48 protein-coding genes and 3 pseudogenes are annotated in these 57,671 nt (G+C 43.8%); 31 read left to right on the forward strand and 20 right to left on the reverse strand.

Annotated elements, in window-relative coordinates:
* Positions 1-49: 49 nt before the first annotated feature.
* A complete protein-coding gene (locus AB6E30_RS10590) occupies positions 50-250 on the reverse strand; it encodes a hypothetical protein (RefSeq protein WP_017630496.1) in 201 nt (66 codons plus the stop codon).
* A 195-nt stretch (positions 251-445) separates the two neighbouring features.
* On the opposite strand from AB6E30_RS10590, the gene AB6E30_RS10595 reads away from it, so the two are divergent.
* The 3 genes from AB6E30_RS10595 to AB6E30_RS10605 all read left to right on the forward strand — a co-directional run bounded on the left by AB6E30_RS10595 (position 446) and on the right by AB6E30_RS10605 (position 1,958).
* Complete coding sequence (locus AB6E30_RS10595) at positions 446-760, forward strand: DUF496 family protein (protein ID WP_060981617.1); 315 nt, start codon at positions 446-448, stop codon at positions 758-760.
* Positions 761-929: 169 nt separating this feature from the next.
* Positions 930-1,556, forward strand: a complete 627-nt coding sequence (locus tag AB6E30_RS10600) for a D-Ala-D-Ala carboxypeptidase family metallohydrolase (RefSeq protein WP_372103538.1) — start codon at positions 930-932, stop codon at positions 1,554-1,556.
* Between the two features lie 165 nt (positions 1,557-1,721).
* Entirely contained in the window at positions 1,722-1,958 is a 237-nt protein-coding gene (locus AB6E30_RS10605; protein WP_017061772.1) for a hypothetical protein, read from the forward strand.
* A 32-nt stretch (positions 1,959-1,990) separates the two neighbouring features.
* On the opposite strand, the gene AB6E30_RS10610 is transcribed toward AB6E30_RS10605, so the two are convergent.
* The gene (locus AB6E30_RS10610; protein ID WP_372103600.1) at positions 1,991-4,555 is read right to left on the reverse strand and encodes an ATP-binding protein; all 2,565 of its coding nucleotides are present in this window, start codon (positions 4,553-4,555) and stop codon (positions 1,991-1,993) included.
* A gap of 966 nt (positions 4,556-5,521) precedes the next feature.
* Here AB6E30_RS10610 and AB6E30_RS10615 point away from each other — a divergent pair.
* On the forward strand, positions 5,522-6,958 hold the full coding sequence (locus AB6E30_RS10615; RefSeq protein ID WP_017068649.1) for a glyceraldehyde-3-phosphate dehydrogenase: 1,437 nt from the start codon (positions 5,522-5,524) through the stop codon (positions 6,956-6,958).
* Between the two features lie 239 nt (positions 6,959-7,197).
* On the opposite strand, the gene AB6E30_RS10620 is transcribed toward AB6E30_RS10615, so the two are convergent.
* Positions 7,198-8,253 carry a 2Fe-2S iron-sulfur cluster-binding protein gene (locus AB6E30_RS10620; protein WP_371720947.1) on the reverse strand — a complete coding sequence of 352 codons (1,056 nt, stop codon included), beginning with the start codon at positions 8,251-8,253 and terminating at the stop codon, positions 7,198-7,200.
* Positions 8,254-8,354: 101 nt separating this feature from the next.
* Entirely contained in the window at positions 8,355-10,016 is a 1,662-nt protein-coding gene (gene hcp / locus AB6E30_RS10625) for a hydroxylamine reductase (protein WP_372103541.1), read from the reverse strand.
* Between the two features lie 273 nt (positions 10,017-10,289).
* On the opposite strand from hcp, the gene AB6E30_RS10630 reads away from it, so the two are divergent.
* Together AB6E30_RS10630 and AB6E30_RS10635 are read left to right on the forward strand one after the other, a co-directional pair.
* On the forward strand, positions 10,290-10,520 hold the full coding sequence (locus AB6E30_RS10630) for a hypothetical protein (RefSeq protein ID WP_017061777.1): 231 nt from the start codon (positions 10,290-10,292) through the stop codon (positions 10,518-10,520).
* A 53-nt stretch (positions 10,521-10,573) separates the two neighbouring features.
* Entirely contained in the window at positions 10,574-11,737 is a 1,164-nt protein-coding gene (locus AB6E30_RS10635; RefSeq protein WP_017061778.1) for a carboxylesterase, read from the forward strand.
* Between the two features lie 393 nt (positions 11,738-12,130).
* Here the strand turns inward: AB6E30_RS10635 and AB6E30_RS10640 are convergent, their stop codons facing one another.
* The 3 genes from AB6E30_RS10640 to AB6E30_RS10650 all read right to left on the reverse strand — a co-directional run bounded on the left by AB6E30_RS10640 (position 12,131) and on the right by AB6E30_RS10650 (position 14,248).
* Complete coding sequence (locus AB6E30_RS10640; protein WP_017061779.1) at positions 12,131-12,745, reverse strand: LysE family translocator; 615 nt, start codon at positions 12,743-12,745, stop codon at positions 12,131-12,133.
* A gap of 127 nt (positions 12,746-12,872) precedes the next feature.
* A complete protein-coding gene (locus AB6E30_RS10645; RefSeq protein ID WP_017061780.1) occupies positions 12,873-13,793 on the reverse strand; it encodes a LysR family transcriptional regulator in 921 nt (306 codons plus the stop codon).
* Positions 13,787-14,248 (reverse strand): Lrp/AsnC family transcriptional regulator, encoded by a 462-nt coding sequence (locus AB6E30_RS10650; protein WP_017061781.1) that lies wholly within the window; start codon positions 14,246-14,248, stop codon positions 13,787-13,789. Before AB6E30_RS10650 ends, AB6E30_RS10645 begins: the two co-directional genes overlap by 7 nt.
* 254 nt (positions 14,249-14,502) lie before the next feature.
* Here AB6E30_RS10650 and yjeH point away from each other — a divergent pair, with 254 nt between their 5' ends.
* Positions 14,503-15,774: an L-methionine/branched-chain amino acid transporter gene (gene yjeH, locus AB6E30_RS10655; protein ID WP_017061782.1), complete on the forward strand. Its 1,272-nt coding sequence runs from the start codon at positions 14,503-14,505 to the stop codon at positions 15,772-15,774.
* A 46-nt stretch (positions 15,775-15,820) separates the two neighbouring features.
* On the opposite strand, the pseudogene AB6E30_RS10660 reads toward yjeH, so the two are convergent.
* Positions 15,821-17,262: pseudogene (locus AB6E30_RS10660) on the reverse strand (PLP-dependent aminotransferase family protein).
* A 37-nt stretch (positions 17,263-17,299) separates the two neighbouring features.
* Here AB6E30_RS10660 and AB6E30_RS10665 point away from each other — a divergent pair.
* The 5 genes and pseudogenes from AB6E30_RS10665 to AB6E30_RS10685 all read left to right on the forward strand — a co-directional run.
* Positions 17,300-17,728 (forward strand): annotated as a pseudogene (locus tag AB6E30_RS10665) (HlyD family secretion protein); the annotation flags it as partial.
* Between the two features lie 680 nt (positions 17,729-18,408).
* Positions 18,409-19,647, forward strand: a complete 1,239-nt coding sequence (gene codB, locus AB6E30_RS10670) for a cytosine permease (RefSeq protein WP_372103544.1) — start codon at positions 18,409-18,411, stop codon at positions 19,645-19,647.
* Positions 19,648-19,656: 9 nt separating this feature from the next.
* A complete protein-coding gene (locus AB6E30_RS10675; protein ID WP_136982714.1) occupies positions 19,657-20,934 on the forward strand; it encodes a cytosine deaminase in 1,278 nt (425 codons plus the stop codon).
* 358 nt (positions 20,935-21,292) lie between these two features.
* Positions 21,293-21,505, forward strand: a complete 213-nt coding sequence (locus AB6E30_RS10680) for a cold-shock protein (protein ID WP_004740083.1) — start codon at positions 21,293-21,295, stop codon at positions 21,503-21,505.
* Between the two features lie 458 nt (positions 21,506-21,963).
* Positions 21,964-22,980 carry a GGDEF domain-containing protein gene (locus AB6E30_RS10685; protein ID WP_017060611.1) on the forward strand — a complete coding sequence of 339 codons (1,017 nt, stop codon included), beginning with the start codon at positions 21,964-21,966 and terminating at the stop codon, positions 22,978-22,980.
* Positions 22,981-23,108: 128 nt separating this feature from the next.
* Here AB6E30_RS10685 and AB6E30_RS10690 read toward each other — a convergent pair whose 3' ends face one another.
* Positions 23,109-23,705, reverse strand: a complete 597-nt coding sequence (locus tag AB6E30_RS10690) for a malate synthase (protein ID WP_017060610.1) — start codon at positions 23,703-23,705, stop codon at positions 23,109-23,111.
* Between the two features lie 169 nt (positions 23,706-23,874).
* On the opposite strand from AB6E30_RS10690, the gene AB6E30_RS10695 reads away from it, so the two are divergent.
* Positions 23,875-25,404, forward strand: a complete 1,530-nt coding sequence (locus AB6E30_RS10695; protein WP_081090203.1) for a DUF3612 domain-containing protein — start codon at positions 23,875-23,877, stop codon at positions 25,402-25,404.
* A gap of 567 nt (positions 25,405-25,971) precedes the next feature.
* On the opposite strand, the gene AB6E30_RS10700 is transcribed toward AB6E30_RS10695, so the two are convergent.
* Together AB6E30_RS10700 and AB6E30_RS10705 are read right to left on the reverse strand one after the other, a co-directional pair.
* Positions 25,972-27,621 carry a DEAD/DEAH box helicase gene (locus AB6E30_RS10700; protein ID WP_372103547.1) on the reverse strand — a complete coding sequence of 550 codons (1,650 nt, stop codon included), beginning with the start codon at positions 27,619-27,621 and terminating at the stop codon, positions 25,972-25,974.
* A gap of 163 nt (positions 27,622-27,784) precedes the next feature.
* Positions 27,785-29,140, reverse strand: a complete 1,356-nt coding sequence (locus AB6E30_RS10705; RefSeq protein WP_372098959.1) for a diguanylate cyclase — start codon at positions 29,138-29,140, stop codon at positions 27,785-27,787.
* A gap of 283 nt (positions 29,141-29,423) precedes the next feature.
* On the opposite strand from AB6E30_RS10705, the gene AB6E30_RS10710 reads away from it, so the two are divergent.
* Positions 29,424-30,572 carry a DUF3541 domain-containing protein gene (locus tag AB6E30_RS10710; RefSeq protein WP_372103346.1) on the forward strand — a complete coding sequence of 383 codons (1,149 nt, stop codon included), beginning with the start codon at positions 29,424-29,426 and terminating at the stop codon, positions 30,570-30,572.
* A 144-nt stretch (positions 30,573-30,716) separates the two neighbouring features.
* On the opposite strand, the gene AB6E30_RS10715 is transcribed toward AB6E30_RS10710, so the two are convergent.
* The 3 genes from AB6E30_RS10715 to AB6E30_RS10725 all read right to left on the reverse strand — a co-directional run bounded on the left by AB6E30_RS10715 (position 30,717) and on the right by AB6E30_RS10725 (position 33,179).
* Entirely contained in the window at positions 30,717-31,334 is a 618-nt protein-coding gene (locus tag AB6E30_RS10715) for a class I SAM-dependent methyltransferase (protein WP_017064868.1), read from the reverse strand.
* Positions 31,335-31,379: 45 nt separating this feature from the next.
* Positions 31,380-31,649 (reverse strand): hypothetical protein, encoded by a 270-nt coding sequence (locus AB6E30_RS10720; protein WP_371725204.1) that lies wholly within the window; start codon positions 31,647-31,649, stop codon positions 31,380-31,382.
* Positions 31,650-31,970: 321 nt separating this feature from the next.
* The gene (locus AB6E30_RS10725) at positions 31,971-33,179 is read right to left on the reverse strand and encodes a NupC/NupG family nucleoside CNT transporter (protein WP_102320600.1); all 1,209 of its coding nucleotides are present in this window, start codon (positions 33,177-33,179) and stop codon (positions 31,971-31,973) included.
* Between the two features lie 613 nt (positions 33,180-33,792).
* On the opposite strand from AB6E30_RS10725, the gene AB6E30_RS10730 reads away from it, so the two are divergent.
* The 4 genes from AB6E30_RS10730 to AB6E30_RS10745 all read left to right on the forward strand — a co-directional run bounded on the left by AB6E30_RS10730 (position 33,793) and on the right by AB6E30_RS10745 (position 36,536).
* Positions 33,793-34,269 (forward strand): hypothetical protein, encoded by a 477-nt coding sequence (locus tag AB6E30_RS10730; RefSeq protein WP_029235263.1) that lies wholly within the window; start codon positions 33,793-33,795, stop codon positions 34,267-34,269.
* Between the two features lie 284 nt (positions 34,270-34,553).
* Positions 34,554-34,823, forward strand: a complete 270-nt coding sequence (locus AB6E30_RS10735; RefSeq protein ID WP_017064872.1) for a PTS sugar transporter subunit IIB — start codon at positions 34,554-34,556, stop codon at positions 34,821-34,823.
* Between the two features lie 10 nt (positions 34,824-34,833).
* Complete coding sequence (locus tag AB6E30_RS10740) at positions 34,834-36,090, forward strand: PTS ascorbate transporter subunit IIC (protein WP_048612870.1); 1,257 nt, start codon at positions 34,834-34,836, stop codon at positions 36,088-36,090.
* Positions 36,087-36,536, forward strand: a complete 450-nt coding sequence (locus AB6E30_RS10745) for a PTS sugar transporter subunit IIA (protein WP_017070990.1) — start codon at positions 36,087-36,089, stop codon at positions 36,534-36,536. Before AB6E30_RS10740 ends, AB6E30_RS10745 begins: the two co-directional genes overlap by 4 nt.
* A 134-nt stretch (positions 36,537-36,670) precedes the next feature.
* Here the strand turns inward: AB6E30_RS10745 and AB6E30_RS10750 are convergent, their stop codons facing one another.
* Entirely contained in the window at positions 36,671-37,936 is a 1,266-nt protein-coding gene (locus tag AB6E30_RS10750) for an HD-GYP domain-containing protein (protein WP_372103551.1), read from the reverse strand.
* Positions 37,937-38,162: 226 nt separating this feature from the next.
* Between AB6E30_RS10750 and AB6E30_RS10755 the strand changes: the two genes are divergently transcribed.
* Positions 38,163-38,699 (forward strand): GNAT family N-acetyltransferase, encoded by a 537-nt coding sequence (locus AB6E30_RS10755; protein ID WP_017064876.1) that lies wholly within the window; start codon positions 38,163-38,165, stop codon positions 38,697-38,699.
* Positions 38,700-38,850: 151 nt separating this feature from the next.
* Here AB6E30_RS10755 and AB6E30_RS10760 read toward each other — a convergent pair whose 3' ends face one another.
* Positions 38,851-40,200, reverse strand: coding sequence for a sensor histidine kinase (locus AB6E30_RS10760; protein WP_372103554.1), 1,350 nt, complete (start codon positions 40,198-40,200; stop codon positions 38,851-38,853).
* Positions 40,193-40,882, reverse strand: coding sequence for a response regulator transcription factor (locus AB6E30_RS10765; protein WP_017060591.1), 690 nt, complete (start codon positions 40,880-40,882; stop codon positions 40,193-40,195). The genes AB6E30_RS10760 and AB6E30_RS10765 overlap by 8 nt, the downstream gene beginning before the upstream one ends.
* A gap of 182 nt (positions 40,883-41,064) precedes the next feature.
* On the opposite strand from AB6E30_RS10765, the pseudogene AB6E30_RS10770 reads away from it, so the two are divergent.
* From AB6E30_RS10770 to AB6E30_RS10810, 9 genes and pseudogenes are all read left to right on the forward strand, one after another.
* Positions 41,065-42,453, forward strand: a pseudogene (locus AB6E30_RS10770) (putative bifunctional diguanylate cyclase/phosphodiesterase); the annotation flags it as partial.
* A gap of 250 nt (positions 42,454-42,703) precedes the next feature.
* Positions 42,704-43,183 (forward strand): type II secretion system protein, encoded by a 480-nt coding sequence (locus AB6E30_RS10775; protein WP_017060589.1) that lies wholly within the window; start codon positions 42,704-42,706, stop codon positions 43,181-43,183.
* Positions 43,184-44,018: 835 nt separating this feature from the next.
* A complete protein-coding gene (locus AB6E30_RS10780) occupies positions 44,019-45,764 on the forward strand; it encodes an EAL domain-containing protein (RefSeq protein WP_372103557.1) in 1,746 nt (581 codons plus the stop codon).
* Positions 45,765-45,985: 221 nt separating this feature from the next.
* Positions 45,986-46,357, forward strand: coding sequence for a GntR family transcriptional regulator (locus AB6E30_RS10785; RefSeq protein WP_017060587.1), 372 nt, complete (start codon positions 45,986-45,988; stop codon positions 46,355-46,357).
* Positions 46,354-47,208 carry an ABC transporter ATP-binding protein gene (locus AB6E30_RS10790; protein WP_372103560.1) on the forward strand — a complete coding sequence of 285 codons (855 nt, stop codon included), beginning with the start codon at positions 46,354-46,356 and terminating at the stop codon, positions 47,206-47,208. The genes AB6E30_RS10785 and AB6E30_RS10790 overlap by 4 nt, the downstream gene beginning before the upstream one ends.
* Positions 47,208-48,065 carry a hypothetical protein gene (locus AB6E30_RS10795; protein ID WP_372103563.1) on the forward strand — a complete coding sequence of 286 codons (858 nt, stop codon included), beginning with the start codon at positions 47,208-47,210 and terminating at the stop codon, positions 48,063-48,065. The genes AB6E30_RS10790 and AB6E30_RS10795 overlap by 1 nt, the downstream gene beginning before the upstream one ends.
* A gap of 976 nt (positions 48,066-49,041) precedes the next feature.
* Positions 49,042-49,329 (forward strand): putative quinol monooxygenase, encoded by a 288-nt coding sequence (locus tag AB6E30_RS10800; RefSeq protein WP_017060584.1) that lies wholly within the window; start codon positions 49,042-49,044, stop codon positions 49,327-49,329.
* Positions 49,329-49,883: a nucleotidyltransferase family protein gene (locus tag AB6E30_RS10805; RefSeq protein ID WP_372101046.1), complete on the forward strand. Its 555-nt coding sequence runs from the start codon at positions 49,329-49,331 to the stop codon at positions 49,881-49,883. Before AB6E30_RS10800 ends, AB6E30_RS10805 begins: the two co-directional genes overlap by 1 nt.
* Positions 49,884-50,038: 155 nt before the next feature.
* Complete coding sequence (locus tag AB6E30_RS10810; RefSeq protein WP_017060582.1) at positions 50,039-50,476, forward strand: bifunctional diaminohydroxyphosphoribosylaminopyrimidine deaminase/5-amino-6-(5-phosphoribosylamino)uracil reductase RibD; 438 nt, start codon at positions 50,039-50,041, stop codon at positions 50,474-50,476.
* A gap of 17 nt (positions 50,477-50,493) precedes the next feature.
* On the opposite strand, the gene AB6E30_RS10815 is transcribed toward AB6E30_RS10810, so the two are convergent.
* Positions 50,494-50,946: an NUDIX pyrophosphatase gene (locus AB6E30_RS10815; RefSeq protein ID WP_372103566.1), complete on the reverse strand. Its 453-nt coding sequence runs from the start codon at positions 50,944-50,946 to the stop codon at positions 50,494-50,496.
* A 291-nt stretch (positions 50,947-51,237) separates the two neighbouring features.
* Between AB6E30_RS10815 and AB6E30_RS10820 the strand changes: the two genes are divergently transcribed.
* The 3 genes from AB6E30_RS10820 to AB6E30_RS10830 all read left to right on the forward strand — a co-directional run bounded on the left by AB6E30_RS10820 (position 51,238) and on the right by AB6E30_RS10830 (position 54,957).
* Positions 51,238-52,950, forward strand: coding sequence for a pseudouridine synthase (locus AB6E30_RS10820; RefSeq protein WP_372103569.1), 1,713 nt, complete (start codon positions 51,238-51,240; stop codon positions 52,948-52,950).
* A gap of 155 nt (positions 52,951-53,105) precedes the next feature.
* Positions 53,106-53,486 (forward strand): hypothetical protein, encoded by a 381-nt coding sequence (locus AB6E30_RS10825; protein ID WP_017064884.1) that lies wholly within the window; start codon positions 53,106-53,108, stop codon positions 53,484-53,486.
* A 310-nt stretch (positions 53,487-53,796) separates the two neighbouring features.
* Positions 53,797-54,957 (forward strand): multidrug effflux MFS transporter, encoded by a 1,161-nt coding sequence (locus AB6E30_RS10830; protein WP_372103572.1) that lies wholly within the window; start codon positions 53,797-53,799, stop codon positions 54,955-54,957.
* Between the two features lie 201 nt (positions 54,958-55,158).
* Here the strand turns inward: AB6E30_RS10830 and AB6E30_RS10835 are convergent, their stop codons facing one another.
* Both AB6E30_RS10835 and AB6E30_RS10840 read right to left on the reverse strand, forming a co-directional pair.
* The gene (locus tag AB6E30_RS10835; RefSeq protein WP_372103575.1) at positions 55,159-56,517 is read right to left on the reverse strand and encodes a Na+/H+ antiporter NhaC family protein; all 1,359 of its coding nucleotides are present in this window, start codon (positions 56,515-56,517) and stop codon (positions 55,159-55,161) included.
* 189 nt (positions 56,518-56,706) lie between these two features.
* Entirely contained in the window at positions 56,707-57,471 is a 765-nt protein-coding gene (locus AB6E30_RS10840; protein ID WP_017060576.1) for a hydratase, read from the reverse strand.
* Positions 57,472-57,671: the final 200 nt, after the last annotated feature.

The following is a 57,671-nucleotide window of genomic DNA, read 5'->3' on the forward strand; positions in this document are numbered from 1 at the left end:
AACTCTTTACCATGCTGTTCAAAAAACACTCACGAAAGATCAACACGCCCTAGTGTTCAGACAAAATCGGTACTCGTTTCTTTCTGCCTTGCTCATCAATCATTATGATCTTAGAACGGTTTAGCTCTATTTCCACGACTTCCAAATAAGTACGCTCTTGTACATACGCATCACGAAGCTTGTTTTGTTCTGCTGAAGATTCAGTGACGTTATCGTCCAATTCTTCGGTTTCTAATTGTTGTTGATTCATTTCACATTTCGTATCAATGCAGTATCTACATGGGATACTAACTTGATCGGTGAGATAAAAACAATCACACATCAGCGAGAGTGACGAATAATTAAACAACCTTACTTTTGCTTTGATCTAAAGACTGTTACATCATCAATTGATGTGCTTTAATCAGATCCAGACAATGTATTTGAAGATTAGGAAAAGGAATCTATGAGCAGCGTATTTGAAATTGTTAGCCAAGCACGACGTAAGAACAAACTTAAGCGTGAACTTTTAGACAACGAAAAGAAAGTTCGTGACAACCGTAAGCGTGTCGACCTTCTTGATAACCTACTTGATTACATCAAGCCAGAGATGACTCACGACGAGATCCTAGGCATTATCAAAAACATGAAGGCTGACTACGAAGACCGTGTTGACGATCACATCATCAAGAGTGCAGAGATCTCTAAAGCTCGTCGCGACATCAGCCGCCGCATTCGTGAACTAACAGAAGAAGACAAGCAAATCCAGGGTAAGAAGTAATCTAACCTCGTTGATTAACTTGTAATAATGTTAATAACCCATTCTTTGTAGTGGGTTTTTTTGTGCCTAAATTCTAGTGTCTATACTTAAGCGTACGTAAGTAACGATATAAAACTCAACAGCAGTATGAAACAAAATAACGAGTGAACATCAGCTATGGAGAGACCTTATGTACGCAAGTATTCTGATAACCTTAGCGCTATCAACTGCACAACCCTACCCTGAAGAGTTTGAGAAGCTTTATACCGAAGAGACAGAAATCACTTATGACGATCTCGTGGTCGATGTTCATGGCTATAAGGTTCCAACCCGCTCAGCATTTCGAGGTTGGATGCTCCTCAACCACGCTCAAGACCAAGTCAAAGCAATCGGACAACAACTCAAGGACAATGGCGTTACTCAGAGCATGCCTCTGCATCTCGTTCTATTGCAAGGGACGGATTGGGCAATGAGTAATACAACCTTGTTTACCCTCCCAAATAAGAAACATGTGCCAAACATGATCAATACCCTGAAGTACATACAACAATATATTGAGCCTGAAATCGGTGTTGTTATACCAGTATCTGGAGAGCGAACCGATATCTACAATCAACAAGCTGGTGGTGCACTGCGAAGTAAGCACTTAGAGTTTTGTGCCTTAGACCTAGTGCCTGCAAATGACATTACTCGCGAAGATCTACACGTGAAACTTAAAAAGATTCATTCGGAATTCGGGCAAAAAAATAATGTTGGGCTTGGTTTATATTCAGGTGTTCGATTCCACATCGATACTTGTGGGTTTAGACAATGGTAAAGAAACACGATCAAGTCATAAAGACCTGAAATTCGCACGTGTCACTTAGACTCTAAAAACAAGTGAAATTACATAAGATTATGATTTAAATGTAAATTAAAACTGGAACGCTAATTGATGTTAATAACAAGTATCATGATTATTAATAGCAATTAGGAATTCAATATGAAGACGATGACTCAACGCTTTCAAACTCTGCTTTCTGTTTCAAACTTCAGTCTAGCTATCACAACCTTGCTTATGCTTCTCAGTATTATTGTTGCTTATCCAATGGCCGATCACTTCTCACTGCCAATTCAAATCGTCGCCCACATCAGCACCATCTTAGTCGCAGCCTTGCTGAACATCAGCTATGTCGGTCGTTGCCTTGCACAATACAACCTTGGATTGGAAGTTCGTTAAGTAGCGCCGCGCTAGCCTTGGATACGGGAGCCCTAGACAATATCAAGGCTACTGAAAAGATCGTACAGCTGGTGAGATTTATAGGGTTTAGGTAAGTAGGCGTTCATACCGGCTTCAAAACAATCTTTGATGTCTTCTTCTAGAACACTGGCGGTTAAAGCTATGATGGGTAATGGTGTGACTTGTTGATCGGCTTCCCACTGACGTATCGCACGAGTCGCCGTTATGCCATCCATAACAGGCATCATGCAGTCCATTAAGACTGCATCAAACTGAGCACCCTGGGTGATCACATCCACCGCTTCTTGGCCATTACTGGCAATCAAATATTCATAACCCGCTTGCTCAAGGAAGAAGCTCGCTATTTTTTGATTCATCAGATTGTCTTCAACGATCAAAATGCGTCGATTCAGAGAGCGAACTTCTTCATCTTTTGCTTCCACTTGAGGCGTTTGCTCTTCGCCCACATCGAGAGATTGTAAGCTGGTTAAGAAACGTCGGCCCAAGAATGGCAAGGTATGAGTCGAGTGGACCGTTTCTCTGATTAGGTTGGTTTTAAATAGGTGATGCTGACAAACGATGACGCGAGCAAGAGGATATATCACCTTCAACGTCGCAAGATCTTTTTCCATAGAGTGGTGCAAGGTATGACAATAAAGTATGAAGTCACTTTCTTTTACACTTTCACTAAGGGCAGCAATGGATGACACCACATTGGCTCGAACATTCAAACGCTCACACTCTTTAACGAGCTGATCGAGGTAATTGAAAGAGTTCGAGATGATGGTCGCTCGGCTCAGGTTATCGAAAGTTTGAACAGGCGCTTCTACAACATCGACATACAAACAAAAAGTGAATGTAGAGCCCTCTCCTTTCACTGAACGCGCGGTAATGTAACCACCCATCAAATCAACAAGCTGTCGACAAATCGCAAGCCCTAACCCCGTACCGCCAAATTGACGGGTAATGCTGCCATCTTCTTGAGTGAAAGGTTCAAATATGGACTCTAACTTCTCGGGCTCAATCCCAATCCCGGTATCAGACACGCTGCATTCAAGCTTGCCCCTGCCCATAGACATAGGTGTATAAGCAATGTCAGTTGTAATTGTGCCCTTAGACGTAAATTTGATGGCATTAGAAAGCAGATTGGTCAGCACCTGTCTCACGCGGTACTCATCGAAAAACAGTTGTGACGGCGTTTGATAATCGATATTGATGTCGAGCTCAATATCCTTACTTATCGCTTTCGACTGAATCACACTCACAGAGTCATAAACCGCTTCTCGCAAATCAGCATTGTGTGGTGACAACATCAAGTTACCCGACTCGATTTTAGACAGGTCGAGTATGTCATTCAGCAGCACCAGTAAAGAGTGAGAGGACGATTCGATATCCCCCAGTACTTCTTGTTGATTTGGGCTCAGTTGGCTTTGAGATAAGATCTCAGCCATGCCAATGATCCCGTTAAGTGGCGTGCGTATTTCATGTGACATATTTGCTAAGAATGCGCTTTTGGCTTTGTTAGCCGAAATCGCGTCTTCTTTTGCTGTTATCAACTCTTTGTTGTGCAGATAGTTGCGTTCCATCACTCGATTTAGGGTTTCAGTGAACTCGGCAAGCTCATCGTTCCCTTGGATACGAATCACCTTTGGCTGGCCGTAGCTATCAGCGCATTCCGACACACCTTTCAAGATAATCGACAGGTTTCTGTTTAAGCGCAGAGATGTCGCAACCCCAAGCCACATCAAAACACCAGAAGCGATGAGTATAAGCAACGTCATGACCAAGGTTTGCCTTTTCTGCAACGCGATATTCTTGGTCAGTTCAAACTGTATTTGATTGGTGTAAGCGCCAATCGCGTTTGAAATAGCCCGTTTTTTAACCTCTAAGCTTTTCAAGTGTTGATATATTTCGGGTGATGAAAAGTCCCCTTTGAGGATTCGAGATGTAAATTTGTCTTGGAATTCATCTTTGGCGACAGCGTTTAGCAACTGTCTAATGTTTGGAGAACGCGTATCCGAACGGAAAAATGTATCAAGCAACTGTTGCTGCCTCTCTAGCGCACCTACATAGCTCAATAAATATTGATTTCTTAGCTCGGGCGAGCGATACAAACTGAAGCTTAACCACGCTTCTCTCTGAGTCCAAAACACATAATGCGTAAGATTGATAAACATCGCTTCCGCTTGACCAATATTGCCATCGACTAAAGCCATGCGATATTCGGACAGCTCCATCAGCACGTCTTTTAACAAGTCGAAAGCGCGCTCTGTCAATTTTCTGCTGTCTGTCGTTTCAGGTGTACTAGCTAGGATCATCAACAACTTTTTCAATTCAGCTAACTGAGGGTCAATACTCCAATTGCTGTCGAACCGTTGAAGTCGCATTCCATACTGAGTCAGTCTATCCAGTTCTGATTGCAGTGTTAAAAGCAACTGACCTTTCTCAGGGGAATCATTAGACAGCACCAACCATCGATAAGCATCACTTGAAACCGTATTAAAAAATTGAAGCGCTTCGACCTTAATACGCGTTGTTTCAAGGTGATTCATCTTCTCATCGTTCTTAAGCACTTCATTCACTGTAAACCCGAACATAATGAGTACAGAAACCGTGGAAAGAAAAATAAGACGCCATCTAATTGACATATTTATCATTTTTATAACAACTCCCTTCCCGAAAGTAATTTACCTAGCCCAAATTAAGAATAGGACATTAACAGGGGGTTATTGATCAAATTGGATATGAACAAATGATACTCTGAGCCCAGAACGAAAAATTAGAATCAACAGGCATCCAAAACAGGGCTTTAAAGCGGATGAGTCTGCTTTACTAAGTGAGATTGAGACAAGCCGATTTTAGACAAGTGAACGTTACGTGAGAGAGGTCTACTCGAGGAGGTTTCTACAAATGAGATGTAAGCAAGCGAGGTTTTAGTGAGCAAAATGTAAACAAAAGACGTTTTCTCCAGTTATTATCACCGGCATAACAAGTACACATCCACATTCTGCGGCTCAACTAGACTGTGAATAATGACTCTGCGTGCTAACAAAGTGGATAGTTAGGTTAAAATTGTGACATCCAATCGTTTGCGTGATGCACTTTTCACACTCAAGCTAGGCTTATTCAAAGGTCAAACATCAATACTCGTTAATTCCCTTATTTATCGTTTACTGTTTACGTGTAACTTGAGTTAGCGATCACACCTTTATTGTTCATTATGACCTGCATTACATATTATCTTTTGAATTGAGTATTTTTTGACGAAAAATAAGTGCTACAGATTGTTAAAGTCAATAGTCTTTATCGACGTTCAAATCTTGATTTATTGCTAATATCAAGGCAATTTAAAGATATTTTGTCTGCATTTATTTTTCCTAGCAGAATAACCCGTCGTACCTTACAATCCTGCCACATAAAAATCACAAGTTACACACAAGGTATATCAGCACATTTAAGTGGCAATAAAGACCACAGACTGATGCCTCAAATCCCCTATGCTGATTGGCTTCCCTACATCCGCCATGAATGCAGAAACTTAACGTGAAAGGTCCCGAGTAAAGATGAGTCCCGAAAAGCACCTCCTAGATTGGCAAACTAGTCAAACCATTGCTGAATCCATCGCTCCAACTTTAGGTCAGTTATACCGTCAAAAAGGCGTAGAAGTTATCCTCTTTGGTAAGACCTTAGTTAACGCGACAACTATCGACATCATCAAAGCTCACCGCATCGCAAAACGTTACACGGGTTCTCCTCTTACAGCAGAACAGACTCAACCTATCATTCAACACCTTCTCTCTATGGACTTATCTCCATGTCGTATTGATGTTGGTCGCCTTGCGCATTCATTCTGGCAAGATCGCGAAGACACACACGGGTTGGATGATTTCCTACAAACTGCACTTATCGAATCGCTTGAAGGCGATGCAATGACAGAACCTCGTGACGTTGTATTGTACGGTTTTGGTCGTATTGGCCGACTGCTAACTCGTCTGTTGATCGAGAAAAGTGGCCCGGGTTACCCACTGCGTTTACGTGCAATCGTTGTACGCGGCGGCAAAGATGGCGACCTAGAAAAACGTGCAAGCCTGCTTCGTCGTGACTCTGTACACGGCCAATTCAACGGCAGCATTGTTGTAGACCAAGAACGCAAAGCGATCATCGTTAACGGTAACTTCATCCAAGTTATCTACGCAAACAAACCAGAAGAAGTGGATTACACGGCTTACGGTGTTGAAAATGCACTTGTGGTTGATAACACAGGCGTATGGCGTGACGCGGAAGGCCTGAGCCAACACGTTGCGTGTAACGGTGCGAAGAAAGTGCTACTGACTGCACCTGGTAAAGGCGACATCAAGAACGTGGTATTTGGTGTGAATGAAAATGTTATTCAGCCAGAAGACACCATCATCTCTGCAGCAAGCTGTACTACTAACGCAATCACGCCAGTATTGAAAGCGGTTCACGACAAGTTTGGCGTGCTGTCTGGTCACATCGAAACGGTGCACTCATTTACCAATGATCAAAACCTAATCGATAACTTCCACTCGGGGGATCGTCGTGGTCGTGCTGCATCATTGAACATGGTACTGACATCGACTGGCGCTGCTAAAGCAGTATCAAAAGCGATGCCGGAAATGGAAGGTAAGCTAACAGGTAATGCGATTCGCGTTCCTACGCCAAACGTTTCAATGGCAGTTGCGAACCTAAACCTTGAGAAAGGCACAAACAAAGAAGAGTTGAACGAGTACCTGCGTGAAATGGCGCTGTCTTCTGCTTTGTCTGCACAAATTGATTACACAGACTCGACTGAGATTGTATCTACCGACTTGGTTGGCTCTCGTCACCCAGGTGTGGTTGACGGTGTGGCGACTATCGCACAAGACAACCGTGCCGTGCTGTACATTTGGTACGATAACGAGTTTGGCTACAGCTGCCAAGTTGTTCACTGTATGGAACAGATGATGGGTGTACGCTACAAGACATACCCAGAAGTTTAATTAACTTCGCTCTTGTAGATACGTCCATCGCAACAAGCTCCACAACATAATAACTATATCTGCGAAGTCTGTATGGACTTCGCAACCCCTTTTGTTTTACTCCCCCGTATAAACAAGAGGGTTGCCACTTAGATCTGCTCTCTCTAACTGATCTAGGTGGCCTTTTTACATCTAGCGCCCTAACTTTTATCGCTATAATAAGATCTTGTCTTCATCACTCTTGCACAGCTTTACGTCTGTTATAACTCAACCTCAACATCTGACTGAATCGAGCTTGAACATGCAAGCACGTAGCCCTGTTCAATCTGCTCTGGCGTCAATGTTTCTTGGCTGCTTGATTCCACAGATCCTTTGGTCACTTTGCATTTACACGAACCACAAATCCCACTACGACAAGCGATAATAATTGGAACGCCTGCTTTTTCTAATGAATCCGCCAATGGTGTGCCAGTTTCCGCTTCAACTTCAGCGCCGAACGCAGGCACAAATACCTTAACAGCACTATTCGTATCGTCAGCAATTTCAGCGTTTGACGCTTCTGATTGAGCATCCTGAGTAGCAGGAGTAAAGCTTTCTTGATAGAAGTTATCCATGTTGAACTCAAGCTCTTTCAGATAACTCTCAATATCTTGCATGAAGCCGACAGGCCCACACAGGTAAACCGTTCTATCTAAGATATCTGGGCTCAGTTTCACCAACCAGTTTTTATCTAAACGACCTTGAGGGGCGGTTGTTCCTTCGTTGTCTTTTAACAGCAGTTTTAAGTTGAAATTCGCATGTGATTCATCGAGCTGATGAAGTTCTTGAAAGTAGATAGTCTCAAGCTTGTTGCGTGCCATGTGGACGAAATCAATCTCAATGTCACTGTCTTGAGACAGCCAATATTTTACCATCGCCATTACGGGTGTAATGCCACAGCCCGCACTCACTAGCGTTACTTTCTTTGTTGCCGTTGGCATGCAATCAATACAGTTAAACGAGCCTGCCGGCTTCAACACAGAAACCTCGTCACCTTCATCAAGCTCATCAACAATAAAGTTCGAAACCAAGCCACCTTCCACACGCTTGACCGTCAACTTCAGGCGGTTATCTTCGGGGCAAGAAGCCACGGAATAAGCACGGTAATCCGTTTTCGTCGGCATATCTAAACCCAAGGTGATGAACTGACCGGGCTTAAAATTGAAATGTAAATCTTGTGGAATACTGCCAAGCTCAAAGCTGACCGTATCTGGCGTCTCGTGCCATTTCTTTAAACACACTAAATTGATTGAATCGCTATCCGACCATGCATACATAGTTCACACACCTCACTGATACTAAAGAATTAAATCTAAAAAGCCCCGCCGCTGCACGTTCCTAGAGAACAGCAACAACGGGGCTTGGGAGTGGGCTTAGATTAAGCCGCTAAGATTGTTTTAAGATCTTGCTCTGGCGTTGAGATAGAACGCATATCGAACTCGTCTTGAATAATCTTTAGTAGGTTTTCAGTTAGGAATGCAGGCGCTGTTGGGCCTGTGTAGATACCTTTCACACCCAGTGCGAACAGAGTAAGCAGGATAACGATCGCTTTTTGCTCGAACCAAGAAAGAACAAGTGTTAGTGGTAGTTCGTTGATGCCACAATCAAACTCTTGAGACAGCGCAAGAGCAAGCTGAATCGCTGAGTATGCATCGTTACATTGGCCAACATCGAGCAGACGTGGAATACCGTTAATGTCGCCGAATTGGTTTTTGTTGAAACGGAATTTACCACATGCCAATGTCAGGATTACTGAATCTTCTGGCGCTTGAGCTGTGAAATCTGTGTAGTAGCTACGTTCAGATTTGTCGCCGTCACAACCACCCACTAGGAAGAAGTGTTTGATGTTGCCTTCTTTCACTTGTTCAACAACCGCAGGCGCTGCTTCCATCAAGGCGTTACGACCAAAACCGACAGTGATCATTTGCTCGATCTCGTCATGCTTAAAGCCTTCTTGCGCAAGAGCACAATCGATCACTGCACTGAAATCGTCACCTTCAAGGTGAGCAACACCCGGCCAGCCTACGATGCTACGCGTAAATAGGCGGTCAGCGTACGAGCCCACATCTGGGTTAAGCAGACAGTTAGATGTCATTACGATCGCACCTGGGAAGTTCGCAAATTCTTTTTGCTGGTTCTGCCAAGCGCTGCCGTAGTTACCCGCAAGGTGTGGGTACTTGTTTAGTTCAGGGTAGCCGTGTGCAGGTAGCATCTCACCGTTGGTGTAAACGTTAATGCCCTTGCCTTCCGTTTGTTGAAGGATCTTTTCTAGATCATGCAGGTCGTGACCAGAAACAAGGATACAGTGACCTCGCTTCGTCTTCACATTCACGGTTGTTGGTTGAGGGTGACCGAAGGTATCTGTCTCGCCTTTATCCAACATTTCCATGACCTTGTAGTTCATTAAGCCGATCTGCATAGACGTATCTAACAGTTGTTTTAGGTCTGATGGATCTGTACCTAGGAACGCCATGATTTCATGGTATTCAGCGAAAATAGTATTATCAGTTTGACCAAGAACACGTGCGTGCTCCATGTAAGCTGCTGCACCTTTTAGACCGTATAGGCAAAGAAGGCGAAGACCAATCACATCTTCGTGTTGAGAGTCGTGACCACGGTTTACCGCCGCTTGAGGGGCAAGCGCCAATAGCTCTGAAGAGTCCGTTGGAAGGTCGAATTGAGCAGCAGCAGAAAGCGCTGGGATCTCAAAACCAATCAATGTCGCTGCCGCACGAACCTGTTGTTCTAAGCGCTGCTTAAATTCATGAGATTGCTGTGCAAATTCAATGATACGAGCAGGGTCGAAGTTAACGTTGGTTAATGTTGCGAAAAACGCTTTTGGCGCCCACTCGTCGATTTCAGTATCAATAACATCACACGCACGGCCCAAATTGGCCCAAAAAGAAACACCTTGAAGAGAATGCACCAACACGTCTTGAAGGTCGGATACTTCAGACGTTTTTCCACACATGCCTTGTGCGAAAGAACAGCCTTTTACGGTTGGGGTTTGAATTGTTTGTTCACATTGAATACAGAACATATAAGGGCTCCAGTAATTTTTATTAACTGTAAGTACTTTGCTTACAGTGACTTATTCCAACCCCTATAGAGCATCAAGCGTGCCAACTTTTAACATATTGATTTTATTAAACTTAGTTTTATTCCATGTTTTTAGTGCGTGATTATGACTACATATAAACTCCCTAACAGCACACATCCGTGTCATAGTGACTCTCAGAGATTTATTAACGGCGTTCATGTTTCGTTCAGAATAGAAGCGATAAAGTAACAACATAGAAAAAGAGGAATGAATATGAAAAATATATTAGTTACGATTGTTGCATTGTTTACTGGCCTTTTGGCGTTATTCACAAGCTTGATCCTTGCTATTCCTTTAGCTATTGCAGCTTTAATTACTGGCAAGCGCATTCAGAATCAAATGAAGAAACAAGGTTTCGCAGCTCATATGAACACTCGTCAGTCATCAACCAATGATGCCGGTGTTATTGAAGGTGAATACGAAGACCTTTCAAGCAAAAAGTAACCTAAACTTTAGTTTCAGACATAGTGAAAGCACAACAGAGACAAGATTACATAATGCAAAGAAAGCCCCTCCTAGCACTGCTGGCCTTAACGACTTTAAGTCTCGTTGGTTGTTCCAACGAGACACCGATACCCGCTTACGAAACATCTCCAGACTTGCCTAGCTATCAGCAAGACAGCTTTGATGCCTACGTCAATGACACACAAGATTGGTTATTGAAAAACCGCGTGTTCATGACGGAAGACAAGCAACTCGAGATCCAACTCAATTCACCAACCGAGTATCAACCAACCTCGCCAAACGGCAAGGCGGTATTATTGGTTCATGGATTAGGCGACTCACCTTACTCATTTAAAGACATCGCTACCCATTTGGCAGAGCAAGGTTACTTAGTGAGAACCGTATTACTTCCGGGTCACGGCAGTCGCGTGGGTGATTTAATGCAGCCGAGCCTAGAAGATTGGCAAGGTGTGGTGGCTCATCATACGAAGTTACTTGAGCAAGAGTATGATTCTGTTTGGCTAGGCGGCTATTCAACCGGCGCGAACCTCGTGACTTCACAGGCGATGAACGATCCAAAGATCTCTGGGTTACTGCTGTTCTCACCTGCGTTTCAACCGAGCTCGTCTGCCGTTCAATACGCGGGACTAGCAAGCTACTTTGTCACTTGGGCGGATCAAGATCCTGAAGACAATGTGTTGCGTTACAACTCGTTGCCAATGAATGGTGCATCGGTTTACTACGAGACATCAGAAGTCGTACGTGGTGACTTACAAGATAAACACTTCGATAAACCAGTTTTTATTATGATGAGTGAAGGCGACAGCGTGATTGACACCAACTACGTTCAGCAAGCCTTTACTGAATCTATGCCGAATCCAAACAATGTGTTGGTTTGGCAAGGAGAGACGACTCTCGAGGATCCTCGCGCTGTTCAGTACAGCATGAAGATCCCAGAGCAACGCATCTCGAACGGCTCTCACATGGGCTTACTGTTCTCACCAAACAACCCTTATTACGGAATCAATGGTAGCGAGAAGATTTGCTCCAATGGTCAGGCAGAAGGGTTTGAAGAACAATGCAATGCAACCAGTGAGGTTTGGTACTCAGCTTGGGGCTATCGTGAAGAAGGGAAGAACCATGCGCGTTTGACCTACAACCCCTACTTCTCAGACTCGATGGCGAAGCTAGATGCCGTACTGAACTCTGAAGGCTAATAAGCTCAAGTCTTCCAAAAGCTAATCCAGAGAAATCAAAAAGGCTCACTAGATAACGTCTAGTGAGCCTTTTTTAATGAGTGTCGTTTCTGGTGAACGTCTAGGGTCTGTTGACCTTTAGAGCTGATTTTTGCAGCACTTTGTGGGAAATTTCTACAAGGCAGAGGCTTTGAAGTGTAGCTAGCCTACATGAGAAGCCGATAACGCAGTAGAAATGAACCACAAAGGCTGCCCGAAGGGTTCGGCTAGAATCGTTTTATGCTTTGTTAAGAAGTATTAACTTAGAATGACTAGGCTACATACTCCTTGCCGCGCCTAAAACGATTCTATCTCGAACAAAATTTAACCACTAAAAGTTAACAGACCCTAGTTACTTATTCTTATCGTTTACTGCTATATCGTCCACACCACGCGAACAGCAAGCAGGATCAGCACCACGCCAGATAGTCGATCAATCAACTGAGCTTTCGAGCGAATACGTTCAACAATCAACGGGCTAGACAGTACCAAGGTGATAAAGGTGTACCAAAGGCCGTCGACAATCAGCGGCGTTGAGACAATAATCACTTGATTGGTCAGTTCATTACCTAGCGCTACAAATTGGCTAAACAGAGCGATGAAGAACAATGCGATCTTTGGGCTCAAGATAGAGATCAAGAAAGCCTCACGAGCAGACTGCATGTAACTCATCTTTTCACCCGCTTCTAATTTCGCGGCAACACCACCTTTCGAACGTAACGCATTAACGCCAAGATAAAGCAGATAAGCAGCCCCCGCTAAGCTAATACCTTTAAATAACATTGGGGATTGCTCAAGCACAACGGCTAAACCAACAATGGTTGCGAACGCATAAATACCGATACCAGCAGCGTGTGACCAAGCTGCGATAAGCCCGTTCATACGGCCACCAGCCAAACTGTGTTTAGCGATCATCGCCAAGCTTGGGCCCGGAGACATTGCACCCAACAAGCAAATCGCTAATAAAGAAAACCAAATTGTTACTGTCATCATTCCATTCCTAATAAAATAAAGCGTTCCAGCTGAACGCTCTACGCTTAATACTCAATACTTGGCACTTACCATAATTCGCAGGAGGTATTATTTGAAATCAAAGATTATCATCACACCTATGATTTCAAGTCATACTGATATTGTAACTCGACTTTTGCATGGCTTGGAATGCTTTTTCTCGCGCCCATTTGTGGGCAGAGTCGTTGTCATATTTAGGATGCCACATTAACCAATAGGTATGCATTTCCGTATCAAATGGCAACGAAAAGTAGGTAGTATCGAGGTGTCGACCTAGGTTATAGGCGATATGTTCTGGCACGATCATCAGATAGTCGTCTTGCAATAACACAGTACCAGCAGATGAAAAGAACGGAACCTGTAAAGCCACTCTTCGCTTCAGCCCTTGCTTCTTCAATGCTATGTCCGCGTAACTGTCTTTATCTCCACCACCCGTCACTTTGATGTGAGAGTAGTGAACAATATCTTCTGCACTCAAAACCGCTTGTTGAGCCAGCGGGTGCGACTTTCGCATCAAACACACCGACTTATCTTCACCAAGTTTGATACTTGAGACATGTTCTGGCTTTGTGGGAAACATACTGGAAGCCAAATGAATCCCAGACTCGTTCAGTGCTTCAAGGTAGTTTGGCTGCCACAATCGATAAGCCAAATTAATGTTCGGCGCTTCAGCAGACACCTCTGCCACAATCACAGGAAGAATATACTGAGCGACATAATCACTCGAAGACAACACCAATTCACCCTGCCAGTCTTGCGGCTCGAAGGGTTTATCATCTAACAGGTGGTCAAACTCGCCAAGCAGGTCGTCGAGTTTACCTTTGAGTAGCAATGCACGGTTGGTCGGCACCAGTTTGTTGCCGTCACGGACCAGCAAAGGGTCGCCACACAAATCACGTAACTGGCTGAGCTGACGGCTCACCGCGGATTGTGTGATATGCAAACGTTGGGCGGCACGGCTCACATGACACTCTTCAAGAAGTACATGCAGTGAACGCAGTAGGTTTAAGTTGATATTGCCTAACATGAATGCACCGTCGCATTCTGTTTGTTGAAAAACTCGGTCAAAACCGTATGAGTCATTAAGTGGCGAAGATCCGGGTAACTTTGCAGCTGATCGCGAACTCGGTTCAAGCTCTCCATGCTTTCCACTTCCACGTACAACATCATATCTGTCTCACCGCTAATAGAGTGGCACCATTGCACCTCATCAATACTCTGGATTTGTTTCGCGTAAGACTCACAACTATGGTCACTACTCGACATGTCGAACTTCAACAAGATATAAGCGCACACATTCTTCGTTTGGTTGGGTTCTGCCACTTGAGCGCAGTAGCCCGTAATCACTTTGTCGCTTTCCAGTTTCTTGATTCTGGCGTTCACCGCTGAGCGCGAGAGGCTGACATCTCGGGCGATATCGCTCACTGAGCATCGTGCATTGGTTTTGAGAATATCCAAAATCTGGCGATCAAATTTATCCATGCTTCTGATTCTTTTCATTTATTGTTCTATTTATAACGCCTAATTTGACACAACTTTCCTACTTATAACAGCCATTCTGACAGCCGACACTTTCACACTGAATCGGATTAATACCGTTAAAATGACGGTGTCTTACGACGTTTCGCTAGCTGTATTATTGATGTCAACAATGTATGCTCTCAATCATAACTTCTCACACACCAGAAGAAAGTTACTGGAAGACCGTGACCAGAATCAAATAGCTAGGAGAGCGAATGACACAACTCAAACAAGAAATCACGCTTATTTCAGGAATCGGACAACTCTCGACGACCTTGCTAGGCACTGGATTATTTATGATCCCTGCGATCGCAGCAGGCATTGCAGGACAGTTGTCTCTTCTTGCTTGGTTAATCCTGTTTATCGCTATTTGCCCGATTGCACTGACCTTCGCAGCATTAGGAAAACGCTACCCGAATGCAGGTGGCACGGCCTATTTTGTGCGCCAGGCGTTTAGCGAGCGATTAGAAACAAGCGTGGCGTGGTTGTTTGTGAGTGTTATTCCTGTCGGTATTCCAGCGGCCATTGCACTGGCTGGTGGTTTTGCTCAACAATTGTTACCCGCACCTCTCGACACTCCTCTGGGTGCTCAATCCTTTACCGTCGCCCTGCTTATTGCCGTCAATTTGATGGGCAGTAAATCTTCTGGCCGACTGCAAACCGTGATCGCATTGTCGATTTTTGCCTTAGTCAGCGCTTTTGTTTGGAAAGCCGACATCACGGCAACCGATGTTGCTCTTCCTGCCATCTCATCCAATTCAATGTGGTCTATCGGCGCTGCTTTGGCTGTCATGTTTTGGTGCTTTGTCGGAATAGAAGCTTTTGCTCACATGGGAGAGGAATTCAAAAATCCACAACGTGACTTCCCAATCGCCATCATTGCAGGCTGTTTTGTTGCGGGGCTAGTGTATTGGGCTTGTTCAGTAGTGATTCTTAAACTGGGTGCTTTCGGTTCATCTGAATTCGATGCCGCATCCATCCCTTGGGTAACAGAACAACTGTTTGGTAATGGCTTCAAAACCGTCATCAGCGTGCTGGGGTTCTTTGCTTGCTTTGCCAGCCTAAACCTTTACACACAAAGCCTGTCTCGGATGATCTGGGCTCAGGCCCGCCAACACAGCCCTGCAAGTCGAATGGCTCAACTGAACAGCCGCGGCGTACCGCTCTACCCAACGTTAGCAATTGGCTTTGTCGTGCTTATTTCGTGTGTGATTGGTGAGCTGTCTAATTTAGACCTTGAGTTCTTTCTCAAGCTCGCCAACGGTATTTTTGTTCTGGTTTATCTGCTCGCAATGTTAGCCGCTTGCCGATTACTGACAGGCGCATCTAGATACACAGCCATGCTTTCATTGGTCATCTGTACCTTGGTGTTTATCTGTTTAAGTTGGTCGATGCTCTATGCTGTGACTGTTTTTGTGACATTGTCACTCCCTTGGCGGAAGTGGCTAGGTAAAGGTAAACCCACCGTCTCTATCGACAAGTTGTAACTCGATTCGTGATGAATCAGAAAATGGTAAACAAGCCCTACCAATATTACTGATAAAAAAGCCGAGCGATCTGTTTGATCTTCGGCTTTATGTCAGCCAATCGGATATTTCCAAACCCCAACACCACCCCACTCCAATCACGAGCATCACTTGATCCATATTCATAAAAATCAAACGGACGAATGATGATATTTTCAAGCTCAGCTCTATGACTCCATTCAGTCTCAGATATACCTTGATACCACTTCACGGTCACATGTAGCCCTGCTGCCTGACTGATCACTTCAAGATCACCGTTAAACTCGCTTTCAATCGCTTCTATCATGGCTTCATACTTGAGTTTGTATGACCGACGCATCTTTCTAATATGACGCAGCAAGTCGCCTTCTCGAACAAAATCCGCCAAAGCTTCCTGTGTGTGGGACGCCGTGTCTCCAGTAAGCGCGTCTTTGATCTCAAGACACTTCGCCACCAGACTTTCTGGTACCACTAAGTACCCTAATCGAAGGCCATTGAACATAACCTTACTCAGAGAGCCGACATAGATGATGCGATCATCGAGCCCCAACTTTCCCGCCAACCCTTGCATGCAGGTATAAGGGCGATGAGCAAACTGGAACTCACTGTCATAGTCATCTTCAATGATCCATGACTGATGTTGATTGGCCCAATCGATCAGTTTAAGGCGCTGCTCAGTATTTAAAGTCGTGCCCATTGGGTATTGGTTACTCGGTGTGACATACAGAGCCTTAGCATTACTGGCCAACACTTTCTCAATATCCAACCCCACCTTTTCACGCACACTTACACCTTCTAACTCTAGTCTCAACAGATCGATAATTTTATGTACTTGTCGATAACCGGGTTCCTCCACGAGGATTTTGTCGCCCATCGCTAACGTTGCCATTAATCCGATTGAGATGGCTTGCTGCGCACCTGCGGTGATGATGATTCTGTCGGCATTACAATGAACGGAACGACTGCTTGCAAGATACCCACTCAACGCTTCCCTCAAGGCTGAGCTTCCCTGAACCTCTTGATTGCCCGCAATGTTCTGACGTGTAGAGTGACGTTGCAGCAACCTCTGCCATTTCGCAAAAGGGAACGCATCTAAGTCAGGAACTCCTGGGGCAAAGCTGCGGTTATTGTCGTTAGGTGTCGCTATGTTTGTACTCGGTTTACTGACTGTTTGTTTGACCTTCGGATCCTGAACACTGTTTGGCTTAGACAAACTTAGAAAGTGTTCTGGTTGTTCAACCGAGACATAAAACCCTGAGCCTTGCTTACTCTCGATATAGCCTTCAGTAACCAGTTGTTCGTACGCATAAATCACCGTATTTCGACAGCCAACTTACGTGTTGAAGGTAACTTACTGCCCTTGCTCCATAAATCTTGAACGATCTTCTCTCTTATCGCGTGGAACAAGGCGGTTTGACGCGTGCCGTGTTGTTCGTCTAACTGTAGATCACCGACATCGATAGGCTGCATAACTGGATCCAAATAGTGTTTAAAAGTGGCTCTATTTAAGCGTGTTTCAATGATGCCTCGTATCCAGATGTATACCGAAGAGAAGTACGTGCTGATGCGAGTTAACCACCAAGCGATTCGTAATATTAAGGTCGGTCAACCTGCGGAATTTGCGACAGCGGTATACCCAGGAAAAGTGTTCTCTGCAACCGTAGAAGGCATTGTAGAAGCCACTGGTGAAGCGCAAGCAAGTTTGCTGGGTATCGATGAGCAGGTTCGTGTTACCACAGGCAAAAACCTTCAGAACAAGCACCACTTTGTTCGTTTAAAAATTGATGAGGCAGAGGGTTACGATATTCCTGTTGGCTCTGTCGGATTAGCGTGGGTAAGCGGTGAGAAGCCTATCAGCTTTATGGCGTTCCTAGACGTAATACGCGGGATCATCATTAGAATGAAGTCTCAACTGTACTTCTTCTACTCCATCTAATACTTCCTATTGGTGAAACAATACCCAAGCCCGTGCGCTCTTAGATCGCACGGGCTTTTTGTTTATTTCACCATTCGTCGCCAGAAAGAACACAAACCCGAAAAACGAATAAACACTCTAAAGTTGCAAATCGCAATTGCATTTTGCAATTTGGTATTTCAAAAACGCAAATTAAACGCTCAAATACGCACCAGATTGCTATAAAACTGCCGTTTTACGTGGTTTTAAAAGTTGGCACACTAACTGCAATGTATATATTGACCCTTCTTAAGCCGAGGGTCACCTAGCCAACTGACGTTGTTAGTGAACCTATTCTTGTTCACAAAATATATAGGCCAATTGCGATTATTGCGATTGGCTATTTTTTTGCCTGCAGTTTGGCCAACCGCCCTCTTTTTCGATACAGACACCCATTCAGACGTATAATAATAAGAATTCATAGCCAACCAAGAACAGCAGATAACCAACGCATTATAGAAAACGTTTTCTATTTGTTTTTTTTAAATAAAGACAGAAAATAACCCTATGTTTTACAAGATAATTACTGCAATAACTGGTTTTTATGGGCAATTATTGACAAAATTAGCATTGACTATGTGATTTATATCACCATAATGCGCAAGTTTGCCTGCAATACGGCGACCGTTAATTTTAATTTTGATCATTTGCGGAGGTAAAAAATGGCTGCTGATAATAACTACAGTCTAGGGCCGGTTCCTACATCGGCTAGGAAAGGAGTCGCTTCACTCACCATGGTAATGCTTGGACTCACTTTCTTCTCTGCAAGTATGTGGACAGGTGGTTCACTCGGGACAGGTCTTTCATTCAACGATTTCTTCCTCGCCGTTCTCATCGGTAACCTAATCCTCGGTATTTACACTTCTTTTCTTGGCTACATCGGCTCAACTACTGGCCTCTCTACCCACCTCCTTGCTCGTTTCTCTTTCGGTACTAAAGGCTCATGGCTTCCTTCTGCTTTACTTGGTGGTACACAAGTCGGTTGGTTTGGTGTGGGTGTTGCGATGTTTGCTATTCCAGTACAAAAAGCAACGGGCATTGATACCAACACCTTGATTATCGTATCTGGCTTATTGATGACGGGTACAGTGTACTTCGGCATTCAAGCGCTAATGGTGCTTTCAGCGATTGCAGTGCCTGCGATTGCGATTCTGGGTGGTTACTCAGTACTGACTGCGGTAGACAGTGTTGGTGGACTAGAGCAATTGCAACTTATTAAACCAGAGACGCCAATGGACTTTTCAATGGCTCTTGCAATGGTTGTAGGTTCGTTCGTAAGTGCGGGTACGTTAACGGCCGATTTCGTTCGCTTTGGTAAAAAGCCAGCAAGCGCAGTATTAATTACTATGGTTGCGTTCTTCATCGGTAACTCGCTGATGTTTATCTTCGGCGCAGCAGGAGCAGCAGCAACCGGTCAGGCTGATATTTCAGATGTGATGATCGCGCAAGGTCTGCTGCTTCCAGCCATCATCGTGCTTGGCTTGAATATCTGGACAACCAATGAAAATGCACTTTATGCATCCGGTTTGGGTTTATCTAACATCACTGGTCGCTCAAGTACTACAATGTCAATCATTAACGGCATTATCGGTACGATTTTCGCACTTTGGTTATACAACAACTTCGTTGGTTGGTTAACCTTCCTTTCGCTGGCGATTCCACCAATTGGTGGCGTAATCATCGCCGACTTCTTCGCGAACCGTAAACGTTACAAAGATTTTGCAAATGCAGAGTTCCAAACCGTTAACTGGGCTGGCATTATCGCGGTAGCAACAGGCGTAGCCGCTGGTCACTTCCTACCTGGCGTTGTTCCTTTGAACGCAGTGTTAGGTGGTACAATCAGTTACCTCGTGCTTAATCCTCTATTGAACAAAAAAGCTCTGAAATCTCAGGCCGCTTAAGGACACACTATGACAACCTTATTAATCAAGAACGCGAAACTTCAAGACCAAGAAGGCTTGAAACAGATTCTGATTGAAAATGGTCAATTTTCTCGCATTCTCGATAATGGCGCGCAAATCAATCATCAAGGCGACATCCTTGATGCTGAAGGTGGCATTGCAGTTACTCCTTTCTGTGAACCGCACATCCACCTAGATACTACTCAAACTGCTGGTGAGCCTAACTGGAACATCTCTGGCACTTTGTTTGAAGGTATTGAGCGTTGGGCTGAGCGCAAAGAACTGCTATCAATCGAAGACGTAAAGTCTCGTGCCAAGCAAACACTGAAATGGCAGATAGCTAACGGTGTTCAACACGTTCGTACACACGTTGATGTGTCTGACCCAACACTCGTTGCGTTAAGAGCGATGGTTGAAGTTCGTGAAGAGATGAAAGAGTGGGTCGACATCCAGATCGTTGCATTCCCTCAAGAAGGTATTCTTTCATACCCTAACGGCAAAGAGTTGCTTGAAGAAGCAGTGAAGATCGGCGCTGACGTTATCGGTGCTATCCCTCACTTCGAATTCACTCGTGAATACGGGGTTGAATCTTTGCATTATGTGTTCGAGCTTGCACGCAAGTACGACTGTCTGATCGACGTTCACTGTGATGAAATCGACGACGAACAGTCTCGCTTTGTGGAAACATTAGCAGCTCTTGCTCATAAGTTTGAAATGGGCGAGAAAGTAACCGCTAGCCACACGACTGCAATGGGCTCTTACAACGGTGCTTACGCATCTCGCCTATTCCGTCTATTGAAGATGTCTGGTATCAACTTCGTGGCAAACCCGTTAGTGAACATTCACTTACAGGGCCGTTTCGACGATTACCCGAAACGCCGCGGTGTAACGCGCGTTAAAGAGATGCTAGCAGCAAACATCAACGTTTGTTTTGGCCACGATGATGTGTTTGACCCATGGTACCCACTGGGCACAGCGAACATGCTTCAAGTTCTGCACATGGGACTGCATGTGACACAGGTTATGGGCTACGATCAAATCAACAACTCACTTGATTTGATCAGCAAGAACTCTGCTCGCACATTGAACATACAAGACAACTTCGGCATCGAAGAAGGTAAGCCAGGTAGCTTACTGATTCTTCCTGCTGACAATGGCTTTGATGCAGTGCGCCGCCAAGTACCAGTGCAGTACTCAATACGACACGGTAAGGTGATTGCAGAGACTCAACCAGCGAAAACAAAAATAAATTTAGATCAAACTGAAGATATCAACTTTAAGCGTTAATATCGTCTATACTAATGATCAAAAGGAAGCTGAGATGCTTCCTTTTGTTGTGTTGGACGAAGCGACAAAACTATCACTAAATCAGTGTAAATCTTGTACATTCGCACGGTATGACAAAAAAAGCACAAATTTCTTAAGCAATGCGTGTACATCTCAAAAGACTGTGTTAACATGCTCTCGCTCTGTTAGCCGGAGTTATTTAAGTTAGATGAATAGTAAAAAATTGACATGTAAAATCGTTACCCGTTTTTGTAAGTAGTTTTTCCTTATTTCTTAGCAATATTAAATAATTCAATTATCAGCGCATTGCATTAAATGCAATCAACAACTTAGAAAATTTATGAATAAGGGACAAATTATGTCTAACACAAATACTGGCACTGTAAAATGGTTTAACGAAGAGAAAGGTTTCGGCTTCATTTCTCAAGACAACGGCGGCGCTGACGTATTCGTACACTTCCGTGCAATCGTTTCTGAAGGCTTCAAAACTCTGAAAGAAGGCCAAAAGGTTTCTTTCGAAGTTGAAAACGGTCAAAAAGGCCTACAAGCAGCAAACGTTGTTGCTCAATAATTAGCTCTTATAGCTAAAAAGAATTTTAAAGCGCTGATTTTTATCGGCGCTTTTTTATGCCTGCTCATAAACATTTCCCCTCTTGATGCAAGCTTCACCCGTTAACTCTGAACAAATACAAATCACCAGCCAAGCCTCCCAATCTAACCACTCTCAGTTAAAGCTCGACGCCCAAATAACTTCACTTTTTGTATGCACTTCCAGAGACAACAACACTCATTTCTCAGCAATCTTTTGATACTAACTCACGCTACGCCGAAAGTTTGATAAGCCCAAATATGGTTAAAGAACAATCCATTAGATTGCACTTATGAATACGCAATCGATATTCATGATAAAAATGAGTTATTTATCCAATCCTCATCCACTAATTATATAATTTTTAAAGCAAAGACCTTCGAAATCCGCTAACCTTGTTCGCAAGTGGCTTAGTTGTTTTGGTATCTGCAGTAAAAATAATGAACAAAGACGAATTTCAGAAATCCACCGCAAATCTAAAAAAAGCGGTGCCTCTTATGATGAAGAACAGGGTGTCAACGACACCTGCAAATTACGCACTTTGGTACACCTATGTCGATAACGCTATTCCCCAGCTAACTCAAGACATGGATGGTGTTTTAGAACACTACGGTATTTGTCCTCCTGCCGTTGGTGAGCAGCTATACAACAATTATGTTGCCAGCAAATCCGAAACCAATATCAATGACCTTCGCGCTAATTTGGAACTGTTAGTTTCTGAAGTTTCCAATTCAATGAATGACACCCTGACCGACACCTCCGCTTTTTCTGACATGATCGATAAAAGCTTCGAGGACTTGGCTCGTGTTGATAATGAAAGCCTATCTATTGATGAAGTCATGTCCTTAGTTCGACAGCTGGTGTCTGAATCCCGTCATATTCGTCACTCTACTCAGTTTTTAAACTCTCAACTAAACTCTGCAACCTCAGAGATCACCAAGCTAAAAACCCAGTTAGTAGAAGTTCAGAAAGATGCGCTTTTCGATAGTACAACCACACTCTATAACCGTCGCTCTTTCGACCGTGACATAGAAACCCTGTGTGAAGCACAACAATCTTTGTGTCTGATTCTTCTCGATATCGACCACTTTAAAAATTTCAACGACACCTATGGCCACTTGTTTGGCGATATGGTGCTTAAAGCGATCGCTCGCAAGCTGAAGTTAAGTTGCCGTGAAGGTATTTCTGCCTATCGATTTGGTGGTGAAGAGTTCGCGCTGATTGTGCCTAACAAGTCTTTGCGTATTGCTCGTCAACTCGCTGATACCAATCGTCGCTCTCTAGAAAAGCTGTCGATTAAAGATCGCCGCAGTGGTCAACAAGTCGGCAGTATCACTGCATCGTTTGGTGTCGCTGAACTTGAACCCGGCGAATCAGCTCAATCGCTGATTGAACGTGCTGATAAGCTACTTTATGAAGCGAAATCACTTGGCCGTAACCGAGTCATGCCTTTGTAAAACACACCAACAATGCTCTTATCGACATATTAGTCGGCTCGTATTGAGACTAGAAAGCCCCAAAGTTCATTATCTTCGGGGCTTTTTCTTTAGTTGTATAAATTACTTTAGCTAACTAGGATTCACCGTTAGATCTGGAAGCAATAATTCAAGCAATAGTCTTCACCACTCTTTGCTCTGAACTCTTTATCTTCACTGCATGCCTTTGGTTTACCCTTTGCGTCACCTTGAATCAAACTGATCCAGTGGCGCATCGCTGCAATGGTCTCTTCACGCATTGTGGTTGTTGCTTCCATTGGTGATTGGCCAAACGTGGTGCATGATTCCAACTGAATATCATCAATTTCTACTAGCTCAATACAACCTGTCCCTTTGTGGCAACCAAACATCACCTCTAGGTGGCTGCCACTGCCATCTCGAAACAAGATAGAGTCTGGGTCGTTCTTCTCACCCATGTACGCTACAAACTGCTTAGGGTGCTTCAGACCGCTGTGCTGACCGTCTTTAAAGTAAGCCATAATATGGCGGTAATCGACTACGTAGCTGGTTACGTCTTGATGTGAGCCATTCTCTAGTGGGAATAGTCGATCAAGCAGCTGCTTTGCTTTCACTTGCTTTTCAGTTTGCTGATTAGCATTGATTGTCTCCACGGCAAAGACAGCTTCAGCGATAAATGGCTTTGATTGTTTTTGGATTTCTGTTTTATCGAATGTAAGCATATTCATAGTCTTTCCCTCTTGACCAGTCCGGTGATAACCACCGATTTCTACAGCAAAAATGTGTCCTAGAGCAATTATTCCAAACTAACGTTTAATTTATTTGTCATTTTGTGAATTGCTTAGTTTGTAGATTAGCGCTTTTTTACATACAATTTCACAACAAAAATTTTACAATGTGAATTTTACAAATATGGCCTTGTCAAAAAGTTTAGTTCGTCAGTCACATTTCCTAGGTACGAAAATACGTAACCTAAGAAAACGTAACCATTTAACGATGGAAGACCTGTCTGCGCGTTGTATTAGAATCGACCCAGAATGTGCTCCTTCCGTTTCTTACCTTTCAATGATTGAACGTGGAAAGCGGGTTCCGAGCATCGATATGCTGGAAGTGATTGCACAGGTCTTTCAGAAGAATCCGACGTGGTTCCTCGACGACGAATCTGAACAACAAGCCATTGCTCCTGATAAGGGGAATCGTGGTGGGATAAGTGGCATGGCGCTCGAGCCGAGCTTCCTATTCTCAAACGACATCCTGCAAATTGCGATTCCTGAGATGCTGTCACAAACGGGCATTTCAGGCCGCCAGTTTGCGCACCTCTTGATTCGAGCACACCAAGAGAGCAACCAGAACCACTTCCCTGACCTTGAGCGCGCTGCGGAAGAAGTAGGCTTAAAACGTCTTAACCTCAGCGTAGAAGACCTGATAGACATCGCTAGAAGCCTAGGAATCAACATCCGCTGGGTGACGCGCACGCCGCAAGACGTCGTCGATGAGCTCGGAATTAACGCTAAGCAGTTAGTGACCTCCTTCTTTGAGCCTCCCGGTACTATCTTCTTAAACGAGATTCTTAAAGAGTATCCAACTCGTCTGAAATACGACCTTTCGGTTTATATCGGTCATTGCATTCTGCACAGCAAAGAAGGCCTAAAGAGTGTGTTGTCGGTCGGTAACAACAACACGTGGGACGACAACCAGGTATCAGGCTCTTCACAGCTCAACTCCCAAGATATTCTTCAAGCATGGCGAGACTTTGAATCCAGCTTCTTTGCTGGCGCACTTCTGTGCCCGAAAGTCCCGTTTAGGCAGCTACTTGACCGCACTGGTTACGAAATCGACGTTCACAAAAGAGCAGGGGTTTCCCCCTCTGTTGCGATGCGTCGAATGACTGTAGTATCGCCCTACCCTCACTGGCACTACTTTGATGCTTATGGGCCGGGGAAACTCAAGGCGGTATATCGCGGGAACGGGATTCCGCTACCTTGGGGAAATATGAGAACGGTCGCTGACCCATGTCAACATTGGGCTGTGTTCCGTCGATTATCAGAACCTCGAGCGGGAAGCTCGGCTCAAATATCCATTTTGAACGTGGGTGATGAGCCAAGAATCTACTGCTGTGAATCCATCAATATGACGGATCCTGCGGGTAACAATCGTGTGTTGTGTGCTGGTATAGATCTCAACCCTGCGATTGATGCTCAAGGCGGTAATTCAAGAGACATAGCAGAGCAGCTTAAAGCGTCATGCGTTAACAATGGTGGCTCTGTGGCAATTCCGCGTAACATCAAAAAAGATCTCACGACAATAGCCAAGATTCTAAATATAAATTGGATTGAACGTGGGATTGAGACAGAGGCGAGGCTTATCTGCTCCAGAGGTGGAGAATGCCCACGCCAACCAAGCTGTTACTCTAAGTGTGGTGAGTAAAAAAGTAATAACAAAAAATAGAACCTAAATTTCAGGCAAAAAAAGACCAATCACAATAAGGGTGATTGGTCATATATTTTGTGTGAACAAAAAAGGTTCACTAACAACGTCAGTTGGCTAGGTGACCCTCGGCTTAAGAAGGGTCACCATTACTAATGCAGCATGCGTGCCAACTTTTAAAACACGTATTTACTACGCATCTGGACACGTATTGGCCGGATATCCTTGTTTGTTTTGCAAACTGGAATTGCAAATTGCAAAATCCAACAAAAACGCTAGTGATTATGTTATTATTAATGAATAATTAAAGATTCATTACCCTTCCCAAAAATGTCATATTTCCCTTAGATTCAATCACTTTAAACAGCAATAAACCTCCCCTAGCTTACTCAAGCTATACGGTTACTCAACATCAACAATACCCCAAACAGCGCCCATAAAAAAACGCGAACATTGAGATTCAATATTCGCGCTTATTCGATTTCTATGACAGAAAGAACTTAACCCACCAGACGCCTTTTTATAAAGCGACTCCTGTTCATTGCTCTTTCAATATCTCAGAAAAGATTACTTCTGAGGAGCTGGCTTAGAACGGCTTCGAGACGGTTTGTTTGTCGAAGGTTTGTTGCTTGTCGGCTTATTTGACGACTTGCTTGGGCCGTAGCTACCGCCGTAACCAGACTTCTTAGGTTTGCCTGCAGGTTTACCCGCGTTGTTTGGCTTACCAGTACCGTTAGATTTACCCGCACCGCTTGGTTTGCTCAGAGTGTTCTGAGCACCTGCGTTATTTGCAGCAGGTTTATTGCCCGCACTACCGCGTTTAAAGTTGCTGCCGTTGTTTCTTACTGATTTATCTTCAGTTGTCGCAGCTGAGTTGTTTTCAGCAGGTTTCTTACCAGATGTCGGCTTACGCTTTGGAGCCGAACCATTACCAGCTACATGACGCTTGTTCTTACCTGCTGGCTTGTGCCCGCGAGCGTTATCACCAGAGCGTTGACCATCAGCATGTTCACGTGGCTGTTTTGCTTTCTTCGGTTTCTTAGGCTTGATTGGACGTGACTCCAACCGAGACTCAGGTAACTTATTTACTGGAGAGAAACCTTCCAGTTCACGACGCTCTAGCACTTGTTGAATCAGGCGTTCAATACCGAACAGCTCACCCACTTCATCAGCACAAACCAATGAAATCGCTTTACCTACTTCACCTGCACGGCCAGTACGACCGATACGGTGTACATAGTCTTCTGATACATGAGGAAGATCGAAGTTAACTACTTGAGGCAGTTGCGGGATATCGATACCACGAGCGGCGATATCAGTTGCAACAAGTACTCGTACCTTACCTGTTTTGAAGTTCTCTAAGGCTTTAGTACGTGCACCTTGGCTCTTGTTACCATGGATAGGTGCAGCAGTGATGTCTTGCTCTTCAAGGAAGCGAGCAAGCTTGTTCGCACCGTGTTTCGTCTTGCTGAACACCAACACTTGTCGCCAATCGTTATCTTTGATTAGCTTCGCTAGTATTGCGCTCTTTTTCTTTTTGTCTACTGGGTAGATGCTTTGCTCAACCGTTTTTGCCGTTGAGTTTGCAGGGCTTACTGAAATCTCAACAGGATTGTTCACCAAGCCTTTCGCTAAGCTGCGGATATCATCAGAGAACGTCGCTGAGAACAGTAGGTTCTGACGCTTCTTAGGCAAGAAAGCTAAGATCTTACGAATATCGCGGATGAAACCCATGTCTAGCATGCGGTCCGCTTCATCTAGCACTAGGATTTCTAGTTGGTCAAAACGCACTGCATTTTGGTTGTATAGGTCAAGTAGACGACCAGGTGTTGCCACCAACACGTCACTACCTTTACGCAGTTTTTGCATCTGAGGGTTAATCTTCACACCACCAAACACGACCGTCGAAGTCAGCGGTAAGTTAATACCGTACTTCACTACGCTGCCATTCACTTGCGCAGCAAGCTCACGAGTTGGCGTTAGCACGAGCGCACGAACTTGGTTCTGACGTACGCGAGTACCTTTCGATAACATTTCAAGAATAGGTAGCGTGAAGCCTGCAGTTTTACCTGTACCTGTTTGAGCAGCGGCCATAACATCTTTGCCCGTTAGGACAGCTGGCACGGCTTTCTCTTGTATTGGTGATGGCTTATCGTAACCTTGTGCTTCAATAGCTTTAAGGATCGGTTCAGAAAGGCCAAGGGAGGTAAAACTCATAGATTATTTTCTCAGTTGAATAACATTTAGTATGAGCAACACGTTAAAAAGTGCGTTGCTTCAGCTTTTGCTCATCAAATACATTGATACGGAGCAAAGCGCGGTATTCTGAGGCTTTTCCCCCCATTCAGCAACTAAATTCTAATCGCAGCTAAAATTCAACCTAGATAACTTGTCGCTTCTGTTCGTACATTTTTTCATCAGCGGCTTTCAAGAGCGCATCGACATCATTGTAGTTACTATTGTGAATAACCCAACCCACACTGATTCTGAGATAAATAGAGTGCGCTTCGTACACAACTGGCGCCGAGCATATCGCCTTTCGTAGTTTAGTCACGATTGAAGATACGTGTTGATCATCGATGATGCGTGGCAACAAGACCAAGAACTCATCACCGCCTATCCTTGCAACGATATCTGAAACACGCAGCTCACTTCTTATGCGGTTAGCACACTCGATCAATACCTGATCGCCTGCCGCGTGACCATAAGTGTCGTTGATTGCTTTAAACCCATCGAGGTCGATATTTACAACGGCAAAGGTTCTCGCTCTCTGTTTTTGAGTGGTTTTGAAGGCCTGCTTGAGGCTATACATGAAGTATCGACGATTCGGTAACATCGTTAGCTCATCATGCATAGAGCGGCTATCTGCAATCCGGTACAGGCGATAAATAGTAAAGAAGGCAAACGCCAGCACTAATATTATGGAGTAGCCCACCAGCCTTACCGCTTGGATGCGATACCAAGGCTCACCCATTAATACGTGTTCGTTGCCAGAAAGAGCAAGGTACCAACCACCGTATGGGAAACTCACCTGTTCAGTGGCAAACGCATTATCGAACACATCCTGAGTGCCATAAAAGACAGCGCCATCTTTACCTGAACTGTTTTCACCACGAATTGCTAATTCATACTTGTTCTCTATCTTGCCGATTCCAACATCTTCAAACAGCTCATCTAAGCCGATAACAGCGCTGGAGACACCCCAATAATCTTGATTGAAAGGCGGGTCTCGGAAGATCGGAGTACGCGTAATGAGGGCTTGTCCACCTTGAAAAAGCTCAAAGGGACCAGCAATAAAGGTGTTGCCAAGATTACGGGCTATCTCAACAGACTCCCATTGATTTGGGTGATCACGATAATTAATACCGAGAATCTGCTCATTACCTTCCAGCGGGTAAACAAAATTTAGAATGTCGTCTTTGGCGAGTCCGATAAGTCGAATATGGAAGCCATCTTGAATGATATTCTCAGCAATCTTGTCCCAATTTTTCACCTCACCATCGGGGTTGATGGTCACTAAGGTCGAGAAGTTATTGAGGATATACATATCTGACACGATCGCGGCTTCAATCCGAGAACGAATAATGGATAGTTGCTTTTTGGCCTCTGAATACGATTCGTTTTTAAGAAAAGTTAATTGCTTGGCATGAAAGAACTCAATTGCGCTTACTATCGCAAGGAAAAAAAGAAAAGCTACTACTCTGGCAGACCACTGCTTGCTAGAACCACTTGGCATTTACGAACCTCTAACACTATTGTTCTATATACTGCCTTATAACGGCTCATTTCTGGCTTATTGCTCCAGTATGCCGCTAAGTCATTAAAAATCCATACTAACGTCGACTATCTATCAAATATTGAGTGATCCATCACTTCAAAATTCTTTACCAAACGAATGGTTTAATCAAAAAGGGTTAGTGAACCTTATAAAGCTTACATTGTATTGACTCAAACCTTACATTAAAGGATTCATCGATGTTATTTTACATAGACTATTAATCAGCTTGGTACCTCACGACATGAAGCTAAAAACGATTACACTGTGCACATTACTATCGGCCTCAGTTACGGTCGCTGTTCACGCACAAGAGAACGCTCTGGCGACAAATGTACCGAGTATTCAAACCCAAGCAGATTCTCTCAACTCTCATGAACAATCTTTCAAACAATCTGCAGACCTCATTCGTACCACCTACGAAAGCCAGCTTTACACTCTGCCTGCATTCAAAGAAGGTCATTACGGGCTGCGCATGTATCGCCAAACATTAGACGATAAGTATTCTGCTGCGGTGTGGAGTGACATGGCACGAGTGGCAAGTAAGCTCAGCACCCTGTCGAATGACGTTCATACCATGGAACAAATCGTACTCTACTCAGAGAAGCGCGTTGCTTCTTATGTTGGCGATAATGATGAGCGCAGTGTTCGACGTTACAACATCACCAAGCACATGCCAGAATATCTCTACCTTGGTGTTGACCTCCTAGGCTCTATGGCTCGTGCTAATGAATACGGTTTAGAGCACAAGAACGATGCTAAGCTGCGTGAGATCATTCGTCGCTATGACTTTTCACGATACGTGACCAACGAAGATATGGTGAAAGCGTGGGCGGCTCAACTCGCCAATCAAGTCTACTGGCTGCGCCAACTGGGTGAACAAGATGTCGTTGATGAGTTTGTCGAAACCTTCAAAAAAGCGTACCCAGACGATGAAGATAAGAAGCTTTCAAGTCAGCAATTTGGCAACAAACTCTACGGCATGACACACGTCATCTTTGGCGATTCCGAGTACTATCAGCATCAAGTGAGCGAGCAAGATCATCAATGGATCTACGATTACTTCAGAGAAAACATCGATACGATTCTGTTGCGTGCGAAAGAAGATGTGATTGCTGAGGTTGGATTGACCTTCTTACTGGCAGGTTTAGAAGATGACCCAGTTCTAGAGAAAACTCGACTCGCGATTCAAGCTTCTATCGATGAGAAACAAGGCATGATCCCTTCTATCACTGGTGATTTTGATCTTGAGTACGGTGAACACCGCAATGTGCTAGCAATCATGCTACTCGATTGGCAGCAAGTGAATGAAGCGCCGACCTATGAAGGCAACCCTAAGGTATTTACTAACATCCCTTACGGACTTATTAAAAACCAACCACCGAAGAACTAGCAGCATACCTAGCCTAGGTTGGTCATAGAACCCAAAAAGCCGCATACCTTTCAAGGCTGCGGCTTTTTGCTGTTTACTACGTCAGTACTCGTATCAAAAGTTGTTAATATCAAAACCTGCGTAAAGATAAAAACAAAGACGACATCAAGCTCCTGACACGGCTTTGTTCATCACTATCGTAAAATCCCCTTCTGCGTAGCCCTCCGTTAAAGAGACATCATCGCAGAGCGTTTTACAGAAACGATAGACACCTTGAGGGTGATAACTCATCAAGGTATTACGCGAAGGATACTGGCTTGAGTTGAGAAGATTAAAAATCACCGTCTGATTCGCCAGTTCATACATGCGAGTAATCATATTTGTCAGATAATCAGAATCACGAGAGATGTAGTTCAGTGAACCACTAGCGATGACAATGTCGTGCGCCTCAAGGTTCATTTTGCTCATATCACCCGCCAAAAACTGACAACGATCTTCTGTGTAGTTTTGCTTCGCCTTCTTAAGAAAGCCTGCGTGTTGGTCAACGCCGGTATAAGATTGAATACGATAGATGCTGTCGAGCAGTTCAAACAGCTCGCCATAGCCGCAACCCAAATCTAAAACACTCTTCTTTTCGAAGTCCGCCGCACGAGCGATTACTTCAAAGCGACACAATTGACTCTCTTCGCTAGTCCAACCTAAAGCTTTAGCCTTGTCGCCATTCGAGCGGTTAGTTTGTTTCCGATGATAGCGATACACCTTCCAACGATCGAGCCAGTGCATTCAAATCAGCCCTACTTCAATGAACATCAGCACACCTTGATAAGATTAAGCTTTAGAACTTGAAGAAAAGAGCCCACCGATTTTATAACCGATCGCATAGCAAACCACGGCGACAGTAACAAACACCAATGCCGAGAAGAAATACGCTACAGACGCTGTGACACCAGCCCCCCACACCACGCTGAACACCAAACCGAGATAAGCCTCTTTTGGCCACTGGTAGATAGGAAACTGAGCGCCGCCAGCAATTAGGTAAACCATCGCAAACAAGCCAATGAAGGTAACAATAAGACCGATGAGAACGCGAATGTTCATGGAGAGACCCTTGATTAATTTAGCTTGGTTGCCATTGTTCCTAATCGAAAGCGGATATGCTTAGTCGGAACCGAATATTCTCAATCGAAATCGAATGTTCTTAATCGAAGCCGAATGTTATTAATCGCAACCTGATGATATTCAAGTATATCGGATAAAAGGAACTGGCTCTATTACTCTTCCGAGTGAGCTTTTACTCACGATAGACAAATCACAGTCGACGGCCAAAACCTGATTTCGCCTGATTAACAGGCACAAAAAAGCGGACACCCTCCTTACGTTAACTCCGTAAGTAAAGTGTCCGCTTTAACTGAATATAGCTTAAAGCAGGATGAAAATACCCGCTAAGCATGCACTCATTAGGTTTGCTAGCGTACCAGCAGCTACAGCTTTCAAACCTAAGTTTGCAACTTCAGCACGGCGCTCTGGTGCCATAACACCGATTGAACCTAACTGAATCGCGATAGAACCAATGTTAGCAAAGCCACATAGAGCAAAAGTCACGATCACTTGGCTGTGTTCAGATAACAGAGCTTTGTTCTCAACGAAGTCGATGAAAGCAACAAACTCGTTCATAACGATCTTCTGACCGATGTAAGAACCCGCCATCAATACTTCGTCACTTGGGATACCGATCAGCCATGCAAGAGGCGAGAACAGGTAACCAAAGATAGCTTGTAGCGTAATACCCGCAAAACCGAACGTTTCACCTAGGCTTTCTAGGCCAGTGTTGACCATCGCAATCACACTCACGAATGCAACCAACATAGTACCAACCGCTACCGCAACCTTCATACCGTTCATCGCGCCGCTTGCCAATGCATCAATCACGTTGCTTTGGTCAGCTTTATCTAGTTCGATATGGTCGTAATCACTTGGTGTGCTGCGCTCAGGAACAATGATCTTCGCCATTAACAGACTGCCCGGAGCCGCCATAAAGCTTGCAGCGATAAGGTATTTAAGCTCAACACCAAGGCCAGCATAACCACCAAGTACACTACCCGCTACCGACGCCATACCACCTGCCATTACAGCAAACAGTTCCGAACGAGTCATAGATTTTAAAAAGGGACGAATAAGAAGAGGAGACTCACCCTGAGAAAGGAAGATATTACCTGTAGCAACCAGAGATTCAGCTTTACTTGTACCCAGCAGTTTTTGCACCGCTCCGCCCAAGATTTGAATCACTTTCTGCATAACGCCTAAATAATAGAGCGCAGAGATCAAAGCACTGAAGAAGATAATGATTGGAAGTACGCGAATCGCGAAAATGAAACCTTCAGTAGCCAGATCACCAAATAGGAAAGCGATACCAACGTCTGCAAAACCAAGCAAACTCGAAACGCCATTGCTTAGGCTTGTTAACGCCAGTTGTCCCCAAGGGAAATACAATACTAAGGCTGCAAAACCGATTTGAAGTAATAGTGCACGAGAGACCGTTTTCCAGTTAATTGAAGAACGACTTTCAGATAACAGGTACGCGCAAGCAATCAGTGCAAGAACACCGACAAAACCAAATAGAATATTCATAATGTGTCCTAGTAATCCTTAAAGAGTGAACATGAGCCAAGCAAATGACATCAAAGGAACAGGACAAAGAACCGCAAGCAAAACGCTACGCGATGAAGGAGCTAACAGGGTTAGCGAATGTAACAACGAGTTGTTCATGTAAAAAATCACCTTATACAAGCAGTGGAACGTAGCTGGTCCGGTCCGTGGGGTCATTCACATATCCATGTGACGGCTTGTATTGGCTAAGCACCGGCTTAAAACCGGAAAAGAAGTATAAACAGATAAGTGAGACTTTCATCACATTTTTTGACGCAAACGATCGCGCGATCAAGGATTAAGCAAAATGTATTGTTTGTCGTCGTTTTCGAGCTTCAAAACTGTAAACAATCTGTAGGGAGTTGAATTTGTAATGTTAAGTCTTTAAGTGTGTGAGCGTAATCACTCGGTTAATTCTGTGTGATTCTTACTACTTTTCTGTGCTCTGCCTCATTTCCCGAGACTTCAAGATTCATCTTAAGTTTAGATGCGTATATACTTTGTATGACCTCACCAAATAATTATCTATAAAATACCAATAGAGCTGATTAGATATAACAGCCATCGAGACTAAGAGAGGAAACACGTGAAGAAAATGGAAGCTCCGCACGACATGAACAATGGAGCTAGATTCAAAACAAATAGACACGGCTATGTGACAGTAGTTGAATATTATAATACCTATACTGTTATTGTCGCGTTTGAAAATACTGGAAATATCCGCGCTATCAGTGCGGCGAAATTACGTACAGGTCAACTCACCGATCGTTCTGTCGCGCCTGAATCAATTATGATTGGTGAAAAGGTTGAATCGGTTAAACACGGGATACTAACCATTACTCAAGTTGAATCTGAAAATATTGTGGTACTGACCAATGCCAATAACGAAGAAATTAGAATGTTATTGCCTGCCGTACAGAAAATGAAAGATAAAACAGAAGAAGTCGACAGTGAAAATATTGCCTCCCCAAAACCAACCTCTCTTAGCGAACTGACTAAAAGAAATAAAAAGACCAAAGACGTTAATAGCATGCTTAAGAAAATGCTTACTGACTACGGTCGATACGATTAATTCTCTGTTTTCTACAATAAAGCCTCTATAGATTTATATTCTGATACAAAAACTAATTAAGCCCGCCTTTCTCAATAAAATACGTTGCATATTCGAGTGAAAAGTTAAATTTGATCAAAGTCTCACTCTGGATCTTTACCACAAATTAAAGAGATCTCCGTCACAATCTCATTTTAGCTTTGTGATGGAGATCTTATTGAAATCTGAATATTTCCATTACTATGCTCTCACACAATAAGAGAACGAAGTTTCTCAACCCCTAAAATCCAATTGAGACAAATATTATGAAAAAGATTCTTGTAGTTTGCGGTAACGGCCTTGGTACTTCTCTAATGATGGAAATGGCAGTAAAAGAAGTCGCTAAAAAAATCGGTTTCGAAGCAGAAGTTGATCACGAAGATCTATCATCTGCAGCATCAAGCAATGCGGATATTTGGGTTGCAGCAACAGACGTTGCAAACCAACTAAAAGACGCTGGTAAAGAGAACATCATCAGCCTTAAAAATATTTTTGACAAAGCATCAATTGAAGAACAACTAAAAACTTTCATGTAAGGTCAAAATTATGCAAAACTTTTTCGAGTTCATGCTCGGCTTATTAAAAGAGCCGGCGATCATGGTAGGTTTAATTGCTTTTATTGGCCTAGTTGCACAAAAAGCAGATGTTTCTACCATTCTAAAAGGCACAATTAAAACCGTAATGGGTTTCCTAATTTTAGGTTTTGGTGCTGGCGCTCTTGTTGGTGCACTAAATAACTTCTCAGTTGTATTTACTGAAGCATTCGGCGTAAGTGGTGTTATTCCAAATAACGAAGCAATTGTTGCATTAGCACAAGAAGCATTCGGTTATGAAATGGCTCTAATTATGTTCTTCGCATTCGTTGTGAATATTTTATTGGCTCGTATTACTCCTTTAAAATATATTTTCTTAACGGGTCACCACACAATGTTCATGTCTATGCTGGTAGCGGTAATCCTGTCTACAGCTAACATTGAAGGCACTGCTCTAGTAGCAATAGGCTCGATCATTGTGGGTTCACTGATGGTTATCATGCCTGCACTTGCTCAGAAATACACAGAGAAAGTGATGGGTACTGATCAGCTGGCGATGGGTCACTTCTCAACATTCTCGTACTTAGTATCGGGTTACATTGGTAGCAAGTTTGGTGACACTTCAAAATCAACAGAAGACATCAACGTACCTAAGAGCCTAATGTTCCTGCGTGATACGCCCGTTGCTGTAGCAACAACAATGGCCATTTTCTTTATGTTTGCTTCAATTGTTGCTGGCGGTGACTTTGTTGAAACAGTATCAGGCGGTCAAAACTGGGTAGTATTCACCTTCATGCAGTCTCTTGTGTTTGCCGGTGGTGTTTACATCGTGCTGCAAGGTGTGAAGATGCTGATAGCTGAAATCGTTCCTGCATTCAAAGGTATCTCTGACAAACTCGTACCGGGCGCAAAACCTGCTCTAGACTGCCCTATGGTATTCCCTGTAGCACCAAACGCGGTACTTATCGGTTTCCTTTGTTCTTTCGCTGCTGGTCTACTAGCAATGGCAGTTCAAGGTGCACTTGGCTGGACAATCATTGTAGCTGGCGTCGTTCCACACTTCTTCGTAGGTGGTGCAGCAGGCGTTTACGGTAATGCGACAGGCGGTCTACGTGGTGCAATTCTAGGTTCATTCACGCAAGGTCTGTGTATCTCTTTCCTACCAATGCTACTGCTTCCTGTACTGGGTGGCCTTGGTCTTGAAGCGACAACGTTTGCTGACTTCGACTTCGGTGTTGTTGGTCTTATCCTAGGGTGGATTGTTTCATGAGCTTATTCGATTTAATTGGTAACCAAGGCGTTATCATCAACTCTGAAGAAAACCTAACGGTTGATGCAGCAATTGATGTGACTTGTTCAACACTGCTAGCAAGCAACAAAATTGAAGCAAGCTATGTTGAAGCTATCAAGCAAAAGCATAAGGATATTGGCGCGTACTATGTTCTAGCACCTAAGATTGCGATGCCTCATGCTCGCCCTGAAGATGGTGTAAACGAAGCATCACTGCAAGTAACGGTATTCAAGAAGGGTGTTGATTTAGAGTCAGAAGACAACGGTGACGTTTACCTTTCGATTACTCTGGCTGCGATGGACTCAGATAGCCACATCCATACGATTATGGCGCTATCAGAGTTGTTCCAAAATGATGATGACATTGATGCCATCATCGCAGCGGAAACTGAGCAAGCGATCATCGAGATCTTAAAACGATACTAATCTCGATATAAAGATCCTGATAAGCCCCCATGAAAAAAGCGATAGCCTCGGCTATCGCTTTTCTGTTTCTGGTGCTTGGTCATTTCTCATCGAATATGAGTTAAGGCATCACACCTAGAAAGCATTCAGTGGCGTTAAAATGCGTACATTCTTTTATCTGTCGATAATTCAAAGCAATATTGCGCGTGTTTATTAAGGCACTCAAACACTTCTCGATCCAACTTAAAGTTATCAACGTGGTCCCTCAAAATAACGAGAGTCTCTTCTAATGTCATGCCTGCACGATAAGGGCGAGACTGAGTTAGCGCTTGAAACACATCCACCACAGCAACAATTCGACTGGGTTGATCCAACTCTTCCGCCGTTTTGCCCATTGGGTAACCCGAACCATCTAACCTTTCATGATGATTAGATGCCCACTGACAAACCTGAGGTGAACTGAACAACTCCTGCAATGCGAATCGAGTGTCCGTTGCATGGCGTTTAATACAGCAATACTCTTCTTCAGTAAGTAAATCCGGCTTATGCAGAATGTCATTAGGGGTTTGCAGTTTACCGATATCATGGACCAATCCAGCCAGATAGAGTTTGCGCTGAGTGGTGTAGGAATAGCCCAATTGTTTAGCGAGGTATTCTGAAAGCTGCCCAACCTTCAACGAGTGCTTAAAGGTAAACGAACTTTTGGTATCAACAACATTGGCAATAAATTCGGCAAAGGCCACCGTCTCATCCAACGACATTTGCTGGGAGAAAAATGGCACAGGTTCAAAGTTATCCCTCATGTTCTCGATGTATGGAATCTCCATAGAAAACCAGAAGTCATCCAAATCAACCAACTCGCACATGTGTTGCACAAGGTTGGTTTCGAACATCTCATCCGCTTGTTCAGTCAAACGTTCAATGATGCTCGCTTTGCCATCTGGTGTTAGGTTTCCATAACGATCAGAAGAGGTTATGCCGTATAGATAATCGACTCTATCGGCAAGCATCACGATGGCAGCTAGTTCTCTTTCTAACTCGCTGATATGAATAGCCCTTAGCTCAGACCACGGAGTATGGTGATAAAGAACCGGCTTAGCAAATATAGAAAGAACTGGGCACTCTTTTAAGATTTGGTAGCCCTTTTGACAATGGTGATAGCTTGAGTCAGGTACAAACCCAGACGTTAAACTGAGCTGTTCATCAATTTGCGAGACACCACAGTCGTGAATCAAGCCTAACGAAAACGCGAGCTGCGCTTGCTCTTCTTCCCACCCCACACTCAGAGCACATCGATACGCGATATAGCCCACTCTCTGTCCATGATTTTTACTTTCGAAACCGACGTTATCAAGCGCCTTAGCAATACCGAATAGAGCCTTCCTTAGGTCCACGGTCACGTCCTGGCAATGTTGATTCATTATTTAAGCCTAGCATTTTTATATTTTTTATATATTTAGGCCGCTAATACTAATGCATAGCTAATGATTATATACACAACTATTGTAAGGTTTAATGAGTTTCGTGATAGAACCAACGTATCACGAAAAATCCGTGCTACAAATGGTTGCATATTAAAAATCATGCGACATTATAGCCTGCCGACTAAGATTCGCTTAAATAAGCAGCCATAAGAAAAGGAAAGACATGTTTAAAACGGTTATCGACAACGAACTCTCCATCGCATTGGTTGAAGAGAGCTTCGCTTCTCACTACGCGGAAATCTCACAAAGCCAGAATGAGTACCTAAGTCAATGGCTCGTGTGGCCGCCACATTGTAAAACCGAGCAAGACTTTAGGATCTTCATCCAACGCTCGCTACACGATTATGCCGAAGGTAAAAGCATGACTTGTGCAATCGTGTATCAAGACAAGGTCGTCGGTAACTGCAGTTTCAATACTATTGATCATGATAAGCAAAAGGTGACGATAGGTTATTGGTTATCTGAGACATACCAAGGAAAGGGGATTGTGACGCGCGTTGTCCAGAAGCTGATTGATATTGCTTTCAATGAGTTAGATATGGAAAAGGTAGAGATATCAGCCGCAACCGGTAACCAAAGCAGCCGTAAGGTTTGTGAGCGCTTACATTTCACGTTAGAAGGTATCATCACGCGTAACGAAAACTTGAATGGTCGCATCATTGACCACGCTATTTATGGCCTTCATCGCTCTAAGCTCTAAGCTCTAAGCTCTAAGCTCTAAGCTCTAAGCTCTAAGCTCTAAGCAGTAGTACTAAGAAGTCACTAGCTTGTAAATCGGAATATGAAAAAGCCACGGTATTAGTCCGTGGCTTTGTTATTTGACGAGCCTGAAGAGTTCTTAAAGCTGCAGCTTATGCGATCTTAGGAACCACGATACTGAACTTGGCACCACCATGGTTGCTGTCGTCGATTTTGATATCCCAAGAAAGTTTTTTAGCCGCCGATAGAGCAATCGCGAGGCCCAACCCCAATCCACCGTTGGTCGACGTTCTGCTTGAGTCTAGTCGAGAGAACGGAAGGAATACCTCATCACGCCTATTCTCTGGTATTCCAGAACCATTGTCTTCAATCACCACCAGCCAGTTTTCTGAGTTCTCATCCAGCGTCATCCACACTTTGTCTTGTGTGTAATTACCCGCATTCTTGAGAACGTTATCGAACACCAAGCGTGCCATTGAGCAATCACACTTAATCTTGCACTCTAGCTGTACCTTAGATTCAAAGGTGGCATTGTCTAGTTTCGAGTAACGAATTCGGTCTAGGCAATACTCACGAAGATCGGAGGTCACTTTAACGAGCTCAAAGAAAGAGTTATCCATGACATTCAACTTCGACAGCATGATGATTTCTGACGTGAGCTCGTTGATATCCTCAATGTAGGTATCAATGTCATCGAAAAGAACCTGATGATTATCGAGGGCTCCCCTTCTTAGGATATCGGTCGCCAGTTGAATACGACTTAGCGGAGTTCGTACTTCGTGTGGGATAGCTTGAGCGAAAATATGACTTTGCTTTACTTTGCTTTCGATCTCTTCAGCCATGAAGTTAAAACTGCTGGCCAAATCAGAAACAGGATGGATGTCGTCCATGTCAGATCGAGTACTAAGCTTGCCCTTACCAAACTGTTTCTGCTTCTCGACGAGCAACTCTATTCTTTCTTGAAAACGCCTCACAGGTAAGTAAACACTTGCTCCAATCGCCACAATCACAGCCAACAACAGCCCTAACAAAAAGTGTCGTTCTGAGTCTTCGTACCATTCAATGTCAGGAGAGAAAAAGTCCCCTACCTCACTGAACCCAAAACTGAATTTAGAGTTTGGTAGCTGAAACACGGTCGAATAGAGGTTGTCATCACTTAGATATATCGGCACACCGTTTAAGGTTGTGTATAACTCACATTGTTGGCAAGGCGCCTCGCCCGACCAATTCTCCAACAGGCGCAAATTGAAGATATAAAATTGTTGGCAGCCTGTTCTATCGAGCTCTTTATAGAGTGAGTTTTCTTGATTGTGTTGACGAACATACTGCTCCGCAAAGTAGATGCCATCATTGAGGAAGGTTTCGATCTCGGTGCGTCGCATGTACCCCTCACCAAGGTTCAAGAACAAAAATATCGTTGCCGACATCCCAGTCACAATCCCAAGGTATAAGCGAGCAAACATCGAAACCGAGCGAAGCTTCGTAGCAATGAACTTACGCAACCAGCATGTACCCCTTGTTGCGAACCGTACGAATCAACTGTTTGTCTTTTGCGTGAATGCGCAGCTTTCGGCGTAACCCAGACACGCGCATATCAATCGAGCGGTCGTTGAACGCGTAATCTATCCCTCTAAATAACTGACAGCACTGGTCTCGAGTCACGACCTGACAGATGTTATTAACGAGAAGGTTTAAGATTTCAAATTCAGCAGAAGTAAGCTTGAGGTTTTGGCCGTAGAGCGTGGCACTTTGAGCAGAGCTGTTGATTACAATATCGCACTGTTTTTCAGCCGTAGTTTCTTGCGCAGTTTTTACGGGAGTCGCTCGACGCAATAACGCTTCAATTCGCGCTAACAAGGCATGGCCACGAATCGGTTTGGCAACGTAATCGTCCGCACCAAATTTAAACAAGCTGACCTCGCTCATTTCATCGGCGGAAGCCGTTAGCACTAAAATCATTCCATTGTAAAACTCACGGGCTTGACGGCAAATTTGCGCGCCGCTCATCCCTGGAAGCATCAAGTCCAACAGCACTAAATCAGGTTCAATACTACGGATCGCTTCAAGTGCCAAGTTCCCTTCATGAACAACGCTAACATTGTAACCTTCAGCTTCGAGGTAAAGCGTCGTTAGACGAGCTATCTCTTGGTCATCTTCAACAATGAGCACTTTGGTTTTCGACATTCCTATCACCAGTATTTATTAAAAGCGAAGGCAGTATATATACTGGTCATAGATCATCAATATTGGAATCAGAGCCCTACATTTACCGTACGCAAAACATAGTAATCACTTTTGTACATACACGTTTACAGAATAGAGAACCAACAACCGGTGCGCCTTGGTTTATCAAGGTTTCCTCCTTCAGAGCACACCATTTTGATGTGCAAGGAAAGTGGCTCTTTGATAAAAGCGAACTGCTGCTAAACCTAACCTGTACAACAAAGCAAAAAGAGAAGCTGATAAAAGCCAGATACAACGCAGAACACGACTGTTTAACGGAGCTTTATAATCGCCGTGGGATCAGCAACCTTCTAGAAACCAGCATTGCCTATCGCTCACCGTTTGAATTGATGTTTGTCGACCTTGATGGCTTCAAATTAGTTAATGACACTTATGGGCACACTGTCGGAGACCAACTACTCAAACAGGTTGGTGAACGCCTTAAACAGTTGGTTGATGAGAAATGCATGATAGGGCGATTTGGTGGCGACGAATTCATTGTGATTGCCCACACCTGCCGAAATCAAAATATCCCACTACTTTGCTCTCGCATCATTGATGCCTTAAACCGAAGTTTCCATATCAGAGGCATCGGCAGTTTATCTGTCGGTTGCAGCATAGGTACCGCGCATTTCCCTGATAACGCGGTTGACCAAGAAACATTGCTAAAGCAAGCGGGTATGGCGATGCATCTTGCAAAAGCGAATGGTCGAAACCGCTTCAAAACGTTTACCCCAGACTTAGCACAAACCCTGCATCGCAAAGTAGAGATCCGCCATCGACTGGCACGCGCCATAGAAAACGACGATCTCAACCTTCACTACCAACCGATCATGAACACCAACAGCGACAAGGTGAAAGGGTTTGAAGCCTTGCTTCGATGGTCAGACAAAGAGCTAGGTAACATAGGCCCTGATAAGTTTATTAGCTTAGCGGACGAGACGGGGCAGATTGTACCGCTCGGGAAATGGGTTCTGAACTCTGCACTCAAACAGCTATCGATATGGCAACGTGAGTTTGATAGTGAGTTGATGATGAGTATCAATATTTCGAGTATTCAGATGCACGCGACCTTTGCCGAGCAGCTATTAGCAATGTTGAACTTCTACAATATCCAACCTCAAAGCATCGCCCTTGAGATCACCGAATCTTCCATGATCTTCAAGCATGGTGAAGTCAGGCAAGCGTTAAGCGATATTTCTAAATTGGGCGTAGATCTTCACCTTGATGACTTTGGCACAGGCTACTCGTCACTGTCGATGTTGCATGACTTACCGATTAGCACCGTGAAACTCGATAAAAGCTTCGTCCACGGTTCACACAAAGGGAGCAAAGCGATTGTCCAAGCCACCCATGCTATCTGTGAAAAATTGGGGCTAAAAGTGGTTGCTGAAGGTGTCGAAACCGAAACGCATAAAGCGTTCTTAATCGATTGTGGATACCAGTATCTTCAGGGATTTTTATTTAGTAAACCAATTCCCTCAAATGAAGTCGAAAGTCAGTTTTTGAATGGTCGACAATCCTACAATTAAAGACTTATTTATCAATAAATTAAGTCGTTTGAATGCTTCCTAAACAATCGGCTGCTGTGGGTGTGTACGCTTACGTATGCTTACATAGCGTTTAACAGTAAGAGGAAATAATTAAGCTATTGTTTATAAAGAAAATTACTTAGAAATTCACACAATAAAACACCAAACCATTATACCCACTAACTGTAATGACTTTGGTATTTAGATTACCCTCATTCCGTCCCTTTAGCAGAGCAAATAATCGGTAACCATGAACAGACAAAACGGCTTCACTCTTTTAGAACTCATCATCTCTGTATTAATTTTAGCGATCGTTTCGGCGACAGCTATGGTCAAGTTCTTAGACGTTCAAGGAAGTGCTCGGGCGAGTAAAATACATGATGTGGCTGGTAACCTTCGCACGGGTATCGATATGATCTACGCGAAGTCAGCGATTGCTGGCGTTGAGGATGAGTGCAACTATGTTGAAAAGACGGAGATTGAGACCTACTACGTTTGTCATGGTTACCCAATCGCCTATGTTGACTCACTAAGAAGACTGCTCAATATCGACGCAACAGAGCTTCATGTCATCAACAAAGAAGTAGACTCTGGCAGCAATGCAGAAAGAGTAGCCGCCATCTCTTTCGACACCGAAAACTACACCTATTCGCCAGAAGGAGACTTTTGTCAGGTGCTTTACCAGCCAGAAAAAGAACCACAAATCGTGGTACTTGATGGTGCATGTTAAATACTCAACGATTGCACGCTTCCATAGTTAACACAAAGCCACCGCTGCAGATCTTTGAATATCATGTGGTTACGCTAACATTTGTTCAAAAATAACACTAATGGATCTAACTTGTTACTGCTTACACTTTTAGGCAGTACTCATGGTATAACACCAACCTCATTCATATCTTATTTTCATCACTAGCCGATGAATATTTACATGGACATATATTTGATGCATATGTCAATAATAATCCCATTAAAATCCTTTAATCAGCACCTCATGATAAACATCATTCTTTCCCTATTTTAAATATCCCACCTTAAAATTTCATTATTTAAATTTCGTAACAGAATAAATTAAAGTCAATTATTCAACAAATATAATTAATTCTATCATTGATTACTTTAATTAAATCACCAAAACAATACGCCACATAAATTATATTAATATCACATAAAGTGACATAATTTAATTTTATCCTGAAAAATTCTGATAAATCTGACACATCGATAAGCTGAATGAATACCACCAGAAGCTACATTAGAAACCTCTAAATCCAGTCACTAAACGCGCCGCGTAGAAGCTGTGAAATGGATAAATACCAAAATAAATGGATAAATCCCCTTTACCCCTTGTAAATCATTGGCTTTCATTTATAAATTCAACTTTTGGGTGAACATCTCCATAACCTTTCATTAAAGCCCAAATTCTGCGATTAGTATCAACATCTTAAGAGAAAATGGTGACATTTTGGTTATATTATTTAGATCGAACTCTTGTGTTGAATGACAATCCCAGCCATCACATATCCATCACACAAATATAATAACTATCGCTTAGGAGTTGAGCTATGCACTGTTCTTTCAATATAAATAACAATAATGAGAGCTTGCAACTGATCTACAATGAAGAAAAAATATACATTAAAAGAGACAGTAATAAGATATCAGAGGAAACTCTTAATAGTAAAGAGAGTTTTGTTTTCAAATACCTTATTGAACACTCGTCAATATCAAACCCTCAATCTGCACGAGATGTTGAAGAATCTTTTAAATTACACTTTGACGAAGAGTTTAGCTTATACGCGTTAAAAAACATTATTGCTTCTATAAGAAAGAAATATCGAAGCTTATGTAAAAAAGCGAAGGTAGATAATAATAGCGAACTTATCTCTAACCTTTATAAGGTAGGTTACTTTATCGATCTCGATAAAAGCTCAACCAACCGTATCGCACCTAAGTACGACATCAACCAGTTCAAGCCCAGCCAGTTCGAGATGTTGAAACTGATGTTCAACACCTATCATCGAGAGCTGATTAAGGCTCTGATAGCCGTGTTCACCATCTCTTCCTTTTTCCTATTCGTTGTCTACTTTTCCCAAATCCTTTATACGACGAAGATTGCGAATGAATACAGTGAGAACACCAAACACATTGCCGCAGAAGTCATGGACTACGGTTGCGATAGCCACGGGGCTGTGCACTCGCTAAGGCACTCGCTCAACCTTGATTCTGTCGTCATGACCACACCTTATGACTCCTGCTATATCTCTAAAACACGTTCTAAGATGATAGAGCTCAATCAATTAGACGACTTCTACGATAGTGCTGACTTTGCCTATTCACGCTTCATGGATACCGAGCACGACATTGAGATGGTTGCTCGAATATCTAAACGATCTATCGAAGCTCGATACAAGAACTCACTATTGCCTCTATTAGTCGATTCGATTTCCATCCAGAAGAATGGTTACCACATCTTAAACCTTGGCGAAGAGAGTAAATCTATCTATCAAACCTCCCTACCAACGGGTGCAACCATCACCTTCTACAGTGACGACATTGTTGCACTATGGATTGCGCTTTCTCTGATACTCGCCACCCTGCTTTATCGCTCCTATATTCTGGGTTTCGTGATCTACCTGTTTCGTTGGAAACACATCTCCTTTGAAGAAGAGCCGATCATCAACACCGAAGACAACTGCGTCCTGTATTACGAGTTGCTATCTCGTGTGCGTAACGTTGGCGTTTTAAGCTTCATCAACACAATGAGACGCACCAATTTACTCACCTTTCACACTATCTTGCTCATCGAGACGGTCAGAAAAGCCAAATTACACAACAGCCATGAGATCTATGGTGTCAACGTGTGTCCGAGCGCTTTGGTGGGATCGAACTTCGCAAGGCTCAGAGAGCATTTAGCCGCGATGGAAGCGAATGAATTTGTCGTCGAGATTACTGAATATTCGAACATTGGCTATGGATGTGAGGTTATCGATAACATTAAGGATATCAAAAAGCTTGGTATCACTATCGCTCTGGATGACTTTGGTACGGGCAATAACAACATCGAAATCATCAATGTTATCTCTCCGGCCTATCTAAAACTGGATCGTTGCTTTGTTAAGGATATCGAGTCAGGAGAGCACCATCAGGGTGTATTGCTTAATATCTCTGAGATTGGACGCCTATCAAATATCACGATGATTTATGAAGGTGTCGAGACGCGCAGGCAGCAATATATCTTGTGTCAGCTAGGCTACAACTTACATCAAGGCTATCTGTATAGCCGGCCCAATGACTCAGAGGAGCAATAGGCCCCCCTAATAGAAACCTTGACGAGCAACCATTGCCTATTCAAATAATCATCGCTCATACAGCTGCTTGAAGCCCACAAGGATGTGGGCTTCAAGTACCCTCCCCGCCAAACATGCTTTATCCAACTATAAAAATATCCGATCCATTTTCATAAAACCCTTGCCAATTCGAATAAAAAGGTTAGTGTTATACACACGTATATCACCATGCAGTTTTAATTATGACCGAATGGAAAGACGACCAACCGATTTTTAGGCAGCTTGCCGCCAAGATCAGTGACCAAATTCTTCAGGGTGTTTGGCTAGAGCTACAAGCATTGCCCTCTGTGCGTGCGGTTGCCGCCGATCTCAAGATCAACCACCTTACTGTCATGAAAAGCTACCAGTTACTGGTGGATGAAGGCTTGGTAGAGAAAAAACGCGGCCAAGGCATGTATGTGGCCGAAGGGGCACTTCAAAAATTGAAAGAGTCCGCACACCAATCATTCATCAACACACAGATCCCAGCCATCGCTGAGACACTAAGCATCATTGATATGAGTGTCGAAGAACTCGTGAAACAGCTAGCACAACATATAAAGGACAAGTCATGAGTACGTTACTTTCCGTGAAAAACGTAACCAAAACCTATTCAAATCAAGTGGGTGTCGAGAACATCAGCTTTGAGTTAAAACCGGGGCAAGTGCTTGGACTGCTGGGCCATAATGGCGCAGGGAAATCGACACTGATCAAATCACTGCTTGGTGGACACAGCTATCAAGGTGAGATAGAGGTTAATGGCTACCACCCTATCCACCAGCATGCAGAACTCATGCTGCACTTGTCGTACATTTCAGATGTTAACGTGTTACCCGAGTGGATGACCGTTAAGCAACTGCTTAGATACACCCAAGGTGTACACCCTAGCTTCAACAAGCAAAAAGCAGAACAGACGCTAAGCAGCACCAACATCAAGCTCTCTTCGACTATCAAGCAGCTTTCTAAGGGAATGAAGGTACAACTTCACCTTGCGATCATCATCGCGACTGACACCCAAGTGTTGATCTTAGATGAGCCTACACTTGGCCTAGATTTACTGTACCGCGATACTTTTTATCGCCATCTACTTGAGTGGTTCCACGACGGCGAACGCGCCATGATCATTGCAAGCCATGAGGTTTCAGAGATTGAACATTTATTAACGGATGTTCTGATTTTAAAACAAGGCCATTGTGTGCTGCAAAAGAGCATAGAAGACATCGAAAATGACTATTTCATTATTGAAGTCGCAAACAACCATTCAAGCGAGATTCAGAAACTCAACCCACTGACCTCACAATCAGGGCTAGGCACTACTAAGTGGTTATTGGAAGGTCAATACAAAGCGCAAGTTGAATCACTGGGTAACGTCTATAACGTTGGTCTCGCAGATCTATTCCTTGCAACACAGATGGAGAAGGCATAATGCATCCAAGTTTTTACATGCTAGAAAAAGAACTCATCGAGCACAAAGTTAACACTCGATTGCCTCTGTTTGTCGCGTTAAGTGGTTTCTTACTGTTCGTTAGTCTGTTCTTCAATGGCGCAGCGCAGCATGAGTTTTTCTTCGAAATGCAAGTGAACGGTGACGTGAGCGACATCCACAGAGAGTTCGCACAAGACCTCAACTCAGTGATCTACTTTGGCGCGGGCCTTATTTCACTGATCCTATCAACGCTTTACATCCCTAAAACGCTGCGTAAAGAGCGCCAAGAAGGCAGTTCGATGTTTTGGAGAAGTATGCCGGTATCTAACGCAATGACTCACGGTGTGAAACTCGGCTTCGGTTTAGTGGTGATTCCGGCTATCTGTGCATTGTTAGTACTGTTCGCAGATTTTCTATTCTGGATATTGAACGTCTCAAGTGAACAACAACTGGCGCTATTGGTTGAACAACAATCTCTGTTTTATGTGCTGAGCAACTGGGTCGTGTTTTTTGGACGAATGATGTTAGTTGCACTGGTTTTATTGCCACTGGCAACCGTCACTCTAGCGATTTCGCAGCTGGTAAACTCTCCATTGCTTGTCATTTTCATCTCAAGCTATGCGATTAAGTTCCTCTCTGTCGCAGTGTTTGGGTTCTATGGCATCAATGACTTCCTATCTCTCATCGCGTCATTACCAATGAATGTACTCATAGCAAGCAACCCATTAAGTGCGATTGCAGAAGCGCCGATTTTATCTTTAGGTATTTATGCACTGATCGGTGTTGGTGGCTATCTGCTGAGCCTAAAGCTGAACCGAACCGATGATGTCAGTTTGAAGACGCTCTTCCAACGTTAACGCATTCGCTCCTGACGTTGGTGTTATCTCTCCCGAGCAGTTAACCACATCAGATATCAAAATCTAAATCAAAGCTTCTGAGAAATCGGGAGCTTTTTTTGATCACGACTTTGCCAATACAGAAATGAGTAACAAGAACAAAAGGACAAAAGGACAAAAGGACAAAAGGACAAAAGGACAAAAGGGTTTTAGTAGGAGTAATAGAGTGAAGCAACAAGAGAATCTAAGCGGAGGTATAATGAGCTGACATTGAATTGCATTGTTGTTAATGCCTGCCAGCTCTTTGGGGATGATTTCGTTAGTCGCCGACCAGATGAAGGTCCTTGAGAGTGCTAATGAAATCAGTTTGTTGCGTTTTACATTTGATTAAGCTTTTCAGCTTTTAAAGCTCTACGATTAAAGCTTATTTCTTTGATGCTTCTTTTGACGTGTCTTTCCAGTATTGGATACGAACGCGATGAAGCTGTGCTCTTCTCATTTTTTTCATAAGGGATATTTCCTTTTCTTTAACTGCTCTTCATGAGCTATTTTTATTGCCAACCATTCGAATCTAACGGTGTTTGATGCCCAGTTCAATGATACAAATCACAAAATATATAGAGTTTTTAGTACCATTTACATCAAAGTATGACCTAGATATCAACTATGGCTCAATTCAATCCTATGAGCCGCTGTTCAAAATTAAGGTTAGTTCTCTCAGATGACAAATTCATTTCAGTATCAATACAGTTCAATGATACTAATTTAATAGACCGGACCAACGCTGATTTAGTTCCAGTGTCTTATCATTTGTTGATTACATCACCTTTAAAGTTACGGTGTAACTAAAAAATACATTCAATGTGAACTAATAATCGCCACATTAGCCTATACGTTACAACATCAAAATGGGATTATGTTTGTAACGGATAGAGCTTTTGATAGAAAAAAGCCGTAATGGACCAAATTAAATAGACGTAATTAAATGGACGTAATTATGAGTAAAGTAATTCTGCAAGGGCATATTCTAGTGCCAGACAACGACCTAGAAGCAGTGACACATGCCTTGGTTGTGCACAAAGAACTGACACTAGAAGAACCTGGTTGTATTGTGTTTCGAGTCAGTCAAAGCACGCTTCAACCTAATCGCTTTGAAGTGTATGAAGAATTCACTAGCCGAGAAGCATTCGAAATGCACCAACAGCGAGTAAAAGCCTCTGAATGGGGTGAAATCTCCCAGAACGTGACACGTCATTACCAAGTCACTGATGTTCCGACATCATAATGATACATCCGCTAGCCAAACGCATCGTCACGTTGATCAAACAAGATCCCTTACGAATGAAGGTTTTAGACTGTGTCGCTCAGTTGGATTTGCCGCAGTGTTATGTCGCTGCGGGCTTTGTGAGAAACCTCGTTTGGGATCACCAGCATGGTTATGCCTCCCCGACTCCATTCAATGATATTGATGTGATCTACTTTGATCCCATTGATACCTCTTACGAATCGGATCTTAGATACGAGGCTCAGCTTAAACAACGGTTACCCGAACTGAATTGGCAAGTTCGCAATCAAGCCTACATGCACACTAGAAATGGGGATGAACGTTACCAAGGCTCATTGGATGCGATGAGTTATTGGCCAGAGAAAGAAACCGCCGTCGCCGTGAAACAAAGCCTCCATGGAAACATCGAGTGTATTTCTGCCTTTGGCTTAGAGAGTTTGTTTGATTTGCAAATCACACCCAATCCAAAGCGTAGCCGAGATATCTTTGATCAAAGAGTGCAATCCAAAGGTTGGCTAACCCAGTGGCCCAAGTTAACGATGAGTCACAGTTAACTAGCAGTCGAATTCAAACGCTAAAACCATTGACTAAAAGTCCAATCAGATCGAACATGCCCCACTTATTAGCTTATTAAGTTAGTAATTAACCAACTCATCAACCACGCGTGGCGACTAGCTGCTACGCTCTCTCGTCATACTGAGTAACGACCATGAACCAACAATACATGCTGCAAGCACTCGAAGCTTCGCGCCAAGCCTTACCTGATTGCCAACCAAACCCGCCAGTAGGGTGTGTTTTGGTGAAAGACGATAAGGTGGTGTCTGTTGGATACACGCAAAAAGTCGGCGGAAACCACGCCGAGGTTGAAGCACTCAATAACTATAACGACAAAACGGACGGAACAATGGAAGGGGTTACCGCTTACGTAACTTTAGAGCCATGCTCTTTTGTTGGCAGAACTCCCGCTTGCGCCAATACATTGGTTAAAGCAGGTGTAAAACACGTAGTCGTGGCGATGCTAGACCCAGACCCTCGTAATAATGGTCGTGGAGTTGCCATCCTTGAATCGCACGGTGTGAAGGTAGATGTGGGGTTATGCCAAGCGCAAGTGAGCACCTTTTTAGCCCCTTACCTTGGTAAGTCCTAGATCTTAAACAGCCAGTATTAGTTCAATTTCACTCGATAAAGCGGATTGACTGGCTTATCGACAAAATACGACCAAATATGATCGTAGACGGCATGTTGGTTGGGGAACGGCGCTAACGCTTTTGCTTCTTCTAAATTACACCAGCGGTACTCGGTGTGTTCGTCATTCAGTTCAATCGCTTGGTTGGGTGGGCATAGCACTGCAAACACGGGGATTAGCTGAATCACATTCACGTGCGCCTCATAAAACTGCTCCAGAAACTGCGCGTTATACAAAGCTTCCACTTTAATTTGGGTCTCTTCTTCAAACTCGCGCACGATAGCCTGCCAGCCTGTTTCACCCGCTTCAATCGAGCCTGCGACGTGACACCAAAATTCGCCTTTCACACGCTTCATTAATAGCATTTTCATTTGTCCGTCGATCTCTGAAAGAGCGACACCAGCTACGATGGAAGTATTGAGTGGAATCATCACGTTACCTTAGGTTGAATAAGAGGGCGGCAAGGCTACCACCCTTCACTTGTTAAGTTACCTTCTCTGATTAGAAACGAGAAGTCACTCATCAATTCATGAAGTTCAAGCCATAACTCATGGGTTCAGTGTTAACCATCTCGCTTAGCTATCCTGTAATAGAACCATTTCTTATTTGAGGCGCTTTTCGATAAAGAGTAGAATCGCCGCCTCGTACTGTGTTTAAAGCCTCTAAACATACACAGTAGACTCACAACCATTTATCACCACGATATAAGTATTAATACGACTATGCACTCATCAAAATCATCGCACGACTCAGAAAGCAGCCACACACCTGAGCATTGCTTCACTCGTTTTCAACAGCCGATCGAGTCATATTCGTTGCCAGAGCGTTTTACCTTCCCGTTCTATTATGAACCACACTCACTGTGTGAAATCGCTTCTCATCAGCTTCAACAATATCTAGAAACTCAAACCGACTGGCAGCATGACTTCGGACTGGATTCTGACGCTGGTCGCGGCAAAATGTTTGGTGTGTTACTGGTGAAAAGTCCTGAAGGTGAATTGGGTTACTTCTCTGCTTTTTCAGGGAAAATCGCCGACCAAAACCTACTGCCTCACTTTGTACCGCCCGTGTTCGACATGCTCAGCAGCGACAGCTTTTTCCATCAAGACACAGCCGACATGATGGCTGTCAACGCTGAGTTTAAAGCGCTGCAAGCAAATACTGAATACCTTGAATTGTGCGAGCAACTGGCACAGCAAAAAGCGCAAGCCGAGCAAGAGATTGAAGCTCAACGTCTATTGATTATTGAAGGCCGAAAAACGCGTAAAGAACAACGTGAACAAGGTAAAGAAAACCTTGATGAGCAAGCTTTCGAACAGCTAAATAATGAGCTAAACAAAGCCAGTGTTGCCGACAAGAACCAGCAGAAGTACCTAAAACTTAACTGGGAACAGACCCTGCAAGTGTTGCAAGCTAAAGTTGATGTGTTCAACACTCAACTGGCTGAGCTAAAAGAGCAAAGAGCACACATTTCTCATCAGCTTCAACACAAGTTGTTTTCACAATACGCTTTCCAAAATGCGGAAGGAAACGTTGAAGACCTTAACCAGATCTTTGAAAACACGCCAAACAAGATACCACCAGCTGGCTCTGGTGAATGCGCTGCGCCTAAATTGCTGCAATACGCGTACTTACATGGTTACACGCCACTGGCATTGGCTGAATTTTGGTGGGGCCGCTCTCCAAAGTCGGAAATCCGCAAGCACAAGAAATACTACGCTTCTTGTCAGAGTAAATGTGTGCCGATTTTAGGCCATATGATGAAAGGCCTAGAAGTCGATCCAAACCCATTGCTAGAGAACCCAGCAGAAGGCAAAGAGCTGGATATTCTGTTCCAAGATGAGCACATCGTGGTAGTACACAAGCCAGCAGGTTTTCTATCTGTGCCGGGTAAAACCATCAAAGATTCCGCCTACACACGTGTTCAAGAAATGCATCCCGATGTTGAAGGCCCATTTGTGATTCATCGCTTAGACATGGCGACCTCTGGCATTCTAATCTTCGCTCTCACACGACGTGCGAACAAGAGCTTACAGAAGCAGTTCATTACTCGTGAAGTCGAAAAGCGTTACGTGGCAATGATTGAAGGCGTTCTAACAGAAAATGAAGGCTATGTTCGACTGCCATTGCGTGGTGATTTGTATGACCGCCCTCGTCAAATTGTCTGCTTCGAACACGGCAAGCCAGCAGAAACCAAATGGGAAGTGATTGAGCGAAACGGGCAAACCACTAAGGTTTACCTGCATCCTAAAACAGGGCGTACACACCAGTTGCGTGTTCACTGTTCACACCAAGAAGGCCTTAACATGCCTATCGTCGGTGACGGCTTGTATGGCAATAAAGCCGACCGATTGCACTTACACGCAGAAAGACTTGCGCTGCACCACCCAGTCACCAAAGAGTGGATGGAATTCCAGTTCGACGCCGAATTCTAAAATCTCTCATTAGTACCGAGCTTTGATAAGGAGTCACAACCGCTTGTGGCTCCTACCTCTTTTGGGTATATATCCACGCTTATTGCACTACATCAAGATTCACTTTGTTGTGAAGAGTAGCATGCCCACCTTCTTCTCTCCTTGAGGCCTTTGATATGTCATCAGCTGCTTTGAATTTACAACCTAACAAACTGACTTCCCCATTAATTGCGACTCAAGCACCGAGCTTGAAGCCACTTACATCCAAAAAGCCAGACTTAAACTCGGCAATGCTTAACTTAATTGAAGAAGTTAAAAACGAACTCCCACTTTACGAGTCAGAGACGTTTATCTGTGGTCCAAAAGGAAATTGCTCGGGTTGCTCTAAGAAACTACTTGAGATGGTCGACAGCGAGTTAATGTATTGGGAGCACAGTATTTCAATTGGCCAAGGCCCTAACTTCGAAGAACTGCGCCGCTTTGGTAAGCTATGCAGCAGCGTTCGACGTGGTTTAGAGCGTAACGGTTTAGTCGAAAAACGCCCAAAGAAAAGATAACAAGCCAAGTCGATAATCATTACAATGTGTCGCTGGCGATTACAAGCTACACTGCTACTAACTAATTGAACTCGTTAGCTATAAAAGTAATAATGTTTTGTAATACAATTCAGTATACAGACCGACTTCGTAGATTCGAACTCATAGAGATAAGCTCATCGATACTTTCACTATATTCTCGAACGCCTCTATCCTTCTTGTCTGACGTGCCTTAACCTTCTGTATATCAATATCACATCAATTAGAAACCTATCTTGGACAACGGAGAGCCACCTTGAAGAGACCACAACCAGTACTGGGAAAGACCGGTATGCTATTTTTTCTCGTCATAATAAGTGCTTTCCCTCCATTGACCATCGACCTTTACCTACCTGCGCTTCCGCAGATGGTCGACGTGTTTAATACTGACCGATCAATGGTCAACCTAACCCTGAGCAGCTACTTCGTTACTTACGCTATTGGTCTTTTATTTTGGGGGCCGCTCAGCGAGAAATTCGGTCGTAAGCCGATCCTATTAATTGGATTAGCGGGTTATATGGTCGCGAGCATATTGTGCGCGATGACCAATAGCATCGAACAGTTAATTGGTGCTCGTGTATTCCAAGCCTTTGCTGGTAGTGCTATCACCGTTATCGCTACCGCCATTGTCAAAGATCTTTATGATGGCAGAGAACGTGAAAAGATCATGGCGACTATCATGTCACTGGTGATCATCGCGCCAATGGTTGCGCCTGTATTTGGTGCCTTTCTACTGAAAATTGCGTCTTGGCGAATGATGTTCGTCACCCTCGCCATTTTTGGTGCATTTGCGTCAGTATTAGCTTGCTGCTATCGAGAAACGCTCGAAACCAAATACCAAGGTTCCATGTTCCGTTCATGGGGAAGAATGGGCGTGGTCATGAAAAACCGCTCGTTCCTCAAGCTACTGGTCATTTTCTCTATCATACCGATGGCGTTGATGGGCTTTCTTGCGGCGGGTTCTTATATCTACATCGATCACTTTGGATTGACCGAACAACAGTTTAGCTACGCGTTCGCATTCAATGCATTATGCGCCTCATTTGGTCCAACAATTTACATGAAGTTGTCCTACCGAATGCCGGTTCAAAAGGTCATCTCAGGATGTTTTGCTTTATTAGCGCTTGCGGGAATCTTCACCCTAACCATTGGCGACCTGTCCCCTTGGTTCTTCATGTTCATCGCTGCACCAGCGACATTAATGGCGATCATCATGCGAGTACCGGGGACCAACTTGATGTTGAATCAACAAGATCATGACACGGGCTCTGCCGTCGCACTGATTCAGTTCTTCAGCATGATTTGTGGTTCGCTTGGTATGGTATTAGTTTCAATACGCCCAGAGTCACTGATTGAAAACCTAGGCTTTATCCAATTATCCATCGGTACGCTTGGTGGCCTGATGTGGCTAATGGTTAGAAACAAAGAGTTCGTGACTAAGAAGCTGAATTAAAGCTCTCAAGCCTAATTGTCATTCACACTACAATAAACTTGAAAACCACTATAACGAAATTAGAAACCGTCTACTTAGGCGGTTTTCTTGTATTTGAAGACGTACATTGAATTTTCAAGCCATGAGTTTCATGCACAAAAAAGCTCCTATTAAGGAGCCTTCTTATCAGAGCCAGTGAGCACTCAGTTTGGTCAATTATTACTAAGCTTGAGCCACTTGACGTGCTGGGTGTTTAATAAACACAGCTACCACAGCAACGACTGCAAGCGCGAAACAGTAGTAAGAATTAGCCACGATATCCAAAGGCGATAAGTTAAATACCGAACCTAATAGCAATACCTGTGCACCGTAAGGCAATACGCCTTGAATCACACAAGAGAAGATATCCAATAAGCTGGCAGAGCGACGTGGAGAAACGTTATTTTCTTCAGCTAATTGGCGAGCCACACTACCAGACACAATAATCGCTACCGTGTTGTTTGCAGTACATAGGTTCACCATTGATACCAAGCCCGCAATACCCAACTCACTCGCACGGCCATTCGCTTGCTTAGAGTGTGAAGAGCCAAACGCACGAATCACACCACTTACCAAGCTAGTCAGGAACGCCAATCCACCTTGGCGACGCATCAGCTCACTCAAACCACCAATCAGCATCGACAGTAAGAAGATCTCCTGCATGTTGCCGAAGCCTGCGTAGATATCTTGAGCGTAATCCGTCATACCGTAGTTCTCAACAGAACCTAGGCTCACGCCACCCGCCAGCAAGATACCAATCGTCAGCACAACGAATACATTCATACCCGATACAGCAAGAATCAAAATAGTGATGTACGGAAGGACTTTCAGCCATTCAATTGGGCCTGTTTCAGGAACTTGAGTTGCTGTGCTGTTGAAAGCAAAGATAACAATCGCGATAAGTGCAGCAGGAAGTGCTATACGGATGTTCTCTTTAAACTTGTCTCTCATCTCACAGCCTTGCGAGCGAGTCGCGGCAATCGTGGTATCTGAGATGATAGAAAGGCTGTCACCAAACATAGCGCCACTTAGCACTACGCCAGCGGTTAGAGGAATACTCATACCAGCTGAGTCAGCAATGCCTAGTGCAACAGGAGCAACCGCAGCGATAGTACCCATAGAGGTGCCCATTGCTGTCGCAATGAACGCCGAAATAAGGAAGATGCCCGGTAGGATCATGCTCGTTGGGATAGCCGATAGACCAAGGTTTACCGTCGCGTCCACGCCACCAGAAGCTTTAGCCACAGCAGCAAAAGCACCCGCCAATAGGTAGATCATACACATTGCGATAATGTCTTTGTGACCCACGCCACCTAAGAACTGCTCAATCGCACGGTTCAATTTATCTTTGCTCAATAGCAACGCTAACATCACAGCAGGCAGAGCCGCAATCGGAGCTGGAAGTTGATAGAAAGCAAAATCGGCGCCTTGTAGCGACAGGTATGTACCCACGCCAATAAACAGCGCAAGGAAAACGATCAGAGGGATAAGCGCCACTGCAGAAGGGGCAATTACCGCGTTAGAATTTTTTGAATTGGACATGGAACGACAACACAATAGAACAGGAAGGTGAGCAGACTAATGTCACACTTAGAACTTGTCAACGTCTAGACGTCTAAACGCCTAATTTAATGCAAAGTAATAAGAACCCTATTGAGCATCACGTAATAAAAAAGGCTATTTACTCATCAGTAAACAGCCTTTCGATAACAGATAGTGCGCCGCTAGAAGTTAGCGTTTCTGCTTGAACGTTACTTGGTATTCACCAATGCCTTCGTAGTGGAAGGTCGTTGGTTTATCGAATTCCATTTCCACGATACCGCAGTAAGAGCCCGTGATAATGGCTTCACCCGCTTGGAAATCAACACCACGACGTGTCATGTAGTTAATCAGCCAGTAAATTGGGCTTGGTGGCAGTGTATTCGGGTGCTTACCGTCGAATGCTTGAACTTGCTCGCCTTGAGTCACTTCAATACTGATCTCTGCAGAAGTGAACGCTTTTTCGCGATCAATCTCAGAGCCAATAAATAGACCTTGGTTTACTAGGCCATCGGCCAGCTTTTCATAGAACTCAGCGCCGCTGTCATCCGCAAAACGAGACTGCATTAACTCAAGTGCCATGTGGCAAGAACCAATCGCTTCGTTGATTTGCTCTTCGCTGTAGCCTTCTTGGCTTGCAGGCAGGCTCTTAGCAAGCGTAAATGCGATTTCAGGCTCAACGCGTACTACGCCGTTGTCAGCAAACAGTTCACAAACTTCGCCTTGTTGAACGCTGCCCGAGAAGATTGGCGCAACAACAAACTTGTCTTCAGCCAGAGGAAGTAAGCACTTCCAACCGCCGACTTTATCGCTCTTAAGATCGATCATTGAAGATTGGATCTTTAGCGCATCTTCCAAGTTATTCGGACGGTACTGTTCGTCCAATCTTGGTGCTTTGGTGCCAGCAACACGACGACTCAACAGTTCTTCAGCTGCTTGTTTAAATACATTTGTCATATAATACCACCTTTAGTTTTATGACCAGTATAATATCGGATTTCTTAAAGCTTGAATAGACAATTCAACAACGGTGCTACACCGAAAATTCAGCCATCAATTTTCGCATATTCTAGACGCAAACAACTGAAATTATTTTGATTTAAAGACAACAAAAGCCAGTAAATTCGTTACTGGCTTTTCGATGTGTTACTGATGAT

This window comes from Vibrio sp. 10N.247.311.12, from assembly GCF_041467515.1.
GTDB classification, from domain to species: Bacteria; Pseudomonadota; Gammaproteobacteria; order Enterobacterales; family Vibrionaceae; genus Vibrio; species Vibrio crassostreae_C.

Excerpts from the sequence above, each read along its gene's own strand:
- AB6E30_RS10720 (WP_371725204.1), bottom strand. The coding sequence starts at position 31,649 with ATGAACATTCGCGTTCTCATCGGTCTTATTGTTACCTTCATTGGCTTG.
- AB6E30_RS10735 (WP_017064872.1), top strand. The coding sequence starts at position 34,554 with ATGAAAAAGATTCTTGTAGTTTGCGGTAACGGCCTTGGTACTTCTCTA.
- AB6E30_RS10595 (WP_060981617.1), top strand. The coding sequence starts at position 446 with ATGAGCAGCGTATTTGAAATTGTTAGCCAAGCACGACGTAAGAACAAA.
- AB6E30_RS10605 (WP_017061772.1), top strand. The coding sequence starts at position 1,722 with ATGAAGACGATGACTCAACGCTTTCAAACTCTGCTTTCTGTTTCAAAC.
- AB6E30_RS10715 (WP_017064868.1), bottom strand. The coding sequence starts at position 31,334 with ATGCACTGGCTCGATCGTTGGAAGGTGTATCGCTATCATCGGAAACAA.
- AB6E30_RS10675 (WP_136982714.1), top strand. The coding sequence starts at position 19,657 with ATGACAACCTTATTAATCAAGAACGCGAAACTTCAAGACCAAGAAGGC.
- AB6E30_RS10700 (WP_372103547.1), bottom strand. The coding sequence starts at position 27,621 with ATGAGTTTTACCTCCCTTGGCCTTTCTGAACCGATCCTTAAAGCTATT.
- AB6E30_RS10685 (WP_017060611.1), top strand. The coding sequence starts at position 21,964 with ATGAACAAAGACGAATTTCAGAAATCCACCGCAAATCTAAAAAAAGCG.
- AB6E30_RS10615 (WP_017068649.1), top strand. The coding sequence starts at position 5,522 with ATGAGTCCCGAAAAGCACCTCCTAGATTGGCAAACTAGTCAAACCATT.
- AB6E30_RS10820 (WP_372103569.1), top strand. The coding sequence starts at position 51,238 with ATGCACTCATCAAAATCATCGCACGACTCAGAAAGCAGCCACACACCT.
- AB6E30_RS10590 (WP_017630496.1), bottom strand. The coding sequence starts at position 250 with ATGAATCAACAACAATTAGAAACCGAAGAATTGGACGATAACGTCACT.
- AB6E30_RS10830 (WP_372103572.1), top strand. The coding sequence starts at position 53,797 with ATGCTATTTTTTCTCGTCATAATAAGTGCTTTCCCTCCATTGACCATC.
- AB6E30_RS10765 (WP_017060591.1), bottom strand. The coding sequence starts at position 40,882 with ATGTCGAAAACCAAAGTGCTCATTGTTGAAGATGACCAAGAGATAGCT.
- AB6E30_RS10825 (WP_017064884.1), top strand. The coding sequence starts at position 53,106 with ATGTCATCAGCTGCTTTGAATTTACAACCTAACAAACTGACTTCCCCA.
- AB6E30_RS10785 (WP_017060587.1), top strand. The coding sequence starts at position 45,986 with ATGACCGAATGGAAAGACGACCAACCGATTTTTAGGCAGCTTGCCGCC.
- AB6E30_RS10810 (WP_017060582.1), top strand. The coding sequence starts at position 50,039 with ATGAACCAACAATACATGCTGCAAGCACTCGAAGCTTCGCGCCAAGCC.
- AB6E30_RS10835 (WP_372103575.1), bottom strand. The coding sequence starts at position 56,517 with ATGTCCAATTCAAAAAATTCTAACGCGGTAATTGCCCCTTCTGCAGTG.
- AB6E30_RS10755 (WP_017064876.1), top strand. The coding sequence starts at position 38,163 with ATGTTTAAAACGGTTATCGACAACGAACTCTCCATCGCATTGGTTGAA.
- AB6E30_RS10800 (WP_017060584.1), top strand. The coding sequence starts at position 49,042 with ATGAGTAAAGTAATTCTGCAAGGGCATATTCTAGTGCCAGACAACGAC.
- AB6E30_RS10640 (WP_017061779.1), bottom strand. The coding sequence starts at position 12,745 with ATGACAGTAACAATTTGGTTTTCTTTATTAGCGATTTGCTTGTTGGGT.
- AB6E30_RS10635 (WP_017061778.1), top strand. The coding sequence starts at position 10,574 with ATGCAAAGAAAGCCCCTCCTAGCACTGCTGGCCTTAACGACTTTAAGT.
- AB6E30_RS10780 (WP_372103557.1), top strand. The coding sequence starts at position 44,019 with ATGCACTGTTCTTTCAATATAAATAACAATAATGAGAGCTTGCAACTG.
- AB6E30_RS10795 (WP_372103563.1), top strand. The coding sequence starts at position 47,208 with ATGCATCCAAGTTTTTACATGCTAGAAAAAGAACTCATCGAGCACAAA.
- AB6E30_RS10790 (WP_372103560.1), top strand. The coding sequence starts at position 46,354 with ATGAGTACGTTACTTTCCGTGAAAAACGTAACCAAAACCTATTCAAAT.
- AB6E30_RS10750 (WP_372103551.1), bottom strand. The coding sequence starts at position 37,936 with ATGAATCAACATTGCCAGGACGTGACCGTGGACCTAAGGAAGGCTCTA.
- AB6E30_RS10620 (WP_371720947.1), bottom strand. The coding sequence starts at position 8,253 with ATGTATGCATGGTCGGATAGCGATTCAATCAATTTAGTGTGTTTAAAG.
- AB6E30_RS10610 (WP_372103600.1), bottom strand. The coding sequence starts at position 4,555 with ATGTTCGGGTTTACAGTGAATGAAGTGCTTAAGAACGATGAGAAGATG.
- AB6E30_RS10690 (WP_017060610.1), bottom strand. The coding sequence starts at position 23,705 with ATGAATATGCTTACATTCGATAAAACAGAAATCCAAAAACAATCAAAG.
- AB6E30_RS10725 (WP_102320600.1), bottom strand. The coding sequence starts at position 33,179 with ATGAATATTCTATTTGGTTTTGTCGGTGTTCTTGCACTGATTGCTTGC.
- AB6E30_RS10775 (WP_017060589.1), top strand. The coding sequence starts at position 42,704 with ATGAACAGACAAAACGGCTTCACTCTTTTAGAACTCATCATCTCTGTA.
- AB6E30_RS10815 (WP_372103566.1), bottom strand. The coding sequence starts at position 50,946 with ATGATTCCACTCAATACTTCCATCGTAGCTGGTGTCGCTCTTTCAGAG.
- AB6E30_RS10650 (WP_017061781.1), bottom strand. The coding sequence starts at position 14,248 with ATGGATAAATTTGATCGCCAGATTTTGGATATTCTCAAAACCAATGCA.
- hcp (WP_372103541.1), bottom strand. The coding sequence starts at position 10,016 with ATGTTCTGTATTCAATGTGAACAAACAATTCAAACCCCAACCGTAAAA.
- AB6E30_RS10680 (WP_004740083.1), top strand. The coding sequence starts at position 21,293 with ATGTCTAACACAAATACTGGCACTGTAAAATGGTTTAACGAAGAGAAA.
- yjeH (WP_017061782.1), top strand. The coding sequence starts at position 14,503 with ATGACACAACTCAAACAAGAAATCACGCTTATTTCAGGAATCGGACAA.
- AB6E30_RS10600 (WP_372103538.1), top strand. The coding sequence starts at position 930 with ATGTACGCAAGTATTCTGATAACCTTAGCGCTATCAACTGCACAACCC.
- codB (WP_372103544.1), top strand. The coding sequence starts at position 18,409 with ATGGCTGCTGATAATAACTACAGTCTAGGGCCGGTTCCTACATCGGCT.
- AB6E30_RS10840 (WP_017060576.1), bottom strand. The coding sequence starts at position 57,471 with ATGACAAATGTATTTAAACAAGCAGCTGAAGAACTGTTGAGTCGTCGT.
- AB6E30_RS10730 (WP_029235263.1), top strand. The coding sequence starts at position 33,793 with ATGGAAGCTCCGCACGACATGAACAATGGAGCTAGATTCAAAACAAAT.
- AB6E30_RS10645 (WP_017061780.1), bottom strand. The coding sequence starts at position 13,793 with ATGTTAGGCAATATCAACTTAAACCTACTGCGTTCACTGCATGTACTT.
- AB6E30_RS10745 (WP_017070990.1), top strand. The coding sequence starts at position 36,087 with ATGAGCTTATTCGATTTAATTGGTAACCAAGGCGTTATCATCAACTCT.
- AB6E30_RS10705 (WP_372098959.1), bottom strand. The coding sequence starts at position 29,140 with ATGCCAAGTGGTTCTAGCAAGCAGTGGTCTGCCAGAGTAGTAGCTTTT.
- AB6E30_RS10740 (WP_048612870.1), top strand. The coding sequence starts at position 34,834 with ATGCAAAACTTTTTCGAGTTCATGCTCGGCTTATTAAAAGAGCCGGCG.
- AB6E30_RS10710 (WP_372103346.1), top strand. The coding sequence starts at position 29,424 with ATGAAGCTAAAAACGATTACACTGTGCACATTACTATCGGCCTCAGTT.
- AB6E30_RS10630 (WP_017061777.1), top strand. The coding sequence starts at position 10,290 with ATGAAAAATATATTAGTTACGATTGTTGCATTGTTTACTGGCCTTTTG.
- AB6E30_RS10805 (WP_372101046.1), top strand. The coding sequence starts at position 49,329 with ATGATACATCCGCTAGCCAAACGCATCGTCACGTTGATCAAACAAGAT.